Annotated in this window: 59 protein-coding genes (2 of these 59 running past the window's edge); 28 read left to right on the forward strand and 31 right to left on the reverse strand. The window is 65.9% G+C overall.

Annotated features, from left to right (window positions below; all coding sequences use genetic code 11):
* Both ABIC90_RS14485 and ABIC90_RS14490 read left to right on the forward strand, forming a co-directional pair.
* Window positions 1–23, forward strand: the 3' end of a protein-coding gene (locus ABIC90_RS14485; protein ID WP_354354981.1) for a SulP family inorganic anion transporter. The gene continues 1696 nt to the left of window position 1, outside the view; only the last 23 of its 1719 coding nucleotides appear in the window; its start codon lies beyond the left edge, outside the window; its stop codon occupies window positions 21–23.
* A gap of 22 nt (window positions 24–45) precedes the next feature.
* Window positions 46–957, forward strand: a complete 912-nt coding sequence (locus ABIC90_RS14490; protein WP_354354983.1) for a LysR substrate-binding domain-containing protein — start codon at window positions 46–48, stop codon at window positions 955–957.
* 43 nt (window positions 958–1000) lie between these two features.
* Here ABIC90_RS14490 and ABIC90_RS14495 read toward each other — a convergent pair whose 3' ends face one another.
* Entirely contained in the window at window positions 1001–1579 is a 579-nt protein-coding gene (locus tag ABIC90_RS14495) for a DUF3299 domain-containing protein (RefSeq protein ID WP_354354985.1), read from the reverse strand.
* Window positions 1580–1729: 150 nt separating this feature from the next.
* Between ABIC90_RS14495 and ABIC90_RS14500 the strand changes: the two genes are divergently transcribed.
* On the forward strand, window positions 1730–2260 hold the full coding sequence (locus ABIC90_RS14500; protein WP_354354987.1) for a hypothetical protein: 531 nt from the start codon (window positions 1730–1732) through the stop codon (window positions 2258–2260).
* On the opposite strand, the gene arfB is transcribed toward ABIC90_RS14500, so the two are convergent.
* The 4 genes from arfB to clpB all read right to left on the reverse strand — a co-directional run bounded on the left by arfB (window position 2229) and on the right by clpB (window position 6930).
* Window positions 2229–2636, reverse strand: coding sequence for an alternative ribosome rescue aminoacyl-tRNA hydrolase ArfB (arfB, locus tag ABIC90_RS14505; protein WP_354354989.1), 408 nt, complete (start codon window positions 2634–2636; stop codon window positions 2229–2231). The genes ABIC90_RS14500 and arfB overlap by 32 nt on opposite strands.
* A gap of 8 nt (window positions 2637–2644) precedes the next feature.
* Window positions 2645–3829, reverse strand: a complete 1185-nt coding sequence (locus ABIC90_RS14510; protein WP_354354991.1) for an acetyl-CoA C-acyltransferase family protein — start codon at window positions 3827–3829, stop codon at window positions 2645–2647.
* 128 nt (window positions 3830–3957) lie between these two features.
* On the reverse strand, window positions 3958–4302 hold the full coding sequence (locus tag ABIC90_RS14515) for a hypothetical protein (RefSeq protein WP_354354993.1): 345 nt from the start codon (window positions 4300–4302) through the stop codon (window positions 3958–3960).
* A gap of 6 nt (window positions 4303–4308) precedes the next feature.
* The gene (gene clpB, locus ABIC90_RS14520; protein WP_354354995.1) at window positions 4309–6930 is read right to left on the reverse strand and encodes an ATP-dependent chaperone ClpB; all 2622 of its coding nucleotides are present in this window, start codon (window positions 6928–6930) and stop codon (window positions 4309–4311) included.
* 141 nt (window positions 6931–7071) lie between these two features.
* On the opposite strand from clpB, the gene ABIC90_RS14525 reads away from it, so the two are divergent.
* Window positions 7072–8067, forward strand: coding sequence for a Bug family tripartite tricarboxylate transporter substrate binding protein (locus ABIC90_RS14525; protein WP_354354997.1), 996 nt, complete (start codon window positions 7072–7074; stop codon window positions 8065–8067).
* Window positions 8068–8073: 6 nt separating this feature from the next.
* Here the strand turns inward: ABIC90_RS14525 and ABIC90_RS14530 are convergent, their stop codons facing one another.
* Window positions 8074–8550 carry a molybdenum cofactor biosynthesis protein MoaE gene (locus tag ABIC90_RS14530; RefSeq protein WP_354354999.1) on the reverse strand — a complete coding sequence of 159 codons (477 nt, stop codon included), beginning with the start codon at window positions 8548–8550 and terminating at the stop codon, window positions 8074–8076.
* Window positions 8551–8801: 251 nt separating this feature from the next.
* On the opposite strand from ABIC90_RS14530, the gene ABIC90_RS14535 reads away from it, so the two are divergent.
* Window positions 8802–9698, forward strand: a complete 897-nt coding sequence (locus ABIC90_RS14535; RefSeq protein ID WP_354355001.1) for a 4-hydroxy-tetrahydrodipicolinate synthase family protein — start codon at window positions 8802–8804, stop codon at window positions 9696–9698.
* Here the strand turns inward: ABIC90_RS14535 and moaD are convergent.
* The 7 genes from moaD to ABIC90_RS14570 are packed head-to-tail and all read right to left on the reverse strand — an operon-like array spanning window position 9685 to window position 16775.
* On the reverse strand, window positions 9685–9936 hold the full coding sequence (gene moaD / locus ABIC90_RS14540) for a molybdopterin converting factor subunit 1 (protein ID WP_354355003.1): 252 nt from the start codon (window positions 9934–9936) through the stop codon (window positions 9685–9687). The two genes, ABIC90_RS14535 and moaD, sit on opposite strands and share 14 nt — an antisense overlap.
* 7 nt (window positions 9937–9943) lie before the next feature.
* Complete coding sequence (locus tag ABIC90_RS14545) at window positions 9944–11230, reverse strand: molybdopterin molybdotransferase MoeA (RefSeq protein WP_354355005.1); 1287 nt, start codon at window positions 11228–11230, stop codon at window positions 9944–9946.
* On the reverse strand, window positions 11223–11768 hold the full coding sequence (mobB, locus tag ABIC90_RS14550; RefSeq protein ID WP_354355007.1) for a molybdopterin-guanine dinucleotide biosynthesis protein B: 546 nt from the start codon (window positions 11766–11768) through the stop codon (window positions 11223–11225). Before mobB ends, ABIC90_RS14545 begins: the two co-directional genes overlap by 8 nt.
* Window positions 11769–11786: 18 nt before the next feature.
* On the reverse strand, window positions 11787–13202 hold the full coding sequence (gene thrC, locus ABIC90_RS14555; protein ID WP_354355009.1) for a threonine synthase: 1416 nt from the start codon (window positions 13200–13202) through the stop codon (window positions 11787–11789).
* The gene (locus ABIC90_RS14560; protein WP_354355011.1) at window positions 13199–14521 is read right to left on the reverse strand and encodes a homoserine dehydrogenase; all 1323 of its coding nucleotides are present in this window, start codon (window positions 14519–14521) and stop codon (window positions 13199–13201) included. Before ABIC90_RS14560 ends, thrC begins: the two co-directional genes overlap by 4 nt.
* Window positions 14522–14535: 14 nt before the next feature.
* Complete coding sequence (locus ABIC90_RS14565) at window positions 14536–15546, reverse strand: DUF1176 domain-containing protein (protein ID WP_354355013.1); 1011 nt, start codon at window positions 15544–15546, stop codon at window positions 14536–14538.
* Complete coding sequence (locus ABIC90_RS14570; RefSeq protein ID WP_354355015.1) at window positions 15543–16775, reverse strand: pyridoxal phosphate-dependent aminotransferase; 1233 nt, start codon at window positions 16773–16775, stop codon at window positions 15543–15545. Before ABIC90_RS14570 ends, ABIC90_RS14565 begins: the two co-directional genes overlap by 4 nt.
* Window positions 16776–16875: 100 nt before the next feature.
* On the opposite strand from ABIC90_RS14570, the gene ABIC90_RS14575 reads away from it, so the two are divergent.
* From ABIC90_RS14575 to ABIC90_RS14610, 8 genes are all read left to right on the forward strand, one after another.
* A complete protein-coding gene (locus ABIC90_RS14575; protein ID WP_354355017.1) occupies window positions 16876–17259 on the forward strand; it encodes an Mth938-like domain-containing protein in 384 nt (127 codons plus the stop codon).
* A 135-nt stretch (window positions 17260–17394) separates the two neighbouring features.
* Window positions 17395–17871 (forward strand): peroxiredoxin, encoded by a 477-nt coding sequence (locus tag ABIC90_RS14580; protein WP_056520654.1) that lies wholly within the window; start codon window positions 17395–17397, stop codon window positions 17869–17871.
* A gap of 222 nt (window positions 17872–18093) precedes the next feature.
* Window positions 18094–19899, forward strand: a complete 1806-nt coding sequence (locus ABIC90_RS14585; protein WP_354355020.1) for a PhoH family protein — start codon at window positions 18094–18096, stop codon at window positions 19897–19899.
* 150 nt (window positions 19900–20049) lie between these two features.
* Window positions 20050–20421 (forward strand): VOC family protein, encoded by a 372-nt coding sequence (locus ABIC90_RS14590; RefSeq protein WP_354355022.1) that lies wholly within the window; start codon window positions 20050–20052, stop codon window positions 20419–20421.
* Between the two features lie 6 nt (window positions 20422–20427).
* Window positions 20428–20877, forward strand: a complete 450-nt coding sequence (locus ABIC90_RS14595; protein WP_354355024.1) for an EVE domain-containing protein — start codon at window positions 20428–20430, stop codon at window positions 20875–20877.
* 40 nt (window positions 20878–20917) lie between these two features.
* Complete coding sequence (locus ABIC90_RS14600) at window positions 20918–21367, forward strand: GyrI-like domain-containing protein (RefSeq protein ID WP_354355026.1); 450 nt, start codon at window positions 20918–20920, stop codon at window positions 21365–21367.
* On the forward strand, window positions 21360–21635 hold the full coding sequence (locus ABIC90_RS14605; RefSeq protein ID WP_354355028.1) for a hypothetical protein: 276 nt from the start codon (window positions 21360–21362) through the stop codon (window positions 21633–21635). The genes ABIC90_RS14600 and ABIC90_RS14605 overlap by 8 nt, the downstream gene beginning before the upstream one ends.
* On the forward strand, window positions 21635–22381 hold the full coding sequence (locus tag ABIC90_RS14610) for a helix-turn-helix transcriptional regulator (protein ID WP_354355030.1): 747 nt from the start codon (window positions 21635–21637) through the stop codon (window positions 22379–22381). The genes ABIC90_RS14605 and ABIC90_RS14610 overlap by 1 nt, the downstream gene beginning before the upstream one ends.
* Before the next feature lie 16 nt (window positions 22382–22397).
* Here the strand turns inward: ABIC90_RS14610 and dnaB are convergent, their stop codons facing one another.
* The 7 genes from dnaB to ppsA all read right to left on the reverse strand — a co-directional run bounded on the left by dnaB (window position 22398) and on the right by ppsA (window position 28535).
* Entirely contained in the window at window positions 22398–23804 is a 1407-nt protein-coding gene (gene dnaB / locus ABIC90_RS14615) for a replicative DNA helicase (protein ID WP_354355032.1), read from the reverse strand.
* A gap of 169 nt (window positions 23805–23973) precedes the next feature.
* On the reverse strand, window positions 23974–24426 hold the full coding sequence (rplI, locus tag ABIC90_RS14620) for a 50S ribosomal protein L9 (RefSeq protein WP_354355034.1): 453 nt from the start codon (window positions 24424–24426) through the stop codon (window positions 23974–23976).
* A 12-nt stretch (window positions 24427–24438) separates the two neighbouring features.
* Window positions 24439–24720 carry a 30S ribosomal protein S18 gene (rpsR, locus tag ABIC90_RS14625; RefSeq protein ID WP_007830781.1) on the reverse strand — a complete coding sequence of 94 codons (282 nt, stop codon included), beginning with the start codon at window positions 24718–24720 and terminating at the stop codon, window positions 24439–24441.
* A 19-nt stretch (window positions 24721–24739) separates the two neighbouring features.
* Window positions 24740–25054, reverse strand: coding sequence for a primosomal replication protein N (gene priB / locus ABIC90_RS14630; protein WP_354355036.1), 315 nt, complete (start codon window positions 25052–25054; stop codon window positions 24740–24742).
* 4 nt (window positions 25055–25058) lie between these two features.
* Window positions 25059–25433 carry a 30S ribosomal protein S6 gene (gene rpsF / locus ABIC90_RS14635; protein ID WP_093125029.1) on the reverse strand — a complete coding sequence of 125 codons (375 nt, stop codon included), beginning with the start codon at window positions 25431–25433 and terminating at the stop codon, window positions 25059–25061.
* 116 nt (window positions 25434–25549) lie between these two features.
* Window positions 25550–26017: a hypothetical protein gene (locus ABIC90_RS14640; protein ID WP_354355039.1), complete on the reverse strand. Its 468-nt coding sequence runs from the start codon at window positions 26015–26017 to the stop codon at window positions 25550–25552.
* A gap of 124 nt (window positions 26018–26141) precedes the next feature.
* Window positions 26142–28535: a phosphoenolpyruvate synthase gene (gene ppsA, locus ABIC90_RS14645; RefSeq protein WP_354355041.1), complete on the reverse strand. Its 2394-nt coding sequence runs from the start codon at window positions 28533–28535 to the stop codon at window positions 26142–26144.
* Between the two features lie 196 nt (window positions 28536–28731).
* Here ppsA and ppsR point away from each other — a divergent pair, with 196 nt between their 5' ends.
* The gene (gene ppsR / locus ABIC90_RS14650; RefSeq protein ID WP_354355043.1) at window positions 28732–29553 is read left to right on the forward strand and encodes a posphoenolpyruvate synthetase regulatory kinase/phosphorylase PpsR; all 822 of its coding nucleotides are present in this window, start codon (window positions 28732–28734) and stop codon (window positions 29551–29553) included.
* A gap of 29 nt (window positions 29554–29582) precedes the next feature.
* On the opposite strand, the gene ABIC90_RS14655 is transcribed toward ppsR, so the two are convergent.
* From ABIC90_RS14655 to ahpC, 7 genes are all read right to left on the reverse strand, one after another.
* The gene (locus tag ABIC90_RS14655) at window positions 29583–30356 is read right to left on the reverse strand and encodes a heme ABC transporter ATP-binding protein (RefSeq protein ID WP_436318215.1); all 774 of its coding nucleotides are present in this window, start codon (window positions 30354–30356) and stop codon (window positions 29583–29585) included.
* Window positions 30357–30388: 32 nt separating this feature from the next.
* Window positions 30389–31426 carry a FecCD family ABC transporter permease gene (locus ABIC90_RS14660; protein WP_354355047.1) on the reverse strand — a complete coding sequence of 346 codons (1038 nt, stop codon included), beginning with the start codon at window positions 31424–31426 and terminating at the stop codon, window positions 30389–30391.
* Window positions 31427–31481: 55 nt separating this feature from the next.
* Window positions 31482–32390, reverse strand: coding sequence for a heme/hemin ABC transporter substrate-binding protein (locus ABIC90_RS14665; protein ID WP_354355049.1), 909 nt, complete (start codon window positions 32388–32390; stop codon window positions 31482–31484).
* 11 nt (window positions 32391–32401) lie between these two features.
* Window positions 32402–33481 carry a hemin-degrading factor gene (locus tag ABIC90_RS14670; protein WP_354355051.1) on the reverse strand — a complete coding sequence of 360 codons (1080 nt, stop codon included), beginning with the start codon at window positions 33479–33481 and terminating at the stop codon, window positions 32402–32404.
* A gap of 43 nt (window positions 33482–33524) precedes the next feature.
* Window positions 33525–35741, reverse strand: a complete 2217-nt coding sequence (locus tag ABIC90_RS14675; protein ID WP_354355053.1) for a TonB-dependent hemoglobin/transferrin/lactoferrin family receptor — start codon at window positions 35739–35741, stop codon at window positions 33525–33527.
* Between the two features lie 159 nt (window positions 35742–35900).
* Window positions 35901–37457 carry an alkyl hydroperoxide reductase subunit F gene (gene ahpF, locus ABIC90_RS14680; RefSeq protein WP_354355055.1) on the reverse strand — a complete coding sequence of 519 codons (1557 nt, stop codon included), beginning with the start codon at window positions 37455–37457 and terminating at the stop codon, window positions 35901–35903.
* Window positions 37458–37547: 90 nt separating this feature from the next.
* Window positions 37548–38111 carry an alkyl hydroperoxide reductase subunit C gene (ahpC, locus tag ABIC90_RS14685; protein ID WP_140842727.1) on the reverse strand — a complete coding sequence of 188 codons (564 nt, stop codon included), beginning with the start codon at window positions 38109–38111 and terminating at the stop codon, window positions 37548–37550.
* A 262-nt stretch (window positions 38112–38373) separates the two neighbouring features.
* Here ahpC and bfr point away from each other — a divergent pair, with 262 nt between their 5' ends.
* The 13 genes from bfr to hemP all read left to right on the forward strand — a co-directional run bounded on the left by bfr (window position 38374) and on the right by hemP (window position 49499).
* Window positions 38374–38850, forward strand: a complete 477-nt coding sequence (gene bfr, locus ABIC90_RS14690; RefSeq protein ID WP_116907929.1) for a bacterioferritin — start codon at window positions 38374–38376, stop codon at window positions 38848–38850.
* Between the two features lie 118 nt (window positions 38851–38968).
* On the forward strand, window positions 38969–39616 hold the full coding sequence (locus ABIC90_RS14695) for a PepSY-associated TM helix domain-containing protein (protein ID WP_354355058.1): 648 nt from the start codon (window positions 38969–38971) through the stop codon (window positions 39614–39616).
* A 59-nt stretch (window positions 39617–39675) separates the two neighbouring features.
* Window positions 39676–40182 carry a DUF2271 domain-containing protein gene (locus tag ABIC90_RS14700; RefSeq protein ID WP_354355301.1) on the forward strand — a complete coding sequence of 169 codons (507 nt, stop codon included), beginning with the start codon at window positions 39676–39678 and terminating at the stop codon, window positions 40180–40182.
* Between the two features lie 46 nt (window positions 40183–40228).
* Window positions 40229–41038, forward strand: coding sequence for a DUF4198 domain-containing protein (locus ABIC90_RS14705; protein ID WP_354355060.1), 810 nt, complete (start codon window positions 40229–40231; stop codon window positions 41036–41038).
* Window positions 41039–41061: 23 nt separating this feature from the next.
* Entirely contained in the window at window positions 41062–42066 is a 1005-nt protein-coding gene (locus ABIC90_RS14710; protein WP_436318216.1) for an FAD:protein FMN transferase, read from the forward strand.
* The gene (locus ABIC90_RS14715; RefSeq protein WP_354355064.1) at window positions 42063–43421 is read left to right on the forward strand and encodes a sulfite reductase subunit alpha; all 1359 of its coding nucleotides are present in this window, start codon (window positions 42063–42065) and stop codon (window positions 43419–43421) included. The genes ABIC90_RS14710 and ABIC90_RS14715 overlap by 4 nt, the downstream gene beginning before the upstream one ends.
* 236 nt (window positions 43422–43657) lie before the next feature.
* Window positions 43658–46051, forward strand: a complete 2394-nt coding sequence (locus tag ABIC90_RS14720) for a catecholate siderophore receptor Fiu (RefSeq protein ID WP_354355066.1) — start codon at window positions 43658–43660, stop codon at window positions 46049–46051.
* 91 nt (window positions 46052–46142) lie between these two features.
* Window positions 46143–46823, forward strand: coding sequence for a Fe2+-dependent dioxygenase (locus ABIC90_RS14725; RefSeq protein ID WP_354355068.1), 681 nt, complete (start codon window positions 46143–46145; stop codon window positions 46821–46823).
* A 137-nt stretch (window positions 46824–46960) separates the two neighbouring features.
* Window positions 46961–47233 carry a (2Fe-2S)-binding protein gene (locus ABIC90_RS14730; RefSeq protein ID WP_354355070.1) on the forward strand — a complete coding sequence of 91 codons (273 nt, stop codon included), beginning with the start codon at window positions 46961–46963 and terminating at the stop codon, window positions 47231–47233.
* A gap of 98 nt (window positions 47234–47331) precedes the next feature.
* A complete protein-coding gene (locus ABIC90_RS14735) occupies window positions 47332–48033 on the forward strand; it encodes an energy transducer TonB (RefSeq protein ID WP_354355072.1) in 702 nt (233 codons plus the stop codon).
* Between the two features lie 22 nt (window positions 48034–48055).
* Window positions 48056–48772 carry a MotA/TolQ/ExbB proton channel family protein gene (locus ABIC90_RS14740; RefSeq protein ID WP_354355075.1) on the forward strand — a complete coding sequence of 239 codons (717 nt, stop codon included), beginning with the start codon at window positions 48056–48058 and terminating at the stop codon, window positions 48770–48772.
* Window positions 48773–48777: 5 nt separating this feature from the next.
* Window positions 48778–49191: an ExbD/TolR family protein gene (locus tag ABIC90_RS14745; protein ID WP_354355077.1), complete on the forward strand. Its 414-nt coding sequence runs from the start codon at window positions 48778–48780 to the stop codon at window positions 49189–49191.
* Between the two features lie 98 nt (window positions 49192–49289).
* The gene (gene hemP, locus ABIC90_RS14750; protein ID WP_354355079.1) at window positions 49290–49499 is read left to right on the forward strand and encodes a hemin uptake protein HemP; all 210 of its coding nucleotides are present in this window, start codon (window positions 49290–49292) and stop codon (window positions 49497–49499) included.
* 181 nt (window positions 49500–49680) lie between these two features.
* Here the strand turns inward: hemP and ABIC90_RS14755 are convergent, their stop codons facing one another.
* On the reverse strand, window positions 49681–50088 hold the full coding sequence (locus ABIC90_RS14755; RefSeq protein ID WP_354355081.1) for a GlcG/HbpS family heme-binding protein: 408 nt from the start codon (window positions 50086–50088) through the stop codon (window positions 49681–49683).
* A 165-nt stretch (window positions 50089–50253) separates the two neighbouring features.
* Here ABIC90_RS14755 and ABIC90_RS14760 point away from each other — a divergent pair, with 165 nt between their 5' ends.
* A complete protein-coding gene (locus tag ABIC90_RS14760; RefSeq protein WP_354355083.1) occupies window positions 50254–50955 on the forward strand; it encodes a Bax inhibitor-1/YccA family protein in 702 nt (233 codons plus the stop codon).
* A 58-nt stretch (window positions 50956–51013) separates the two neighbouring features.
* Here ABIC90_RS14760 and rlmD read toward each other — a convergent pair whose 3' ends face one another.
* The 3 genes from rlmD to ABIC90_RS14775 all read right to left on the reverse strand — a co-directional run.
* Entirely contained in the window at window positions 51014–52450 is a 1437-nt protein-coding gene (gene rlmD, locus ABIC90_RS14765; RefSeq protein ID WP_354355085.1) for a 23S rRNA (uracil(1939)-C(5))-methyltransferase RlmD, read from the reverse strand.
* Window positions 52451–52514: 64 nt separating this feature from the next.
* Window positions 52515–53495, reverse strand: a complete 981-nt coding sequence (locus ABIC90_RS14770) for a sigma-70 family RNA polymerase sigma factor (RefSeq protein ID WP_354355087.1) — start codon at window positions 53493–53495, stop codon at window positions 52515–52517.
* A gap of 4 nt (window positions 53496–53499) precedes the next feature.
* A protein-coding gene (locus ABIC90_RS14775; RefSeq protein ID WP_354355089.1) for a peptidoglycan DD-metalloendopeptidase family protein crosses the window boundary here: on the reverse strand, window positions 53500–54390 show its 3' portion. 15 nt of this gene lie beyond the right edge of the window; the window shows 891 of its 906 coding nt (coding positions 16–906); the start codon falls outside the window, past its right edge — the gene reads right to left on this strand; its stop codon occupies window positions 53500–53502.

Raw genomic sequence — 54390 nt, forward strand, 5'->3', positions numbered from 1 at the left:
CAGCGAACGAAGCCGCACGCTGAGGGCGACGGCAGCACCGGCCCCATGAAATCCACCATCGAAGAACTGGTCGCGTTCCGCACGGTGGTGGACACCGGCTCGATCACCGCCGCGGCCGAGCAGCTGGGGCAGACGGTCTCGGGCATCAGCCGCGCGCTGAGCCGGCTCGAACAGAAGCTGGACACCACGCTGATGCGCCGCACCACGCGGCGCCTCGAAATCACCGAAGAAGGCGCGGCCTTCCTGCTGCGCACGCGCGCCATCCTCGACGCCATCGACGATGCCGAGGAGCAGATGGCCGTGCGCCGCGAGCAGCCGGCCGGACGGCTGCGGGTGAATGCGGCCTCGCCTTTCATGCTGCACGCCATCGTGCCGCTGGTGCCCGAATTCCGAAAGCTCTACCCGCAGATCAGCCTGGAGCTGGACACCGACGACCTGCCCATCGACCTGCTGGAGCGCCGTACCGACATCGCGATCCGCATCGGCCCGCTGCGCGACTCCACGCTGCACGCGCGGCCGCTGGGCACGCACCGCCTGCGCGTGCTCGCAAGCCCCGCGTACCTCGAGGCGCACGGCAAGCCGCGCAAGGTGAGCGAGCTGGCCGGGCATGCGCTGCTGGGTTTCACGCAGCCCGAGTCGCTCAACCGCTGGCCGCTGCGGGGCGAGAACGGCGCGACCGGCGCGAGCAGCATCCACGGCGACGAATGGCCCACCGTGCCCACCATAGCCGCATCGAGCGGCGAAACGCTGCGCCAGCTCGCGCTGGCCGGCGCGGGCATCGTGTGCCTGTCGGATTTCATGACGGCCGCCGACCGTGCGAGCGGCGCGCTGGTGCAGGTGCTGGCCAGGGACACGGTGGACGTGCGCCAGCCGGTCAACGCGGTGTACTACCGCAACACGCAGCTGTCGGCGCGGATCACCTCGTTCCTGGATTTTTTGTCGCAGCGCATGACCTGAACGGCCACGGCGCACGGCGCACGGCGCACGGCGCGGGCGCGGCTCAGTTCGGCTGCTTCGGCACGAAGCGCTCGACCGATGCCGAGGTGATCTCGTACCCGCTCACGCCCATGTCCGCCGACGCATAGCGCGCCGCCTTCAGGATGCCGCTGACCTTGACGGTGTCCATCGCATGCAGTCCCTTGACGGTATCGGCCGCGGTCACGTGCACGATCTGGTTGGCGGGCGGCGGCGGTGTGTGGATGCAGGCGCCGAAGTACGGCACCAGCAGGAATTCGCGGATGCCGCCTTGCGTGTTGTCCAGCGGCACCACAAAGCCCGAGAGCCTGGCCGCCGAGCCGTCGAGCGCCACGTTGACCGGAGCGTTGTCCCACACGGCGCGCATCTCGTCGAGCATCTGGATCGCGCGCGGGTCGTTGTCGCGCAGCGCTTCCAGGCTGATGTTGCGGTAGCGCTTGGTCGGGTCCCAGTTCTTGGGGATCAGTTCGTCCCACTGGAGCTCCGGGGCCATGGCCACGTTGGTGTCCTTGGCCGACGCCGAGCCCGGGCCGCAGCCCGCGATCAGGCAGGCGCTGAGCGTCAGGAGGAGCGCGGCCAGGGCACGCGGAAACAGGGCTTTCATGGCGTCGATTGTGCTTGGGAGATCGCGGAAAAACGTCGGGGAGGTGTTTCAGACCGGTAAAGCGGGGCCGAGTTGCCTCTTTTTCCGGCAACCGGCACGAATTTCGGGCGAAGACCAGAATGCCGCACCACGCTATCGAGGAGATCCGCAATGGCAGCAACAGGATGGCTGGGACTCACGTCCTTGGGCATTGTTCACACCGCGATCAGCCTGATCGCCGTTGTCGCGGGGATCATCGCCCTGCTCCGTTACAAGGAAATCACGCTGCGCACCGGCTGGGGCCAGGTTTTCGTGTGGACCACGGTGCTCACCTGCCTGACCGGCTTCGGCATCTTCCAGCACGGCGGCTTCGGCAAGCCGCATGTGCTGGGCATCGTGACGTTGCTGGCGCTGGTGGCGGGCGCGATGGCGGGCCGGGAGCGCCTGGGCAAGCACTCGCGCTACATCGAGGCCGTCGCCTATTCGGCGAGCTTTCTATTCCACTGGATTCCGGCCTTCACCGAGACGCTCACGCGTCTTCCGCTGGGCGCGCCGCTGCTGGCGGATGCCGAGGCACCCGCGCTGAAGGCGATCACCGGGGTGCTGTTCGTGCTGTACATCGTGGGGGTGGCGCTGCAGATCCGGCGGCTGCGCGGCGGCGGCGGTACGGTCAGTCCCGCACAGGTCCGCGCAGGTTCTTGATCTGCGAGCGCTGGCTCTTGCCTTCGAGCCGGCGCTGCTTGGAGCCGTAGGTGGGCTTGGTGGCGCGGCGCACGCGCGGCGGCGTGGCCACGCTGTCGATCACCGCCTGAAGGCGCGCGAACGCGTCGGCGCGGTTCATCTCCTGGGTGCGGTGCTGCTGCGCCTTGAGCACGAAGACGCCTTCCTGCGTGATGCGGCTGTCGCGCAGCGCGAGCAGCCGTTCCTTCACGTCGTCGGGCAGCGAGCTGGCGGGAATGTCGTAGCGCAGGTGCACCGCGCTGGACACCTTGTTGACGTTCTGCCCGCCCGCGCCCTGCGCCCGGATGGCGCTGATCTCGACTTCGTCGGGATCGATCAGGAGCGGTGGACGCAGCATGGCAGTGCTCAGACTCTCTCGAAAACGGCGGCAATGCCCTGCCCGCCGCCGATGCACATGGTGACCAGCGCATAGCGCCCGCCGGTGCGATGCAACTCGGCGATGGCCTTCGTCGTGATGATCGCGCCGGTCGCGCCCACCGGGTGGCCGAGCGAGATGCCCGAGCCGTTCGGGTTCACCTTGGCCGGATCGAAGCCCAGTTCCTTGATGACCGCGCAGGCCTGCGCCGCGAAGGCTTCGTTCGACTCGATCACGTCGAAGTCGCTGACCTTGAGGCCGGTGCGCTCCAGCACCTTGCGGGTCGCCGGCACGGGGCCGATGCCCATGTAGGCGGGCTCGACGCCGGCATGCGCATAGCCGACGAGGCGCGCCATCGGCTTCAGGCCCAGCGCCTTCACGCGGCCGCCTTCTGCCAGCACCACGGCAGCCGCGCCGTCGTTGATGCCCGAGGCGTTGCCGGCGGTGACGAGGCCGTCCTTCTTGAACGCGGGCTTCATCTTCGAGAGCGTGTCGACGGTGGTGTCGGCGCGCACATGCTCGTCGGTGTCGAACAGCACCACGCCCTTGCGCGTCTTGATCTCGACCGGAACGATCTGCGCCTTGAAGCGGCCCGCCGCAATCGCGGCCGCCGCGCGCTGCTGGCTGGTGGCGGCCAGTTCGTCCATCTGCTCGCGCGTGATGCCATAGCGCGCCGCCACGTTCTCCGCGGTGATGCCCATGTGGATCTTCTCCCACGGATCGTGCAGGATGCCCAGCATGTAGTCGACCAGCACCGCATCGCCCATGCGTGCGCCGTAGCGGGCCGAGGTGTCGAAGTACGGGCCGCGGCTCATCGACTCCGAACCGCCGCCGATGGCGATGTCGCAATCGCCCAGCGCAATCGCCTGCGCCGCCGACACGATGGCTTGCAGCCCCGAGCCGCACAGGCGGTTGACGTTGAAGGCCGGCGTCTCGATGGGGCAGCCCGCATCGATGGCGGCGACGCGGCTCAAGTACGCGTCCTTCACGTCGGTGGGAATCACGTTGCCCATCACCACATGGCCGATGGCATCGGCCGCAACGCCGCTGCGCTCGATGGCGGCCTTGACCGCGGTGGTGGCCAGTTGGGTGTTGGGCACGTCCTTGAGCGCGCCGCCGAAGGTGCCGATGGCGGTGCGGGCGGTGCCGACCACGAAGATGTCGCGTGAGGTCATGGGAATGTCTCTCCTGGATGAAGGCGCGCCCACCGACAACGGCGGGCGCGGGAGGACCATTTTGACGGCGAACGGCGCAACGGGCTGTCGCCTGCGGCCCGGGGTGGTGCCGCGTCAGTGCCTGAAGCTCAGCCGCGCGAGGCCGATTTGGGCGCGACGTCGGTCACGTCGTTGGCGCTGCCGCGGATGCGTTCGGGGCTGCGCACCGACTCGCCGCGCGCCCGCGCGCCCACCACATCGGCGGCCGTGGGCTCGGCGGGATTTGCCGCATTGCGAAACCGATCGAAGCCCGAGCGCGGGTTGAAGCGTCCGCCCATCGAAGCCATCCAGGGCGTCACAGGCTTGCCCGTGAGGCGCGCCCAGGCATAGCGCACGCCCCACACAGCCGCCAGCAGCATGACCGCGACGGCCAGGCTGGCCGCGAAGACCAGCCCCAGGAGCAGAAGAATGACGCGAAGAATGAAGTTCATCATCCGACTTTAGGCCGAAGCCGCCGCCGTTGGTTCCCCGCCCTTGGTGAACGAGAACTGGCCCGGCGACTGGATCGGGTCGGTGTTGACCTCGATGGTGTCCTTCGGCCCGAAGCTGCCGTCGAGCAGCAGCCGCGAGAGCGGGTTCTCGATGCGCTGCTGGATCGCACGCTTCAACGGCCGCGCACCGAACACCGGATCGAAGCCGACCTTGGCGATCTCGGCCAGCGCCGCGGGCGACACCTCCAGGCCCAGGTCCATCTTCGCCAGGCGTGCCTTCAGCACTTGGAGCTGGATCGCGGCGATCGCTTCGATGTTCTTCGCGTCGAGCGCGTGGAACACCACCGTCTCGTCGATGCGGTTCAGGAACTCGGGGCGGAAGTAGTTCTTCAGTTCGTCCCACACCGCCTCCTTGATCTCTTCCGAAGGCTTGCCCACCATGGCCTGGATGATGGGCGAGCCGATGTTGCTGGTCATCACGATCACGGTGTTCTTGAAGTCCACGGTGCGGCCCTGGCCGTCGGTCAGGCGCCCATCGTCGAGCACCTGCAGCAGCACGTTGAAGACGTCGGGGTGCGCCTTCTCGACCTCATCGAGCAGCACCACGCTGTAGGGCTTGCGGCGCACGGCTTCCGTGAGGTAGCCGCCCTCTTCGTAGCCCACGTAGCCCGGAGGCGCGCCGATGAGGCGGGCGACCGAATGCTTCTCCATGAACTCGCTCATGTCGATGCGGATCAGGTGGTCTTCGCTGTCGAACATGAAGCCCGCAAGCGCCTTGCACAGCTCGGTCTTGCCCACGCCCGTGGGGCCGAGGAACAGGAACGAGCCCGTGGGGCGGTTGGGGTCCGACAGGCCCGAGCGCGAGCGGCGGATCGCATTCGCGACCGCACCGATGGCCTCGTCCTGGCCCACCACGCGCTCGTGCAGCTTGTCTTCCATCACGAGCAGCTTGTCGCGCTCGCCCTGCATCAGCTTGGCCACCGGGATGCCGGTGGCGCGCGCCACGACCTCGGCGATTTCTTCGGCGCCGACCTGGGTACGCAGCAGCGTGGGCGCGCTGGACTTGCCCTTGCTCGCCTCGCTGGCTTCGGCTTCCTTCAGGCGCTTCTCGAGCGCGGGCAGCTGGCCGTATTGCAGTTCGGCAAGCTTGTTGAAGTCGCCCTTGCGCTCCCATTCCTTGATTTCGATCTTGAGCTTCTCGACCTCTTCGCGGATGTGCGCGCTGCCCTGGGCCTGGGCCTTCTCGGCCTGCCAGATTTCGTCGTAGTCGGCAATTTCCTTCTGCAGCTTGGCGATCTCTTCTTCGATGAGGTTGAAGCGCTTCTGCGAGGACTCGTCCTTTTCGCGGCGCACGGCTTCGCGCTCGATCTGCAGCTGGATGAGGCGGCGGTCCAGGCGGTCCATGACCTCGGGCTTGGAGTCCATCTCGATCTTGATCTTGGCCGCGGCCTCGTCGATCAGGTCGATGGCCTTGTCGGGCAGGAAGCGGTCGGTGATGTAGCGGTCGCTCAGTTCAGCCGCGGCCACGATGGCCGGGTCGGTGATCTGCACGCCATGGTGCACTTCATACTTTTCCTGCAGGCCGCGCAGGATGGCGATGGTGGCCTCCACGCTGGGCTCGCCCACGATGATCTTCTGGAAGCGGCGCTCCAGGGCTGCGTCTTTCTCGATGTACTTGCGGTATTCGTCGAGCGTGGTCGCGCCCACGCAGTGCAGCTCGCCGCGCGCCAGCGCGGGCTTGAGCATGTTGCCTGCGTCCATCGCGCCCTCGGCCTTGCCCGCGCCGACCATGGTGTGCAGCTCGTCGATGAAGACGATGGTCTGGCCTTCGTCCTTCGCGAGTTCGTTGAGCACGGTCTTCAGGCGCTCCTCGAACTCCCCGCGGAACTTGGCGCCCGCCAGGAGCGAGGCCATGTCCAGCGACAACACCCTTTTGCCCTTGAGCGAATCGGGCACCTCGCCCGCAACGATGCGCTGCGCGAGGCCTTCGACGATGGCGGTCTTGCCCACGCCGGGTTCGCCGATGAGCACGGGGTTGTTCTTGGTGCGGCGTTGCAGCACCTGGATGGCGCGGCGGATTTCCTCGTCGCGGCCGATGACCGGGTCGAGCTTGCCGAGGCGCGCGCGCTCGGTCAGGTCCATGGTGTACTTCTTGAGGGCTTCGCGCTGGCCTTCGGCATCGGCGCTGTTCACGCCCTGCCCGCCACGCACCGCGTCGATGGCCGATTCGAGCGACTTGCGGCTCAGGCCGTTTTCCTTCGCGATCCTGCCGATGTCGGACTTGCTGTCGGCCACGGCCAGGAGGAAGAGTTCGCCGGCAATGAACTGGTCGTTGCGCTTGATGGCTTCCTTCTCGGTGGCCTGCAGCAGCTTGCCCAGGTCGGGGCCGACCTGCACGATGTCGTGGCCCTGCACCTGCGCCAGTTTCTTGATGGCCGCCTCGGCCGCCTGCGTGAGGCCGGCCACGTTGACGCCGGCACGCTCCAGCAGGGCGCGGGGGCCGTCGTCCTGGCGCAGCATCGCGACCAGCAAGTGGGCCGGTTCGATGTAGGCGTTGTCGTTGCCGAGCGCCAGCGTCTGCGCGTCGCTCAGCGCTTCCTGAAATTTGGTGGTGAGTTTGTCTTGTCGCATGGTGGTATTCCTGCTTCCAAAATAGGGGCGTTCGGGCACGATTCAAGGTTGCAAACCGGACTCGCGCTGCGGGCACGGGTATTGCACGGTGCCCTGCACTTTCATGCCGTAGGCATTTCTCTCTCTCGAATGGAGTCGATCATGGTTTTTTCAATGCAGCGCATGCAGCCGATCCGCAGGGCGGTCAGCGCGAGCCTCTTTCTAGCCGCCGTGGGCCTGTCGGGTCTTGCGCAGGCGCAAGGCAGCACCCCCATCCGCCTGCTCGTGGGCTTTCCGGCGGGCGCGGGCACCGACGCCATTGCGCGCACGCTGGGCGAAAAGCTCAAGGACGTGCTGGGCGTGCCGGTGGTGGTGGAAAACCGCGCCGGCGCGGGCGGGCAGATCGCCGCGACGGTGCTGAAGTCCTCGCCTGCCGACGGCCACACGCTGTTCCTCACGCACGACCACACCATCTCGATCCTGCCGCAGGTCGTGAAGAACCCCGGCTTCAACCCCGCCACCGACTTCGTGCCCGTAGCCGGTTTCGCCACCTTCGCCAACGTGCTGGCCGTTTCGGGCGGCACGCCGGCCAAGAGCATCGACGAGTACGTGAAGTGGGTCCGCACCGCCAAGGATGGCAAGGAGACCATCGGCATCCCCGCGCCCGCGTCGATTCCCGAGTTCCTCGTGAAGATGATCTCGGACACGTACAAGATCGACGTGCAGCCCGCGCCCTACCGTGGCAGCGCGCCCATGGTGGCCGACATGCTGGGCAACCAGATCACCGCGGGCATCGCTTCGGTGCCGGACTTCATCGAGAACCACAAGGCGGGCAAGGTGCGCATCGTGGCCTCCATCGGCGCCAAGCGCCAGGCGGTGATTCCGAACGTGCCGACCTTCACCGAACTCGGCTTCTCGAACCTGGAAGACCTTCCCTACTACGGCATCTTCGCGCCGGTGGGCACGCCGCAGCCGATCATCGACAAGTACGGCGATGCGCTGCAGAAGGTGCTGGCGATGCCGGATGTGAAGCAGAAGCTCACGACGATGGGCCTCACGGTCGGCTACGAGCCGCAGGGCCAGTTCGCGGGCCGCGTGCGCAGCTACACGCAGACCTGGGAGCGGATCATCCAGGCCAGCGGCTTCAAGCCTCTTTAAGCCTCTTTAAGCGTTCGGGGCCGTGATGCCCCAGCGCGCCAACGCCGCGTCGTCGCTGACGCGCGCATCGACCCAGCGGGCGCCTTCGGGCGTCTGTTCTTTTTTCCAGAACGGGGCCTGGGTCTTGAGGTAGTCCATCAGGAACTCGCAGGCCTCGAAGCTCTGGCCGCGATGGGCCGAGACCACCGCCACCATCATGATCTGGTCCAGCGGCTGCAGCAGGCCCACGCGGTGGATCACGCGGGCGCCGAGGATGTCGAAGCGCTTGTGCGCCTCGTCGATCATGGCCTCGATGGCTTTCTCGGTCATGCCTGGGTAGTGCTCCAGTTCCATCGAGGCAACGGTGCTGCCATCGTTGCGGTCCCTTACTGTGCCGATGAAGCTGCAGACGGCGCCCACCCGCTTGTCGCCCGCGCGCAACGTGGCAAGCTCCTGGCTCAGGTCGAAATCACCCGTCTGGATCGAAACACGCGCAACGCTCATGTCCGGATTGTGTCATCGAGATAGACTGCGCCCATGCCTTGCCTCGCCACGTTCTCCACGGTGCTTTCGCACCCGGGGAGCCGTTGCGCGCGCCAGGGCAGCAAAGCCAAAAAACCCAAGCTCGTCTGACCGGAGCTGCGGTTCCGTCGTCGGATGAGCGACGGAACCTGCCCAAGGCTTTGACCCTGCATGGTTGTGCGCGCATCGGACGGTGGTTCTTTCCATCGGTCGATTCCTGAAAGGAAGCCTGCGTGCCACAACAACAGACAACCTCCCCCACGCCTGATTTTTCGGGCCTCTGGATTCCGCTCGTCACACCGTTCCGGGACGGCGCAGTCGACCATGCGGCGCTCGCTGCGCTCACCCGCCGCCTGGCGGACCACGGCGTGGCCGGCTTCGTGGTCTGCGGGTCGACCGGCGAAGCCGCCGCGCTCGACGAGGCGGAGCAGCTGGCTTCGCTCGACACGGTGCAAGCCGCCGCCGGCGGACTGCCGGTCGTCATGGGCCTCTCGGGCTACCACCTGGGCAAGACGACGGCCTGGGTGCGCAAGCTCTCGGAGCGGACGCTCGCGGGCCTTCTTGTGCCCGCGCCGCACTACATCCGCCCGTCGCAGGCAGGCCTCCTCGAATGGTTCCGCGCGATCGCCGACGCGAGCGCGGTGTCGGTCTTGATCTACGACATTCCCTACCGCACCGGCGCCACCCTCTCGCGCGAAACACTGCTGGCGCTCGCCGCACACCCGCGCATCAGCGGCATCAAGGACTGCGGCGGCGACATGGCCAAGACGCGCGCCCTGATCGCCGATGGCCGCCTTCAGGTGCTGTCGGGCGAAGACCACCAGATCTTCTCGACGGTGGCCGAAGGCGGCGTGGGCGCCATCGCGGCCAGCGGGCATGTGCAGACGAAGCGCTTCGTGCAGGTGCTGCGTCTCCTGGCCGACAACCGCGTCGCCGAGGCCCGCGCCGAATGGCAACCGCTGCAGCCGCTGATCGAGATGCTGTTTGCCGAAGCGAACCCCGGCCCGCTGAAGGCGCTGCTGGCCAGCGACGGTTCGATGCGCGACGAGCTTCGCTCACCGATGACCCGCGCCTCCGACGATCTGCGCGAGCGCCTGGTGGCGCTGGACGCGCGGCTCAGCCGCCCGTAACCGGCGGGAAGAAGGCGACTTCGCAGCCCTCGTGCAGGACTGCGGCTTCGTCGCTCATGACCTGGTCGAGCGCCATGCGCACCGCCTTGCCGCGCGCGAGGGCGGTGGCGTGCGCGCCGCCGCGTGTGATGAGTTCGTCGCGCAGCGCGGCGAGCGTTTCGGCACGGGTATCGACGGTTTCGTTGCTCGTGGAGAGCGCCTCGCGCACCGAGGCGAAATAGCGGATCTGGACCTTCATGGGCGTATCAGGCGAGCAGCGAGGCGAAAGGAATGAAATTCACGGTGTCGCCGGACTTGATCGTCCGGCCCGAGGGGTTGTCGACCACGCCGTCGCCCCAGACCATCGAGGTCAGCACGCCCGAGCTCTGGTTGGCGAACAGGTCGAGCCCGCCCGCGGCGTTGCGCCGTGCGCGGAGGAACTCGCGGCGCTTGTCGGCACGCGGCCAGTCGAAATCGGCGCGCATCTGCACGGCCTCGGGCGTCACGCGATCGGCGCCTTGCAGCGTCAGCAGGAAAGGGCGCACGAGCATCAGGAAAGTCAGGAAGCTGGACACCGGGTTGCCGGGCAACCCCGTGACGTGGCAAACACCCTGCCCGTTGCTGCGCGCAATGGAGCCATAAGCGAAAGGCTTGCCGGGCTTCATCGACAGCGACCACAGCTGCAGTTCACCCAGCGTCTGCAGCGCGGCGCGGATGTGGTCTTCTTCGCCGACGGAGACACCGCCGGTCGTGATGATCACGTCGCTGGTCTCTGCAGCATCGCGCAAGGCGGCGATGGTGGTCTCGCGGTTGTCGGCCACGATGCCCAGGTCGTTCACCTCGCAGCCCAGCCTGTGCAGCAAGGCGCGCATGAAGAAACGGTTGGAGTTGTAGATCGCGCCGGGCGCCATCGCGTCGGGCGCGACCTCGCCGGGCATCACCAGCTCGTCGCCGGTGGAGAGCATCGCCACGCGCGGCTTGCGTGCCACCCGCAGTTTGTGAAAGCCCACGCTGGCCGCGAGGCCGAGCGCGGCTGGCGTGAGCCGTTCACCCTTCCTCAAGACGACGTCGCCGGAGGCCACGTCTTCGCCCGCGCGTCGGACCCATTGCCCGGCCACCGGAACGATCGCAACACGCACCGAACCCAGGCTGCCTTCCTGCGGTGTGGCGCCGGTGTCTTCCTGCATCACGACCGCATCGGCGCCCTCGGGAATCTGCGCACCGGTGAAGATGCGCGCCGCGGTGCCGGCCGCGAGCGGCGTGCCGACGGTGCCCGCGGGAATGCGCTGCGTCACCGGCAGCAACGCGCCGGGCGTGGCGCAGTCGGCCGCACGCACCGCGTAGCCGTCCATCGCGCTGTTGTCGCGCGGTGGCACGGTGAGGCCGGAGACCAGGTCTTCCGCCAGCACGCGGCCGTCGGCGTCCAAAGTGATGACGCTTTCGTCGGCAAGCTTCGGCACGGCCTTGGCCAGCAATTGCGCGATGGCCTCATCCAGCGGCATGAGCGGGGGCCGCGCGTTGGACGCGGAGAACGGAACGGGTGTGTCAGCCATGGTGTTCCGGGTTGTACTCGAAGCGCTCGCCATGGGCGATGAGCCACTGCGCGATGGCCTCGGCGTCGTTGAGGTCGAACAGCGGCCGCTCGGTGGGCGACGGCAGGCTGGCCGGTGCATCGGTGGCGATGGCGGTGACGAACGGATCGTCGGCATAGAGCAGGGGCCGAGTCGGCTGGCCGTCCTCGGGCGGGCGCCAGACCTCGATCTTGTGCACGTCGCTGTGCCGGAATCCTTCGACCAGCACCCAGTCGGCGGCCGGATGCAGCTCGGCCAGAAGCTGGTGCACGCTGAGCTCGGCCGGCTGCTCGAACTCGCGCATCAGCGCCAGGCGCTTGCCGGAAGCGACGACCACCTCGAAGGCTCCAGCTTCCCGATGGCGCCAGGTGTCCTTGCCCGGATGGTCGATGTCGAACTTGTGGTGCGCGTGCTTGACCACCGACACGCGTTGCCCCAGCCGCTTGAGCGCCGGAATCAGACGCTCGAGCAGCGTGGTCTTGCCCGCGCCCGAGTAACCGGCAAAGCCGACGACCTTCATGCCGGACAGCCGAGGACGTCAGTCACAGTTTTCGGCGATGTAGGCCTTGACCGCTTCGGCATCGGCCGGCAGCTTGACCACGCGCTTGGGCAGCGCCTCGATGCCTTCGAACTTCGCAGGCCGGTCGGGCTCATGACCCAGCGCCTCGACGATGGTGGCGGCGAACTTGATGGGCAATGCGGTTTCGAGCACCACCATCGGCACGCCCGGCGCGAGGTGCTCGCGCGCGGCCTTCAGGCCGTCGGCCGTGTGCGGGTCGATCAGCGTGGCAAAGCGCTTCTCGGTGTCGCGGATGGTGGCCAGGCGGTCGGCGTGCGTGCTGCGGCTGCTCTTGAAGCCGAAGCGCTCAGCCGCCTGCTCGAAGGCCGGGTCGGCGCTCAGGTCGAAGCGGCCTTCCAGGCCCAGGTCTTCGACGAAGAGCTTGCGCAGCCTGCCTGCGTCGCGGCCGACCAGGTCGAACACGAAGCGCTCGAAATTGCTGGCCTTGCTGATGTCCATCGAGGGGCTGGAGGTCTCGTGCGTGTCGACGGCACCGCGCACGCGGTAGATGCCGGTGCGGAAGAACTCGTCGAGCACGTCGTTCTCGTTGGTGGCGACCACCAGCGTCTGGATGGGCAGGCCCATCATGCGCGCCACGTGGCCCGCGCAGACGTTGCCGAAGTTGCCCGAGGGTACGGTGAAGCTCACCGGCTTGTCGTTGCTCGCGGTGGCCTGGAAGTAGCCCGCGAAGTAGTAGACGACCTGCGCGAGCAGCCGCGCCCAGTTGATCGAGTTGACGGTGCCGATGCGGTACTTGCGCTTGAAGCCCAGGTCGTTGGACACCGCCTTCACGATGTCCTGGCAGTCGTCGAACACGCCGGTGATGGCTATGTTGTGGATGTTGTCGTCCTGCAGGCTGAACATCTGCGCCTGCTGGAACGGGCTCATGCGGCCGTCCGGCGAGGTCATGAAGACGCGCACGCCCGTCTTGCCGCGCATGGCGTACTCGGCCGCGCTGCCGGTGTCGCCGCTGGTGGCGCCCAGGATGTTGAGCTCTGCGCCGCGGCGGGCCAGTTCGTACTCGAACAGGTTGCCCAGCAGTTGCATCGCCATGTCCTTGAAGGCCAGCGTGGGGCCGTTGGACAGGGCTTCGATGTACACGCCGTCTTCGAGCTCGCGCAGCGGCACGATCTCGTCGGTGCCGAACACCTCGGCGGTGTAGGTCCTGGCGCAGATCGCCTTCAGGTCGGCGGGCGGAATGTCGTCGATGTAGAGCGAGAGGATCTCGAAGGCCAGCTCGGCATAGGGCAGATCGCGCCACTTCGCGAGCGTGGCGGTATCGACCTGCGGGTACTGCTCGGGCAGGTACAGGCCGCCATCGGGCGCGAGGCCTTCGAGCAGGATTTCGCAGAAGCGCTTGCGGTCCGGGTGGCCGCGGGTGCTCAGATAGTTCACTTCAACTCTTCCTTGCGGATGCGCACGATGGGTTCGAGCACGGTCGGCAGCGCCTGAAGCTCGGCCAGCACGTCGTCGACGGTGCCTTCGCGCGCGTCGTGGGTGAGGATGATCAGGTCGGTCTGCGTGGAGCCCTCGCCGCCCACTTCGTCGGCTTCGCGCTGCAGCACCGCGTCGATGCTGATGCCGGCGGTGGCCAGCAGCCCCGTGACCTTGGCGAGCACGCCGGCCTGGTCGGCCACGCGCAGGCGCAGGTAGTAGCTGGTGACGACCTCGGCCATCGGCAGCACCTTCAGGTCGCTCATCGCATCGGGGTGGAAGGCCAGGTGCGGCACGCGGTGCGCGGCGTCGGCCGTGTGCAGGCGGGTGATGTCGACCAGGTCGGCGATCACTGCGCTCGCGGTCGGCTCGCTGCCGGCGCCCTTGCCGTAGTAGAGCGTGGTGCCGACGGCGTCGCCGTGCACCACCACCGCGTTCATCGCGCCTTCGACATTCGCCAGCAGGCGCTTGGACGGCACGAGCGACGGGTGCACGCGCAGCTCGATGCCCTTGGGCGTGCGCTTGGTGATGCCCAGGAGCTTGATGCGGTAGCCGAGCTGCTCGGCGTACTTGATGTCCTGCGCGGCGAGCTTGGTGATGCCCTCGATGTGCGCCTTGTCGAATTGCACCGGAATGCCGAACGCGATGGCGCTCATCAGCGTGACCTTGTGGCCGGCGTCCACGCCTTCGATGTCGAAGGTGGGGTCCGCTTCGGCGTAACCCAGGCGCTGGGCTTCCTTCAGCACGGTGGCGAAGTCCAGGCCCTTGTCGCGCATCTCCGAGAGGATGAAGTTGGTGGTGCCGTTGATGATGCCGGCCAGCCACTGGATGCTGTTGGCCGTGAGGCCTTCGCGCAGCGCCTTGATGATCGGGATGCCGCCGGCCACCGCCGCCTCGAAAGCCACCATCACGCCCTTGGCATGCGCGGCCGCGAAGATCTCGGTGCCGTGCACCGCGAGCAGCGCCTTGTTGGCCGTGACCACATGCTTGCCGGCCGCAATGGCTTCGAGCACGAGCTGCTTCGCGATGCCGTAGCCGCCGATCAGCTCGATGACGATGTCGATGTCGGGATTGGCAATGATTTCGCGCGCATCGGCCACCACCTTGACGCCTTCGCCGGCCACTTCGCGGGCGCGGGCGGTGTCCAGGTCGGCCACCATGGTGATCTCGATGCCGCGGCCGGCGCGGCGCTTGATTTCTTCCTGGTTGCGCTGGAGCACCTTGAAGGTGCCGCTGCCGACCGTGCCTGCGCCGAGCAGGCCTACTTGGATGGGTTTCATTGGGAGGGTCGCGTTCATGGTTTGGATGGGGTGGCGCCGCGATCGACGTAGCGGGGCAGGCTCCAGGCGCCGCCGGCAAAACCTCGGCACATGCCGTCGCCGGTGGCGCTCGTGCGCACGAAGTCGCGGCCGTTGAAGTTCCAGGTCTCGCTCCACCAGCAGTCGCCGATGCCGCGGCCTTTCATGGACGAGGTAACGCTCGCGTCCTTCTCGTCGAAGTCGCCGTTCGCCTCGATGGACACGGGCGCATATGGCGGCTTGTCGTTGGCGATCCAGAGCAGGCTCGAGTAGTTGTAAGCCCCCATGCCGCAGCCCAGGGACAAGAGAACCTTGCTGCCGGTCAGGCGGTGGACGGCCAGCGATTTGGCGTTCAGCTCCTGGCTGTTGTTGCACTGTTCCTTCACGTCGGCCATGTCGAGCGACGGAAAGATACGCGCGGCCAATGCATCGTCGCCGGGGCGCGCCTTGGGCGGCTTGAATACGCTCGTGGTGGGGACCCGCACCGGCGGGAGCACCGAAGACTCGGGCTTCGCGCCGCGGCGCACCAGCGCACCGGGCGTGCCGACACGGCCTTGCACCTCGTCCATCTTCAGCAGCACGGCGTTGAGACCGGCCAGCGACAGCGTCCACGTCCTGCCGCCGGCGGTGACGGTCGCTTCGTCGCCCTTGAGCAATTCGGGAAGGATGGTGCGGACCTGGTTCGCCTCGAGCTCGGCGATGTCGCCCTCGAGGCCGGACACGGTGGCCTTGCCAACCTTGAACCGCAGCGGCCCTTTGACCTCGCCCTCACCGCCGACCTGCAGCTTGACGTCGATGGCCGTGCCCGGACCCGCGGCGCGGGTGATGAGCATCGACACGGGGTCCGACGGCCCGGCGTCCAACTGATAGCCCGCCGCGCGGCAGGTGCGCGTGTTGTCGCAGGCCACCTCCCAGTCGTTGTGCGAGAACGCCATCGGGTCTCTTTCCGCGGCATAGGCGGAAAGCGCGGCGAGCGACAGCGCCGCGGCGATGCAGGCGGATTTCATGACCTCGTCTTGCGGCGCAGGCGGTACTGCTCCAGGAATTTCGCGATGCGGTTGATGGCCTCGCGCAGGTCGTCTTCGTGGGGCAGGAACACGATGCGGAAATGGTCCGGCGTGGCCCAGTTGAAGCCGGTGCCCTGCACCAGCATCACGCGGGTTTCCTTGAGCAGCTCGAGGAAGAACTGGCGGTCGTCCGCGATCGGATAGACCTCGGGGTCGAGCCTGGGGAACATGTAGAGCGCGGCGCTGGGCTTGACGCAGCTCACGCCCGGAATGGCGGTGATGAGTTCGTAGGCCAGGTCGCGCTGGCGGCGCAGGCGCCCGCCCTCGCAGACCAGGTCGTTGATGCTCTGGTAGCCGCCCAGTGCCGTCTGGATGGCCCACTGGCCCGGCACGTTGGCGCACAGGCGCATGTTCGAGAGCATGTTCAGGCCCTCGATGTAGTCCTGTGCTGCGCGCTTGTCGCCGGAAACAACCAGCCAGCCGGCGCGGTAGCCGCACGAGCGATAACTCTTGGAAAGCGAATTGAAGGTGAGCGTGAGCACGTCGGTCGACAGGCTGGCGATGGCGGTGTGCTTGACGCCGTCGTACAGCACCTTGTCGTAGACCTCGTCGGCGAAGATCACGAGGCTGTGTTCGCGGGCGATGGCCACGATGCTCTTGAGCAACTCGTCGGAATAAAGGGCGCCGGTCGGGTTGTTGGGGTTGATGACCACGATGCCCTTGGTGCGGGGCGTGATCTTGGCGCGGATGTCGTCCAGGTTGGGCATCCAGCCGTTGGCCTCGTCGCACAGGTAGTGCACCGGGGTGCCGCCCGACAGGCTGGAGGACGCGGTCCACAGCGGGTAGTCGGGGGCGGGCAGCAGCATTTCGTCGCCGTTGTCCAGGAGCGCATTGGTGGCCATGGCGATCAGTTCGCTGGCGCCGTTGCCCAGGTAGATGTCGTCCAGCGTGACACCGGCAATGCCCTGCTTCTGGGTCTCGTGCATCACGGCCTTGCGCGCGGCGAAGACACCCTTGCTGTCGGAGTAGCCCGCCGAGGTCGGCAGGTTGCGGATCATGTCCTGCTGGATTTCCTCGGGCGCATCGAAGCCGAATACGGCGAGATTGCCGATATTGAGCTTGATGATCTTCTGGCCGTCCTCTTCCATCTGCTTGGCGGCGTCCATGATGGGGCCGCGGATGTCGTAGAGAACGTTGGCCAGCTTGGCCGATTTCTTGAGCTGCTTCAAAAGGCCCTCCCGGGCGGGTTTACTCAAAGGTCAAAAGGCCCTGGCAGGCCTCGTGTCACTGGGGAAAACCTATAATTTGACCACAGTTCCCAGCGCCCCCATGAAGCTCCAGCCCGACAAATCCGACACCCAGTCCCTCACCGCGCACGGCCCCGGCTGGGTTGCGATCAACAACGAAAAGGTCGAGGGCAGCGTAGTGGTCGGCTCTCGCGGCGAGCGTTTCGAGTGGAACTGCACCCGTTTCGACGAACTTGGCGCCGAACATTTCGCCCAGCTTGCGTCGCTGGGCGCCGAATTGATCATTTTCGGGAGCGGAACCCGCATCCGGTTTCCCCAGCCTGCCTGGCTCCAGCCCCTGATGGCGCAGCGCACCGGCGTCGAGACCATGGACACCCCGGCGGCCTGCAGGACCTACAACATCCTGGCCGGCGAAGGCCGGCATGTGATTGCCGCCCTGCTGGTGGAGAGCCCCGCCGCTGGCTGAGAGGGGTATTTTCGGGGTAAAATCGCCGGTTGCGAACAGGCGAGCTACCCCAAAGTTAGCAACGACCAATCCTCCGTGCATCGAGTCTGCGAAAAAGAACTCGATCCATGGAATCTAACGGAGAAAACAAGTTTCATGGCGATCGTTGTCAACAAACCCATTCCTGAATTCGACGCCAACGCCACGGGCGGCCTCAAGGTCTCGAATACCTCGCATCTCGGCCACGTGCTGGTCATGTATTTTTACCCGAAAGATAACACCCCGGGTTGCACCACAGAAGCCATGCAGTTTCGCGACCGCTACAAGGACTTCGAAAAAGCCGGTGCCACCGTTTTCGGCGTTTCCCGCGACAACATGAAGTCGCATGACGAATTCAAGGCCAAGCTCGAGCTTCCCTTCGAACTCATCGCCGACACCGAAGAAAAGATGTGCCACATGTTCGGCGTGGTCAAGAACAAGATCATGTACGGCAAGAAGGTCAAGGGCATCGAACGCAGCACCTTCCTCATTGGCGCCGACGGCATCCTGAAGGCCGAATGGCGCGGACTCAAGGTCCCGGGCCATGTCGACGACGTGCTCAAGGCAGTCAAGACGCTCAAGAAGGCTGCCTGACACGGCAGCAAGCTTCCTCCGGGGGTTCGCTTGACGCCATCGCGTGGGGAATGCCCAACGCAGTGCGTAAAAGCCGCAAAGAGCCTCTGGTGCGTCGCCTGCGGTGTGCATAATGGTTTCATGCCGTTGAGCTCCACGACCGCATCCCCCGAACAAAGCCGCCTAGGTCTTCAGGCGGCTTTTTCGTTTTCTGGTTTCCACTTCCTGCGAGCGATCTGACACATGCCATTGCCTCCCGCCCCCACGAAACGCGCCGCACTGCTCTCGCCGGATGCGCACGACGCGCCCGCACGGTCCTCGCACAGGGGCTCGCGCCGCTCCGAGGATCAGCGCACCGACGAAGCAGCCCCGAACCGCCCGCAGCCACTGGAGCTGTTTGACAGCGTGGGCTCCGAAACGGCAGGCGGCGGCGAAGCCGCACGCTCCTCACGCCGGGCCAGGTCGCGGACGGCACCGACGCCCTCGCCTACACCCTCTCCCACGCCCGTGAGCGCGCCACAGCAGCAGCCCGCCGCGATCCAGGTCGAGACCCGGGTGCAAACGCCCCCGGCGCCTGCCCCGGCACCGGCTGCCGCGCCCCAGGCCCCGGCTCGCCCCAAGCGCAGCAAATCCACCGGTCCGGCCAAGCTCTTCGTGCTCGACACGAACGTGCTGCTGCACGACCCCATGTGCCTGTTCCGCTTCGAGGAGCACGACATCTTCCTGCCGATGATCGTGCTGGAAGAGCTCGACGGCCACAAGAAGGGCACCACGGAAGTCGCGCGCAACGGCCGCCAGACCAGCCGCACGCTCGACGCGCTGGCCGGCGCCCAGGACGCCGACATCGACAAGGGCCTCAAGCTGGACACCACCGGCCATCGCGAAGCCGGCGGCCGCCTGTTCTTCCAGACCGCCCCGCTCGACTACTCGCTGCCGGTCAGCCTGCCCCAGGGCAAGGCCGACAACCAGATCCTCGGTGTGGTGCAGGCGCTGCGCGACCACCACGCCAAGGACCAGCCGGGCAAGCCGAAGCAGGAAGTGGTGCTGGTGTCCAAGGACATCAACATGCGCGTCAAGGCGCGCGCACTGGGCCTGGCCGCCGACGACTACCAGAACGACAAGACGCTGGAAGACGGCGACCTGCTCTACGCAGGCTCGCTGGCGCTCCCGCCCGACTTCTGGACCCGCCAGAGCAAGACCGTCGAGAGCTGGCAGAGCGGCAGCAACACCTTCTATCGCATCAGCGGTCCGATCGTGCCCAACCTGTACATCAACCAGTTCGTCTTCTTCGAGGCGCCCGGCGAGCCGAGCATGTACGCGCGCGTCACCGAAATCCGCGACAAGACCGCGGTGCTCAAGACGCTCAAGGACTACAGCTCCGGCAAGAACGCGGTCTGGGGCGTGAACACGCGCAATCGCGAGCAGAACTTCGCGATGAACCTGCTGATGGACCCGGAGATCGACTTCGTCACGCTGACCGGCACCGCCGGCACCGGCAAGACGCTGATGGCGCTGGCCTCGGGCCTCACGCAGGTGCTGGACGACCGTCGCTACACCGAGATCATCATGACCCGCGCCACCGTGAGCGTGGGCGAGGATATCGGCTTTCTCCCCGGCACCGAGGAAGAAAAGATGGGTCCCTGGATGGGCGCGCTCGACGACAATCTCGAGTTCCTGGCCAAGGGTGACGGCGGCGGTGCCGGCGAATGGGGCCGCGCGGCCACCAACGAGCTGATCCGCAGCCGCATCAAGGTCAAGAGCATGAACTTCATGCGCGGCCGCACCTTCCTGAACAAGTACGTGATCATCGACGAGGCGCAGAACTTGACGCCCAAGCAGATGAAGACGCTGATCACCCGCGCCGGCCCGGGCACCAAGATCATCTGCATGGGCAACCTGGCGCAGATCGACACGCCGTACCTGACGGAAGGCTCCTCGGGCCTCACCTTCGCGGTCGACAAGTTCAAGGGCTGGCCGCACGGCGGGCACATCACGCTGGCGCGCGGCGAACGCTCGCGGCTGGCTGATTTCGCGAGCGACGTGCTCTAAAAAAGCCGCCAGCTCGGCACGAGCCCGCGCATGCTCCCAGAGGCATGGCGGGCTTTTTTTCGCCCGCGATGACAGGCTCCTGACAAGACGTTGTCAGGAGGCGGGTCGCACCATCGAGGCTCCTTCCAACACAACGAAAGAGAGCTCCTCATGCAGAACGCAATCACCTGGTTCGAGATTCCGGTCAGCGACCTGGACCGTGCCCAGGCCTTCTATGAAACCGTGCTGGCGCGCAAGCTGCGCCGCGAAAATCTCGGCGGCGAGGCGCTGGCTATTTTTCCGTATGACGCCCCAGGCGTCGGCGGCGCCTTGCAGGCCGGCGCAAGTGCCGCTGCCCGCGCAGGCAGCAGCACCCGCATCTACCTCGATTGCATGCCCAGCATCGACGCCGTGCTCTCTCGCGTCGAGGCGGCCGGCGGACAGATCGTGGCGCCCAAGTCCGCGCTGCCACCGGGCATGGGTTTCATCGCCCACCTGCGCGACACCGAAGGTAACGAAGTCGGCCTGCACGCCCTCGCCTGAAGGGTCATGGCACAGCGCAACTGGATCGCCGTCGCGAGCGCCGAGCATGCCCGGCGCGGGCGCGACCACAAGCCGCTCGGCTTCATGCAGGTTGGGCACGGCAAGCTGGGCCCGCTCAAGCGGGTCGCCGCGGGCGACCGCGTGGCCTACTACGCGCCGGCCAATGTGTTCGGCGGCACGGACAAGCTGCAGAGCTTCGTCGCGATCGGCACCGTGCTGCCCGGCGAACCGTACGAGTTCGACATAGGCGGCGGCTTCGTGCCCTGGCGCCGCGATGTGAGCTATGCGGCCTCGCACGAAGCGCCCATCGCGCCGCTGATCGAGCGCCTCGCCTTCATCGAGACGCCGAAGCAATGGGGCTACAAGTTCCGCTTCGGCATGTTCGATATCGCCGACGCCGACATGGCATTGATTGCCCGAGCCATGAAGGCCGACCTGAAAACACTCGCGCTCTGACCGGCACAACAACGACATCACCTTTGCAGGAGAAGAACCCATGGAACCCGCCCGCCAACACCACGACGCCTTCCGGGTCGCCGGTCTCACGGTCCGCACGACCAACCGCGAAGAAAACGATCCCGCCACGGCCCGCATCGGCGCACTGTGGGGCCGTTTCTTCGGCGAACAGACCTACGAATCGACGCCTCACCGCACGAGTGACACGCGCATCTTCGGCATCTACTCCGCCTACGAATCCGATGCCCATGGCCCGTTCGACATCACCGTCGGCGTGGCAGTCTCGGACGGCGCGAACAGCGTGGCCGTCGAAGCCGGCGACTACCTCGTCTTCAACGGTCAGGGCGAGATGCCGCAAATGGTGGTCGCCACCTGGCAGCGCATCTGGCAGTATTTCGAGGCGCACCCGGAAATCGCGCGGCGCTACCGCTGCGATTTCGAAGCCTACGAGGGGCCGGACAAGGTGGCGATCCACATCGGAGTTGCATGAGCATGAAGAAAAGCTGGCCACCATCGGCTGCACCGTGACCACGGCGATCTTTTCGCACATGGTCGCGCAAGCCACCGAAGAGTCGAAGATTCAGGACGAGACGCCCTACCGGCGCACCCTCAAGATCGGCGGCGAACTCCACCCCAAGTACCCCGGCAGCATCGGGGCGCAGATGGCCAGGTTCGAATCCGAGGGCCACACGGTCGTGCAGCGCGGCAAGCGCTACTTCGTCGAGAACTTCGCCAAGAAGCTCTCCGGTACGCGCTGATGCGCCGCGCCGACCGCCTGTTCCAGCTCGTGCAGCTCATCCGCGGGCGTCGGCTCACCACGGCCGCGTTTCTCGCACAGCGCCTGGAGGTGTCGGAGCGCACGGTGTACCGCGACGTGGCCGACCTGCAGCACCAGGGCGTGCCGATCGAGGGCGAAGCCGGCGTGGGCTACCGGCTGGGCGTGGGCTTCGAGCTGCCCCCGCTGATGTTCACCCAGGACGAGGCTTCGGCGCTCGTGGCCGCGGCGCGGCTCGCGCAGAGCTGGGTCGATCCAGCGCTCGCACGCGACATCGAAACGGGCTTGGGCAAGATCCTCTCGGTGCTGCCGCCGGCCGCGCGCGTGTCGGCGGAAGCGCTGGCGCTCTATGCGCCCGCACTCGGCCTGGACGACGTCATGGGCGCGCGGCTGCAGGCCTTGCGCGAGGCCGTGCAGGCGCGCCAGAAACTGCGCCTGAACTACCGCGACGTGTCAGGCGATGCCAGCGAGCGCACGGTGCGGCCGCTCGGCTGCTTCTACTGGGGGAAGGTCTGGACGCTCTCGACCTGGTGTGAGCTGCGCAATGACTTTCGCGGATTTCGCGTCGACCGCATGGACGCGGTCGATGTGCTGCCCGAGCGCTTTCGCGACGAACCGGGCAAGACGCTGGCCGATCTGCTGCGCCAAATGAAGGCGAGGCAGGTGGACACGACACCGCCGGAACCGCAGACATGGCCGTCGAAGGCCCAAGGTCCTTCGACCCGATGATCTCACTCCGTTCGCGTCAGTACTGATCGCTGTGGCTGTAGCCTTCCAGGTTCTCGAACTTGGTGATCGGCTTGAGGAAGGCCAGCTTGATGGTGCCCGTGGGGCCGTTGCGGTGCTTGCTGATGATCACCTCCGCCACGCCCGGCTCCTTGCTGTTCTTGTCGTAGTAGTCGTCGCGGTAGATGAACATGATGATGTCCGCGTCCTGCTCGATGGCGCCGGATTCGCGCAAGTCGCTCATCATGGGGCGCTTGTCGGTGCGGCTTTCGACGCCGCGGCTGAGCTGAGACAGCGCGATCACCGGGCACTTGAGCTCCTTGGCGAGCATTTTCAGGCCTCGTGAGATTTCACCCACAGCCGTCGCGCGGTTCTCGTCGCCGCTGGTGCTGGTCGACATGAGCTGCAGGTAGTCGACCACGATCAGGCCCAGGCGCCCGTATTGGCGCGCCAGCCGGCGTGCATTGGCACGCAGTTCGCTGGTCGACAGGCCCGGCGTTTCGTCGATGTGCAGCGACACGGTGCGCAGCTTCTCGATGGCTTCGGTCAGGCGCGGCCACTCTTCGTCGCTGAGCTTGCCGGTGCGCAGGTGGCCCTGGTCGATGCGGCCGATCGAGCCGACGATACGCACCGCCAATTGCGAGGCGCCCATTTCCATCGAGAACACCGCCACGGGCAGCCCCTCGTTGAGCGCCACGTGCTCGGCAATGTTGATCGCCAGCGAGGTCTTGCCCATCGAGGGGCGCGCGGCCAGCACGATCATGTCGCCCGGCTGCAGGCCGGAGGTCATCTTGTCGAAGTCGTGAAAGCCGGTGCGCACGCCCGTGATGTCGTTCGGGTTTTCGGCCATCTCGGTCACGCGGTCGAGCAGTTCGACCACCAGGGCGTCCATGCTCTGGAAGCCCTGCTTCATCCGCGAGCCTTCTTCGCCGATGTTGAAGATCTTCTGCTCGGCCTCGTCCAGGATCTTGTCGACCGGCTTGCCCTGCGGATTGAAGGCGTTGGTGGCAATCTCGTCGCTGGCGGTCACCAGCTTGCGCAGGATCGAGCGCTCGCGAACGATCTCCGCATAGCGACGGATGTTGCTCGCGCTCGGCACGTACTGCGCGAGCGAATTGAGGTACACCAGCCCGCCGATCTCGTCGGCCTTGCCGTGGCTCTGCAGCTGCTCGTAGACGGTGATGACGTCGGCCGGCTTGCTGGCGTTGATCAGCCCGCCGATGGCGGCATAGATCAGCTTGTGCTCATGGCGATAGAAGTCGCCGTCGACGAGCAAGTCGCCCATGCGGTCCCACGCCGAGTTGTCGAGCAGCAGGCCGCCCAGCACGCTCGACTCGGCCTCGATGGAGTGCGGCGGGACACGCAGTTGGGCGATCTGGCGGTCGGCCGACGAATTACCGTCGGCATAGGAGAAAACGGCGGACATGGACTTCCCTTGCAACCCTGCATGCTAAGCCGCGGACGGCACTGCACCTGTGGACAAGGTTGTGAATAAACGGTGATCTTCCAGTGCAGTGCATTGAAAAACTCCGGGGCAAAAAACAAAAGCCGCCCGAAGGCGGCTTTTGTTTCAGCGCACGAAGCGCTGCGAACGATCAGGCGGTTTCGCCGTAGACCGTGACGGTGATCTCGACGACCACGTCGGTGTGCAGCGCGACGCTCACGGTGCTGTCGCCGACGACCTTGATCGGGCCGTTGGGCAGGCGCACTTGCGACTTGGCAACCTTGTAGCCTTGCTTGCCCAGTTCTTCGGCGATGTCGCCGTTGGTGACCGAGCCGAACAGGCGACCGTCGACGCCAGCCTTTTGCGTCAGCTTGATGGTCGTGCCACCGAGCTTCTCGCCTTGGGCTTGCATCTCGGCCAGCTTGGCGGCCGCGGCCTTCTCGAGTTCGACGCGCTTGGCTTCGAATTCGGCCTTGTTGGCGGTGGTCGCGCGACGGGCACGGCCCGAAGGGATCAGGAAGTTGCGTGCGTAGCCGTCCTTGACCTTGACGATATCGCCCAGGGCGCCGACGTTGAGAACTTTGTCCAGAAGAATGATTTGCATGGTCTCTGCTCCTTAGACGCGGTGCTGGTCGCTGTACGGCACCATGGCCAGGAAGCGCGCGCGCTTGATGGCGGTGTTCAGCTGACGCTGGTAGATCGCGCGCGTGCCGGTCAGGCGTGCGGGGATGATCTTGCCGTTTTCGCTGATGAAGTCACGCAGCGTGTCGATGTCCTTGTAGTCGATTTCTTCGACGCCAGCGACGGTGAAACGGCAGAAGCGCTTGCGCTTGAACAGCAGCGACTGGGTGTTGCGCTTGGGGCGCTTGTCTTTGTTGAATTTCTTGAACGTGGCCATGATGGACCTCTAGAAAAAATTAATCTTGCTGGAAATCCTGCACATGCAGGACCGGATGCTTGCCGTTGCCCGGTGTCGCGAGAAACCCCTGAAATCGCCAGAGGCTTCCCATCGACTGTCTTGCGAGCCGCTCGGCGATGGCGCCGAAGGCGACGGCCTTGAGGGCCGTCTTCACCTGCCGGGGTTTTCCTGCTTCATCGAGCGTCGACTCGTGTTCGAGTCTGAGGTCGATGGCGGGAAGGCCGGCGGGCGTGTATCGCAAGGCTCCGAGTTCGGCAACCGAGGCGGTCAGCAAAAGCTGATTGACCCCTTTTGCCGCAGCGGCGGCAGTCACACCATCAGTTGTTGTTGGCGGCGTACTCGGCCTGCTGGGCCTTGCGGGCTTCTTCGCGCTCGACCGTCTTCATCATCGAAGAAGGACCGGTGTCGGCCTTCTTCTTCTGGACGGTGAGGTGGCGCAGCACGGCATCGTTGAACTTGAACGCGTGTTCGAGTTCGCCCATCACGGCTTGTTCGGCTTCAATGTTGACGCACAGGTAGTGGGCCTTGTTGAGCTTGTTGATCTGGTAAGCCAGCTGACGGCGGCCCCAGTCTTCAACGCGGTGGATCTTGCCGCCGCCGGCCGTGATCAGGCCCTTGTAGCGCTCCAGCATGGCCGGAACTTGTTCGCTCTGATCCGGGTGGATCAGCAAAATGATTTCATAGTGACGCATGGCACTCCTTGTGGATTCTTCCGTGGAAGAGAAAAAGCCACCTGCAGCGTCGGGCGCAGTGTGGCAAGGCAAAGCCGGCGATTATAGCCCTGGAATTCGCACCCCGGCAAGCGGCCTCAGTCGTTGAGGGCTTTGTCCAGTGCGGCGGCCTTCTCGGCGCCGACCGCGGCGCGGATCTTGGGCGCCAGCGCCACCAGGTCGTCATAACTCGCCGTGCCTTCGACCTGAAGGTTGAGCCGGAACCCCATCAGCCCGAGGCCGCCCGTGAGCTGGGTGGCGATGGGGTAGGCATCCTTGTAGCGCTGCTGCTTGCTGCGCCCTGAAGCGCCCGCCGGCGTTGCAGCGGGTGCAGTCGGGGAGGACTGCGCGGGCTCCACGGGGGCACTGCCTCCCATCGGCTCCAGCAACCCCAGCGCGACCATCTGTTCGATGTCCTCGCGCACGATGCCCATGCCGTTGGCCAGCACCTCATCGACCGAGCGCTTGCCATCGAACAGGATGAAGGCCGAGCGCTGGCGCGGCGAGAGAGGAACCGAGCGGTCCTTCAAGGTCTGCTGACCCGTTTGTGTCTTGACAAGAATCATGGTGGTCTTCCCTTCCGGGATGCGCCCGTGAATCTCGCCAGTCTGTCATCAAATACGCAATTTGTTTCAATAACACCCCGCAATCGCGGGAATCCCCCCATGGGGATTTCCGCCATTCGCGAGTTCAGCGCTTGGCCAGTTGTTGCCAGGTCTCGATCACGCTGTCAGGGTTGAGCGAGATCGATTCGATCCCTTGCTCCGCCAGCCAGAGCGCAAAGTCCGGATGATCGCTGGGGCCCTGGCCGCAGATGCCCACGTATTTGCCCTCGGCCTTGCATGCCTTGATGACGCGGCTCAGCAGCGCCTTGACCGCCGGGTCGCGCTCGTCGAAATCGGCCGCCAGCAGTTCGAGGCCCGAATCGCGATCCAGGCCGAGCGTGAGCTGGGTCAGGTCGTTCGAGCCGATCGAGAAGCCGTCGAAGAACTTCAAGAACTCTTCCGGCAGGATCGCGTTGCTCGGCACCTCGCACATCATGATCAGCTTGAGATCGTTCTCGCCGCGCTTCAGGCCATGCTCACCCAGCAAGGTGGTCACGCGCTCGGCCTGGCCCAGGGTTCGCACGAAGGGCACCATGATCTGCACGTTGGTCAGGCCCATTTCGTTGCGCACGCGCTTGAGCGCCTCGCACTCCATGGCAAAGGCCTCGCCGAAATCGGCGCTCAGGTAGCGCGCCGCGCCGCGGAAGCCCAGCATCGGGTTTTCTTCTTCAGGCTCGTAGCGGCTGCCGCCGATCAGCTTGCGATATTCGTTCGACTTGAAGTCCGACAGGCGCACGATCACCTGCTTGGGCCAGAAGGCGGCAGCGATGGTCGCGATGCCTTCGGCGACCTTGTCGACGTAGAACGCACGCGGCGAGGCGTGTCCGCGAGCCACCGATTCGACGGCCTTCTTCAGGTCGTTGTCGACGTTCGGGTAGTCGAGGATCGCCTTCGGGTGCACACCGATGTTGTTGTTGATGATGAACTCAAGCCGGGCCAGGCCCACGCCATGGTTCGGCAGTTGCGCGAAGTCGAAGGCCAGTTGCGGATTGCCGACGTTCATCATCAGCTTGATGTCGATCTCGGGCATCACGCCGCGCTGCACTTCGGTCACTTCGGTTTCGAGCAGGCCGTCGTAGATGAAGCCGGTGTCGCCCTCGGCGCAGCTCACGGTGACCAGCGTGCCGTCCTTCAGCAGGTCGGTCGCGTCGCCGCAGCCGACCACGGCCGGGATGCCGAGTTCGCGCGCAATGATGGCCGCATGGCAGGTGCGCCCGCCGCGGTTGGTGACGATGGCGGCCGCGCGCTTCATCACCGGCTCCCAGTTGGGATCGGTCATGTCGGTGACGAGCACGTCGCCGGCCTGCACCTTGTCCATTTCGCTGATGTTGTGCACCAGGCGCACGGGGCCGGTGCCGATCTTCTGGCCGATGGCACGGCCTTCGGCGAGCACGGCCCCCTTGCCCAGCAGCTTGTAGCGCTGCTCGGCCTTGCCCTGCTGCTGGCTTTTCACGGTTTCGGGGCGCGCCTGCAGGATGTAGAGCAGGCCGTCGGTGCCGTCCTTGCCCCACTCGATGTCCATCGGGCGGCCGTAGTGTTCCTCGATCACCAGGGCGTACTTGGCCAGTTGCTCGACGTCGGCGTCGCTCAGCGAGTAGCGGTTGCGCTGCTCGGCCTTGACGTCGGTGGTCTTCACCAGCTTGCCGCTGGCCTTTTTCTCTTCGGGCGTCGCGAACTCCATCTGGATCAGCTTGGAGCCCAGGTTGCGGCGGATCACCGCGCGCTTGCCGGCGCGCAGCGTCGGCTTGTGCACATAGAACTCGTCAGGGTTCACGGCGCCCTGCACCACCGTCTCGCCGAGGCCGTAGCTCGAGGTGATGAACACCACCTGGTCGAAGCCCGATTCGGTGTCGATGGTGAACATGACGCCGGCGGCGCCGAGGTCGGAGCGCACCATGCGCTGCACGCCGGCCGAGAGCGCGACCACATCGTGCTCGAAGCCCTTGTGCACGCGGTAGCTGATGGCGCGGTCGTTGTAGAGGGAGGCGAACACCTCCTTCATCTTGTGCAGCACGTCGTCGATGCCCACCACGTTCAGGAAGGTTTCCTGCTGGCCCGCGAACGAGGCGTCGGGCAGGTCTTCGGCCGTGGCCGAGGAACGCACGGCGAACGAGGCTTCGGGGTTGCCGGCGCTCAGCGTGGCAAAGGCTTCGCCGATGGCTTTCTGCAAGTCGGCGGGAAAGGGCTGGGACTCGACCATGGCGCGGATCTCGGCGCCGGCCGTGGCCAGCGCGCGCACATCGTCGGTGTCCAGCGCGGCCAGGCGCTTGCTGATCTTGTCGGCCAGGCCGTCGTGGGCCAGGAACTGGCGGAATGCGTGCGCCGTGGTCGCGAAACCGGTGGGCACCCGCACGCCCTGCGGCAGCTGCGAGATCATTTCGCCGAGGCTGGCGTTCTTGCCGCCGACCGACTCGACGTCGGTCATCCTCAGGTTTTCAAACGGTACGACCAGTGCGGTCGCGTCGAAAAGTGCAGACATGGGAAAGCTCCAGAAGTTGAAACCGGTGCTGCAGGCAGGCGCCACGGCACGATCGTTGTCGTTGCTTTGGGTGCGGGTGCGGCCTGCATGGAAAAGAAAGGAATTGGGGTCGGGAAAGCGGATTCCCCATAATCGACCGGATTGTAGGCGTGGCAAGGTCGCCCGCGCCGCAGGACAAGGCCGCAAGGGCTACACCATGCATACACGCACTGTTTTCTTCATTTCCGACGGCACCGGCATCACCGCCGAGACTTTCGGCAACGCCGTGCTCGCCCAGTTCGAGATGAAACCGCGCCATGTGCGGCTGCCCTTCACCGACACCGTCGACAAGGCGCACCAGGCGGTGCGGCAGATCAACCACACGGCGGAGATCGAGGGCGTGCGCCCCATCGTCTTCACCACGCTGGCCAACATGGACGTGCTGGAAGTGATCGAAACAGGCTGCAAGGGCATGCTGCTGGACATGTTCGGCACCTTCGTGCGGCCGCTGGAAATCGAGCTGGCGGTCAAATCGAACCACCGCATCGGCCGTTTCAGCGACGTGAGCAAGAGCAAGGAATACAACGCCCGCATCGCCGCCATCGACTTCAGCCTGGCGCACGACGACGGCCAGAGCAACCGCGACCTGCAGGGCGCCGACGTGATCCTGGTCGGCGTGAGCCGCAGCGGCAAGACGCCCACTTCGCTTTACCTCGCAATGCAGCACGGCCTGAAAGCCGCCAACTACCCGCTGATCCCCGAGGATTTCGACCGCCGCCAGTTGCCGCCGGCACTGATGCCGCACCGAAAGAAGATCTTCGGCCTGACGATCCAGCCCGAGCGCCTGAGCGAAATCCGCAACGAACGTCGCCCCGATTCGCGCTACGCCAGCCTGGAAAACTGCCGCCACGAGGTGAGCGAAGCCGAAGCCATGATGCGGCGCGCCGGCATCCGCTGGCTCTCGACCACGACCAAGTCGATCGAGGAAATCGCGACGACGATCTTGCAGGAACTGCGGCCGGAGCGGCTGACGTACTGATCCGTTAGCTTGTAGATAGCGCCCGCGGGCTAGCCGAACAGGTACTGCACCGTGCCATCCGCGCTGTGGACCGGCTGGCAGGGCATGCCCCAGACCGCTTCGATCAACCCGGGTTGGAGCACCTCGGCCGCAGCCCCCTGCCGCAGCCCGTCCGCCGCCCCCAGCACCACCACCTCGTCGGCATAACGCCGCGCCAGGTTCAGGTCGTGAAGCACGGCCACCACGCCCACACCCCGCGCCGCCCAGGCACGCAGCAGGCGCATCGCCGAATGCTGGTGCGCCAGGTCCAGCGCCGCGGTGGGTTCGTCGAGCAGCAGCCAGCGGCTCGCGCCATCGGGGCGCGGATGCCAGAGCTGGGCCAGTGCCCGCGACAGGTGAACCCGGGCCTTTTCTCCGCCGGAGAGCGTGTTGAGGATGCGTGGCGCCAGCGCCGTGACGCCGGTCAGCGCCATCGCCTCGGCAATGATCGCGTCCTCGTCCTGCCCGGGCGTCCGGCGGTGCGGATAGCGCCCCAGCGCAACGATGTCCTGCGCTGTGAAGTCGAAGGCTACCGCGCTCTCCTGCGGCATCAGCGCGCGGCGCAGCGCCAGCGTCGGCATGCCGTGGTCGGCGAGCGGCCGGCCGTCGAGCATCGCCCTGCCCCGCGTCGGCTGGCGCTGGCCGGCCAGCACCGACAGCAGCGTCGACTTGCCCGCGCCGTTCGGGCCGAGGATGGCCGTCACGCAGCCCGGCTTGAGGCTCACCGAGGCATTCGCCAGCAGCGTCTTTGCGCCGATGCGCACTTCCACATCCGCGCACAACAGCGCCATCGCATCGCGCCCAGCCGCCGCAGCCGTCATATGCGCCCCCTGAAATGCCGCAGCATCAAGAGGAACATCGGCACCCCGATGAAGGCGGTGAGCACGCCCAGCGGCAGTTCCGCAGGCGCCATCACCGTGCGCGCCACCGTGTCGGCCGCGAGTACCAGCGCCGCGCCCAGCAGCGCCGAGGCCGGCAGCACGATGCGGTGATCGGGCCCCGCCACCATGCGCACCCAGTGCGGCGCGATCAGCCCGATGAAACCGATGATCCCGGTGGTGGCCGTCACCGCGCCCACCGCCACCGCCGTGATGACGACCGCGCGCCGCTTGGTGCGCTCCACATCCACGCCCAGCAGCGCCGCCTGCGCTTCGCCGAGCGCGATGGCGTTCAGCGGCGATGCGAGCGAACCCGCCGCCCAGCACGAGAGAAACACCGCGCCGCAGACCAGCAAGACCGCGCTCCACCGCGCCCCACCCAGGCTGCCCAGCAGCCAGAACTGCAGGCTGCGCAGTTGCTCGTCGGTGGCCATCACGCTCAGGAGGCCCAGCCCCGCGCTCGCGAGCGCATTGATGGCGATGCCCGCGAGCAGCATCAGCGCCATGCGCGTGCCGCCTTCGCTGCGCGAGAGCCCGTAGATCAGCAGCGTGACGATGAAGCCGCCGCCGAAAGCCATGAGCACCAGGGTCCAGCTTCCCAACGTGCGCGGCAGCGCCGGCCACAGCCACGCCCCCAGCACGATGGTGATGCCGGCCGCCAGCGCCGCGCCGCTGCTGATGCCGATGAGCCCCGGGTCGGCCAGCGGATTGCGGAACAGCCCCTGCATCAGCGTGCCCGCCATGCCGAGCCCCGCGCCAGCCGCCACGCCGAGGACCAGGCGCGGCAGGCGGATGTTGAGAAACACCAGGTGCTCGGGCGACTGGCTGCTGGCGCCCTGCCCCAGCGAAGTCAGCACATTCCAGAGCTGCGAAAGACTGATGGCGTAGGCGCCCGACACGGCCCCCGCCGCGAAGGCCACGGCGAGCAGCATCACGCTGCCGCCCAGCACGGCACGCGCTCCAAACCTTTGGGTCATTGCGTAGCCTTCGCGCTTCGCGCTGCGGTATTCGCCTTGGGAGCGGCCCGGCGGCTCATGCCAGAGCGGCCTGGAACTTGTCTTGCAACTCGCCGACGGCGGCCGGCAGGCGCGGGCCGAAGCCCAGCAGCAGCAAGGCATCCTGGGTGATCAGCGCGCGCTTCCTGTAGGCGGGCGTCAGCGCCAGTTCGGGCCGCTCCCAGAATTTGTCGATGCCGCCGTGCGCCTCGATGCTCTGGGTGCTCGTGAGGATGATGTCGGGCGCGGCGCTGGCCATGGCCTCGGCCGTCATCGGCCGGTAGCCGTGGAAGCCGCCGAGCGCGTTGACGCCGCCCGCAAAGCCGATCATCGAATGCGCCGCCGTCTTCTCGCCGGAGACCTGCGGGCTCGCGCTGTGCGAGAGCACGAAAAGCACCTTCGGCTTGCGCCCCTTGGCCGCGCCCACGCGCTGCAGCACCTGCGCCCATTCGGCATCCAGCCGGGCCTGCAGTTCGCGCGCCTGCGCTTGCCTCGCGGACGCGCGGCCCACGGCCTGCACCTTGCGCTGCACTTCCGCCCAGGTGTGGTCGGCTTCGATGATCTCGACCTTGACGCCGGCGCTGCGGACCTGGTCGAGCACCACGGTCGGACCCGACTCGTTGGTGGCGATGATCGCGTCGGGCCTGAGCGACAGCAGGCCCTCGGCCGACAGCTGGCGCATGTAGCCCACCTTGGGCGTGCCGCGCGCGGCGGCGGGATAGAGGCTGGTGGTGTCGGTGCCCACCAGCTGGCCTTCGGCACCGAGGAGGTAGACCACCTCGGTGATCGCGCCGCTGACCGTTACCAGCCGCGGCAGGCGCTTGTTGTCCTGCGCAAGCGCGGGCCAGGCGGCCGCGCCAAGCGCCGAAGCGGAAAGAACGCGCAGCACCTCGCGTCGGCGCTGCGATGGAAGCGATGGAAGAAGAGAGTTTTGGCTGTAGGTCATGGGTCGGCGGCTCAGCCGTGCAGGGATGCGTCGTTCTGGCGCGGGAGCTTGCGCACGATCTGGCGCCATTCCTCGCGCTCGGGAACGCCGGGCTTGCGCGCGCCGAAGAACATCGCCATCAGTTCGCCCTCTGCGTCGAAAGCCTCGACCGAGGTGACGACGCCGTCGCTGGTGGGCTTCTCGACGATCCAGACGCTGGCAATGCGGTCTTCGCGCAGGTGAAGGTTGAAGCCGGGATCCAGCACGTTGAGCCAGAGCATTCCGTGCATCTCCATCGGCTCCACGCGCACCACGGGGCCCGAGTGGATCTGGATGCAGCCGGGGCTTCCGACGAACACCATGATCGGCGTGCCGTCGAACGAGGCTTCCTGCAGCAGCTCGCGCACCGCCGATGTTTGCGCGCGCTGCGTGAACTCGCCTTCGGTCAGGCGAAAGCTCTGCTGGCGCTCCACCTCGAACTTGTTCAGCAGGCCGAAGAACTCGTGCGTGTCCTGCATGCCGCGCCAGGCCTGGGCGAGCCCGCTCGCGTCGATGGCGCTGTCCTCTCGCGCTGCGGCCTTGGCGTCGGCAGGCACGAACGCGACCCGCGCTTCGGGCGCGGCGTGGCTGTCGATGACCGACTGGAACGCGTCGCGGTCGGTGGCCTCGCGCGCAAAGATCTTGTGGACCGCCACGCCGTTTTCATTGAAGAACTGAAGGCTCAGCGAAGGCAACACGCCGGCATTGGCCGCCGCCTCGCTGACCGCGAACCCGGCATGCCAGCGGCCGAAGAAAAGACGCAGGTCGATGGCCTCGCCCAACGCGAGGCCCATCTTGTCGCTGCCCGAGACCTTCTCGTAGACACCGGTCTTCTCGTGCACCGTGGTCTCGTTGCGCGTGAGCGCGAGCACGGGACCGCACAGCTCCAGCGCCTGCAGAAGCTCGACCCACGGACCTTTGAGCGGCGTGGCGCGCAAGGGCTTGTCGTGCGTGCCCGTGTGCGCGGCGATGGCCGCGCCTTCGGACAGCCCCATGGCTGCGGCGGCGTCCTTGTGGCGCATGCCCTTGGCGCGCAGTTCTGCGAAACGTGCGCGGGTTTCTTCGGCGTTCATCGGATTTCCTTTTTTGCTGGTTCGCGTGTTGCGGTGGGACGGATCAGAAGTCCGCCACGAGCGAGACGTTGAAGCTGCGGCCCGGCTGGGTGTAGGCATCGCGCAGGGCCGAGGTCGTCGTGAGGCCGCGCACGTCGCTCCACATCCAGTAGCGCTTGTTGGTGAGGTTGGTCACCGATGCGTTCAGGCGCAGGTCCTTGCGGATGCGCCACTGCGCGCTGATGTCCAGCGTGGTGGCTGCCGGCGTGCGGAATTGCAGGCCGGTGGTCACCTCGCTGCGGTCGACGTCTTCCCACTCCTTGGCACCGTGATGAACCGCGTCGAGGCCCACGCTCCAGTTCGGCGCCTGGTACTTGAGGCCGGCGCTGAATTTCTGCGGATCGATCGAGTTGAGCGGCCGGTTGCTGGTGCGATCGCGGCCTCGCGTCTGGCCGTAGGCGAAGGGCACGGAGAAGCCGGTGCCGTTGTCGGTGAAGTCCAGCTCGCCCTTGATCTCGAAACCGCTGATGCGCGCGCGTCCGACGTTGACCGACTGGAAGATCGACGGATCGATGCGCGGGATGCCCCGGCCGCCGACAAGACGGTCGTTCTCGATCAGGTCCTTGTAGTCGCCGGTGAACGCGGCCACGTCGTAGCGCAGCACGCCGGCGTGCCCGCGCATGCCCAGCTCGATGTTGCGGCTCTTCTCGGGTTTGAGGTTCGGGTTGGGAATGGTCCGGTAGCCCGAGATCACGTTCTCGAAGAAGTTGTTGACCTGGAACGCGTTGGGCGCCTTGAAGCCCGAGGCGTAGTTGCCGTAGATGCTCCATTGCGGCGTGGCGCGGAACAGCACGCCCAGCTTCGGCGACACCGCCGAGCCCGACAGCGACACGGCCCGCGCATTGAAACCCGCCTGATTCGCGTCGAGCGAGAAGCGGTCCAAACGAACGCCCGGCGTGATGCTCCAGCGGTCGTGGATGAACTCGTCCTGCAGATAGAAGGCGGACGAGGTCTCGCGCGTATCGGGGAAGCGCTTGAGCGGATAGCTCTCGCCGACCGGGGGACCCAGGCCGGTCTGCAGGTTCTCGACGTTGGTGCGGGTGTAGTCGAAGCCGTAGGTGATCTTCTGCGCCCAGTTCCCACCCATGCGAAGGGTCTTGTCGGCCTGCAGGCCGAGCTGCCAGGTGCTCTCGTCGTAGGTGACGTTTCGCGTCCGGTCGGCGGCGCTGAAGCGGTCTTCGTCGATGTACTCGCGCGATTTGGACTTCTGGTAGCTCACCACGGCCAGCAGGTTGTCGGCCACGACGGAGTTCAGGCGCAGGCGCCCTTCGTAGGTGAGGCGGTCGCGCTCCAGTTCGGTCTTGGCGTTGAGGCCCACGACCGAGGTGGACACGTACCGCGGCTTGGAGATGCCGGACAGCAGGTTGTAGCGGCTGGTCTTTTCGACGTGCTCGAAGGTGAAGGCGTGGCGCTGGTCGGCGTTGGGCGTGACGATGGCCTTGGCCAGCAAGGAGGCGTTCCTGTCGCGCTGCGGATTAGGCGTGGTGCGATCGATGTTGGGCACATCGAGCCGGCCCATGTTCTCCAGTTCGCTCGCGCGGCCGAGGTTGGCGGAGATGAGCCACTGGAGCGCATCGTTCGCCTTGCCCGCAAGCGTGACACCGCCGCGAACGCCGTTGTCGTCGCCGCTGTAGCCGATGTTCGCGCTGCCGCCGAAGGTGCGGCCGTCGCGCAGGAAGGACGACGGTTCGCGGGTGACGAAGTTGACGAGCCCCGCAAGGCCGTCCGAGCCGTAGAGCGCCGAGGCCGGGCCCTTGATGATCTCGATGCGCTCGACCAGGCCGACGTCGAAGTAGTCGCGGCCGAAGGCATTGGCGCCGAAGACGTAGCTGCGCGGCGTGCGGATGCCATCGGTGAGCAGCAGCACGCGGTTGCCGTCCAGGCCCCGGATGTTGAAGCCCGCATTGCCGTCGCGGCCGGTGTTGCCCTGCGCGAGCCCGAAGCGCGCGGGCGAGCGTTTGACAGAGACGTTGGGCAGGTCGCGCACGGCATCGCGGATGTCGCCGATCTGCTTGGATTCGATGTCGTCGCGGCCAATGACTTCGATGCTGAGCGGCAGGTCGTCCTTTGCCTGCTCCGAGCGCGAACCGCTCACCACCACTTCATTGAGTGCTGCGATTTGCTGCGACCAGGCAGGAGCGGCCGTGCCGAAGCCAGCGGCGATCAGCAAAGGCAGGAGCGCGAGCCGATGGTGAGAGGGGCGAAGGGAATGAGTGGCCACGAAAAAGGTCCAGAGAACAGTTGCAAAAACTGCTTGCTGGACCTTGAGGCGCAGAGGGCTGCGCGCGTGACCTGGCTGGCAATGAGGGGCAATGAATGTGCATCGCCCGGGCCTTTTATTGTATGAGAACGATTCTCATTGAAACAACTTAAGACTTACTCATGCTGGGGCTGAAGTGCGGATCAGATGGTCGAACGCACCGAGCGCCGCCTTTGCGCCGTCGCCGGCCGCGATGATGATCTGCTTGAACGGCACCGTGGTCGCATCGCCGGCCGCAAACACGCCGGGCACCGAGGTCTGACCACGTGCGTCGACGATGATTTCACCGTGCTTGGACAGCTCGACCACGCCCTTGAGCCAGTCGGTGTTCGGCACCAGGCCGATCTGGATGAACACGCCCTCGAGCGCGACCGTCTTCAGTTCGCCCGATGCGCGGTCTTTGTAGACCAGGCCGTTGACCTTCTGGTCGCCGGTGATCTCGGTGGTCTGCGCATTGGTGAACACCTCGACGTTCTTCAGGCTGTGCAGCTTGCGCTGCAGCACGGCGTCGGCGCGCAGGGCGGTGTCGAACTCGATCAGCGTGACATGGCCCACGATGCCAGCCAGGTCGATCGCCGCTTCGACGCCCGAGTTGCCGCCACCGATCACCGCAACGCGCTTGCCCTTGAACAGCGGGCCGTCGCAGTGCGGGCAGTAGGCCACGCCCTTGTTCTTGAACTCGTGCTCGCCGGGCACGTTGATGTTGCGCCAGCGCGCACCGGTCGAGATGATGATGGACTTGCTCTTGAGCGAGGCGCCGCTTTCGAGTTGCACCTCGATCAGGTCCTTGCCCGGCACCAGCGCCTTGGCGCGCTGCAGGTTCATGATGTCGACGTCGTAGTTGCGCACATGCTCTTCGAGCGCATGGGCGAACTTGGGGCCTTCGGTTTCCTTGATCGAAATGAAGTTCTCGATGCCCATGGTGTCGAGCACCTGGCCGCCGAAACGCTCCGATGCCACGCCGGTGCGGATGCCCTTGCGCGCCGCGTACACCGCAGCCGCGGCGCCCGCTGGACCACCGCCGACGATCAACACGTCGAACGGATCCTTGGCGGCGATCTTCTTGGCTTCGCGCTCGACGCCGCTGGTGTCGATCTTCGCGAGGATTTCTTCCAGGCTCATGCGGCCCTGGCCGAACTCGGTGCCGTTCAGGAACACGGTCGGCACGGCCATGATCTGGCGTTCCTTCACTTCGTCCGGGAAGGTGCCGCCTTCGATCATCGTGGTGCGGATGCGCGGGTTCTGCACTGCCATCAGGTTCAGCGCCTGGACCACATCCGGGCAGTTGTGGCAGGTGAGCGAGACGTAGATCTCGAACTCGAAGTCGCCGTCGAGCGCCTTGATCTGGTCGATCACGGCTTGCTCGACCTTGGGCGGGTAGCCGCCGATCTGCAGCAATGCAAGGATCAGCGAGGTGAATTCATGGCCCATCGGCAGGCCGGCGAAACGCGGGCCGTGGTTCTCGCTCGGGCGGTTGACCGAGAAAGAGGGCTTGCGGTGGCTGTCGTCGCGGCTCTCGGTGAGCTTGACCAGGGGCGACGACTCGGCAACGTCCTTCAGCAGCGACAGCATTTCGCCCGAGGCCTTGCTGTCGTCGAGCGAGGCAACGATTTCGATCGGTTGCGTGGCGCGTTCGAGGTAACTCTTCAATTGGGCTTTGGTGCTGGCGTCGAGCATGACGGACTCACTTTCGATAACTGAAAACTATCAACTGGGGACAAAAAAGCCCGGGGCCTCGTGAGCGCCCGGGCTTTCGCACGGGAGCGCTTAGATCTTGCCGACGAGGTCGAACGACGGTGCGATGGTCTTGTCGCCGTCATTCCACTTGGCCGGGCAGACTTCGTTCGGGTGGGCGGCGGTGTAGACCGCTGCCTTGAGCTTGCGCAGGGTTTCCTTGACGTCGCGGGCGATTTCGTTGGAGTGAATTTCGGCGGTCTTGATGATGCCGTCGGGGTTGATCACGAAGGTGCCGCGCAGTGCCAGGCCTTCTTCGGGGATGTGCACGCCGAAAGCGTTGGTCAGCGTGTGGGTCGGGTCGCCCACCAGCGGGAACTTGGCCTTGCCGACAGCCGGCGAGGTGTCGTGCCAGACCTTGTGCGAGAAGTGCGTGTCGGTGGTCACGATGTAGACCTCGGCACCCAGCTTCTGGAACTCGGGGTAGTTGTCGGCCGCGTCTTCGACTTCGGTCGGGCAGTTGAAGGTGAAGGCCGCCGGCATGAAGATCAGCACGGACCATTTGCCCTTGAGCGTCTCGTCGGACACATCGATGAACTTGCCATTGAGGTAGGCCTGGGTCTTGAAGGGCTGGACTTGGGTGTTGATCAGGGACATGGTGATTCCTTGGATGCTGCGGGTGGACAAAAATAAATGCGAGCCATGAGTATAACTACCAAATATGACAAATTCATAGTAATGAGCTATCGACTGCATCGGTGCGGGCTATGAAAAACAAAGGCGCCGGCGCCTAGTCGTCCCGCTCGAATACGAACGCCTATCACCCTCGTACGCATGCAGACCGCCGGAGCAGGGGAATGCTTGCGCGCTCGCTGCGAGGACCCGGACAATCCCCTCTTTCAGAACAAGGAAAAAGATCATGAAGGGCGACCCCAAGGTCATCGAACATCTGCAGGCGCAGCTCAAGAACGAGCTGACCGCGATCAACCAGTACTTCCTCCACTACCGCATGCTCAAGCATTGGGGCCTGGACAAGCTGGCGAAGAAGGAATACGAAGAATCCATCGGCGAAATGAAGCACGCCGACAAGCTGATGGACCGCATCTTCATGCTCGACGGCCTGCCCAACCTGCAGGACCTGGGCAAGCTGAACATCGGCGAAGACGTGCCCGAACTGCTGCGCTGCGACCTGGGCGCCGAAACCGGCGCGCAAGCCACCATCAAGGACGGCATCCAGCATTGCGAACTCGTGCGCGACTACGTCTCGCGCGACCTGCTGCAGGAGATCCTGGACGACACGGAAGAGCACATCGACTTCCTGGAAACCCAGATCGACCTGATCGACAGGGTCGGCCTGCAGAACTACCTGCAATCGCAAATGGGCGAGCTGGAATAAGTTGAGCCTTTAGCTCTCAATCGACGGGACTTCGGTCCCGTTTTTTATTGCTTTACGTAACTTAACGATTGTCAAATAGCAGTCATTCTCATTTGCACGGATAGAATCCGCGCCTTCGATGACCGCTGCAGCCCGCCCCGACAACCGCCGCCGTGCCTACTGGCTCAAGACCCTGCACGAATGGCATTGGGTAAGTTCCGCGATCTGCCTCGTCGGCATGATCCTGTTCAGCGTGACCGGCTTCACCCTGAATCACGCAGGACAGATCGAAGCCAAGCCCGTCATCACCCGACTCAACGGATCGATCGGCCAGGCGCTTCGCACCCGCCTCGAACAACAGCTTCCCGCCGCCAAGGCGCAAAAAGGCAAGGCGCCCTTGCCCGCCGACCTGCAAAGCTGGATCCAGGCGAAGTGGGATGTCGCCACCGACGGCCGGGAGGCCGAGTGGTCCGACGACGAAATCTATCTCTCGCTCCCCCGCCCCGGCGGCGATGCCTGGCTGCGCCTGAACCTGGCCGATGGCGAGATCGAATACGAGCGCACCGACCGCGGCTGGCTCTCCTACTTCAACGACCTGCACAAGGGCCGCAACACCGGCACCGCCTGGAGCTGGTTCATCGACATCTTCGCGGGCGCGGCGCTGGTCTTCTCGATCACCGGGCTGTTCATTCTCAAGATGCACGCAGGCAACCGGCCGTTCACCTGGCCGATGGTGGGCATGGGGCTGGTCGTGCCGGTGCTGCTCGCGCTGTTGTTCATTCATTGACCCCACCCTTGATTCAGGAAAAGAGGTTCTTCGTGCACGTTCGCTATTCACTCGCACCGATGGCCATGTCGGCCCTGTTCGCCGCACCTGCGTTCGCGGCGAGCCTGGCCGTCAACATCGAGATTCCGCGGCTGAACGCCTCCGAATACCACCGCCCCTACGTGGCGACCTGGATCGAACGCGCCGACAACACCGTGGCGGGAACGCTGGCCGTCTGGTACGACGTGCGCACCAAGACCAACAACCCCGAGGGCGAAGGCACCAAGTGGCTCAAGGACATGCGCCAGTGGTGGCGGCGCGGCGGCCGCGAACTCGCGGTACCCGTGGACGGCGTGACCGGCGCCACCAAGCCCGCCGGCAAGCACCAGCTGAGCTTCACCGAGGGCACGGCGCCCATGCCCAAGCTCGCACCGGGCGCCTACAAGCTGGTGGTCGAGGCGGCACGTGAAGTCGGCGGCCGCGAGGTCGTGAGCATTCCGTTCCAGTGGCCGCCCACCGCGGCAGCGCAGCCGACGGCAGCCGGCAAGGAAGAGCTCGGCGAGATCAAGCTCGAACTCAAGCCCTGATCGACGCCGGACCGATCCGCCCACCACTTCACAACAAGGACTCTCCATGACCCGCTCCATCCTGCGCGCCACCGGCCTCGCCATTGCCCTGTCGGCCATCGCTTCCGCTGCCATGGCGCACAACGCCTGGCTGCTGCCCTCCTCCACCGTGTTCTCCAAGGCCGACACGGTCTCGGTCGACGCCGCCGTGTCGAACGACCTGTTCGTTGCCAACCATGCGCCGCTGCGGCTCGAAGGCCTGCAGATCACCGCGCCCGACGGCAGCACCGTCAAGCCCGAAAGCGAAGCCAAGCTCAAGCTGCGCAATGTGTTCGATGTGAGCGTCGCGCAGCCGGGCACGTACCGCATCGCCGTCGTCAACGCGGGTGCCTTCGCCAGCTGGAAAGACAAGGCCACGGGCCAGAACAAGCGCGCCCGCGGGACGGCCGAAACCATTGCCAGGGACATCCCCGCCGACGCGCAGGACGTCACCATCACCCAGTCGTCGGGCCGCATCGAAACCTTCGTGACCGTCGGCAAGCCCTCGCCGCTCAAGCCGATCGGCCAGGGCCTGGAACTGATCGCGGCAGGCAGCCCTACCGACCTGGTCAAGGGCGAGAAGGCCACCTTCACGCTGAACCTCGACGGCCAGCCCGCGAAGGACCTGGAAGTGACCGTGACCGCAGGCAACACCCAGTACCGCGACAAGCTCGAAGAGGTCAAGCTCAAGACAGACGACAAGGGCCGGTTCAGCGTGACGTGGCCCAGCGCCGGCATGTACTGGCTCGACGCCAGTACCAAGGACAACAAGACCACCGTGCCGCAAGCCAAGGAGCGCCGCCTGAGCTACGCGGCCACCCTTGAAGTGATGCCCTGATTCCAGCCGGCCCCTTGGGACCCTTGGGAGTTTCGTTCAGCACCTGGCGCGCCGGCGGCTACGCCAACGCGGCCGTACCGCGCCGCGCCGACCCGACCACCTTGCAGCAGTTGGGCGGCCAGACCATGGGCACGACCTGGTCGCTGCGTTTCGACAATCCGCGGATGCTTCCGCTGGAAGACGTGCGCGAAGCGGTCGAGGCGGCCCTCGCCCGCGTGATCGCGCAGATGAGCCACTGGGAACCCGCCTCGGACATCAGCCGCTTCAACGGTGCGGCGCCAGGCACACGGCACACGCTGCCCGGGGAATTCGCCGACGTGATGCGCTGCGCCCTCGCCTGGGCCGCCGCCAGCGGTGGCGCCATCGATCCGACGGTGGGGCCGCTGGTGGCCTGCTGGGGCTTCGGTCCCGACGCGCGTGAAGGCCTGCCCGCACCCGAAGCACTCGCCCAGGCGCGGGCGCGCATCGGGTGGGAGCGGCTGGCCTTCGACACGGCGGACGGCTCGCTGTTGCAGCCTGGCGGTGTCACGCTCGATCTTTCGGGCATCGCCAAGGGTTTTGCGCTCGATCAGGGCGTCGAGGCGCTGCGCGCGCTGGGTCTTGCGGATCTGCTCTTCGAAGTCGGCGGAGAACTGCGCGGCGCGGGCCGTCGCCCCGGTGGGCAGCCATGGCAGGTGATGGTCGACGGCGACCCGGCGACCGCCCGGCGCGTGGCGCTCGCCGACATGGCGATCGCCACCTCGGGCGATCGCTGGCACCAACGCGCGCAGGACGGCCGCCGGTGGTCGCACACCATCGATCCACGCAACGGCGAACCGGTCGCGCATTCCTTGGCCAGCGTCACGGTGCTGCATCCGCAGTGCGTGCACGCCGACGCGCTGGCCACCGTGCTGACGGTGCTGGGCCCCCACGAGGGCTTTGCCTTTGCCGAGCGGCACGATGTCGCGGCGCTGTTCGCGAGCCATGACCCCGCATTGCCACGCCCCCAGGCCACGCGCGCCTGGCTCACCCACACCACCGGCTCATGACAGAGGCGACATTGCGCGCGCTGGGCGCAGGCGCCACGGCGACGGCCTACGCGGCGCTTTGCCTTGCCATCTATGCGCGGCGGCTGCGGTGGCGCACAGCGGCGGCGCAGGAAGCCGCCGCACTCACTTCAGACGACCGCAAGCCCCCTACCCTGGTGCTGTTCGCCAGCCAGACCGGGCAGGCTGAATCCATCGCCCGGCAAACCGCGCGGCAGTTGCGCGCCGCAGGCACCTCTGTGCGCCTGCTGGAACTCAACGCTCTCGATGCCGCCACGCTGGCCTCGGCGACCCGCGCGCTCTTCGTGGTCAGCACCTACGGCGAAGGCGATGCCCCGGACAGTGCCAGCGTGTTCGCCGAACACCTGATGGGTGCAAGCTCGGCCTTGCCCTCGCTGCGCTATGCCGTGCTGGCGCTGGGCGACCGGCAGTACAAGAACTTCTGCGGCTTCGGGCGCGCATTGGACACATGGCTGCACGCGACCGGAGCCCGGCGCGATTTCGAATGCATCGAGGTCGACAACAGCGACCCTGCGGCACTGGGCGCCTGGCATGCGCAATGGGGCGATGCGCAAGTTGTGCAGGACGATTCGGCCGACGCGTTCACCCCCTGGCGGCTGACCACACGCGAACTGCTCAACGCCGGCAGCAAAGGCGCGCCGGTGTTTCTGCTGGGCTTTGCGCCCCCCGCCGGCACGATGCCCCGCTGGGCTTCCGGCGACCTGGTGCAGGTCGCCGTGGCCAGCGATCCGTCGCGCCCCCGCGACTACTCGATCGCTTCGCTTTCCACCGACACCGAGCTGCAGTTGCTCGTGCGGCAGGAACAGCACCCCGACGGCACGCTCGGCGCCGCGTCCGGCCTGCTCACTTCCACGCTCACCATCGGCAACACGGCGGCATTGCGCTTGCGGCCGCACCGCGCATTCCGCCTGGATGGCAACGAGGACCGTCCGTTGATCCTCGTCGGCAACGGCACCGGACTGGCCGGCCTGCGCGCCCATCTGCGCGCCCGCGAAGCGGCCGGCCGCCACGACAACTGGCTGGTGTTCGGCGAGCGGCAGGCCACGCATGACTTTCTGTGCCGCGCGGAGATCCAGGCCTGGCAGTCCAGCGGGGTGCTGCAGCGGCTGGACATGGTGTTTTCACGCGACCAGGCCGAGCGCATCTACGTTCAGCACCGGCTGCTGCAGTCCGCCGACGTGCTGCGCGCATGGCTGGACAAGGGCGCGGCGATCTACGTTTGCGGGAGCCTTCAGGGCATGGCGTCGGGTGTGGACGCCGCGTTGCGGCAGATTGCCGGCGATGCGCTGTGGCGCGACCTGACGGCGACTGGGCGCTATCGCCGCGACGTCTACTGAACCTTGGCCGGTGCCACAGGCCATCCAGGCAGTTGCTCACTCGCAACAATGCGGCCATAACTTTTGCCTTAATCCGCTTACAGTTAAAGCAAATGTATTGAGAAACATTATCATTTGGGTCAATTTGCAAACACTGCAAATTGACTCACCCAGCCAGTCCCCGGTTTTCTCCTGAAAGCGCGCGTGCGACACGCCAGTCGAGTCCCTCGCTCGCAGCCTTTTCGGAGAAATACTTCATGGCCTACATCAAGAGCCGCAAACACGCCGTTGCGCGCGCCGTTCCACATCTCTCGGGCGCTGCCGCCGCAACGCTGATGGCCTTTGCGGCCCCGGCCGCCTTGGCCCAGACCGGCGGCGCACTGCCCGAAGTCCGCGTGCAGGACTCCGCCGGTGCCGACTACAAGACCGACACCTCGGCCAATCCCAAGTTCACCGCGCCGCTGGTGAACACGCCGCAAACCATCCAGGTGATCAAGGAACAGGTCATCCGCGAACAGGGCGCGACCACGCTGACCGAAGCGCTGCGCAACAGCCCCGGCGTGGGCACCTTCTTCCTCGGGGAAAACGGCAACACCAACACCGGCGACGCCGTCTTCATGCGTGGCTTCGACAGTTCGAGCGCGATCTTTGTGGACGGCATTCGCGACCTGGGCTCGGTTTCGCGCGACGTGTTCAACATCGAGCAGGTCGAAGTCGTGAAGGGTCCGTCGGGCACCGACGTGGGCCGCACCTCGCCCACCGGCTACATCAACCTCGTGACCAAAAAGCCCAAGCTGGAAGACAGCTTCCTGGGCTCGATCAGCCTGGGCAGCGCCGACTTCAAGCGAGGCAGCATCGACTGGAACAAGTCGCTCAGCAGCGCCAACGGCATCGGCGCGGCATTCCGCCTGAATGCGGTGACCGAAGACGGCGGCGTGGCCGGCCGCGACATGGTCAACAACAAGCGCACGGCCATCGCCCCGTCGCTGGCACTGGGCCTGAACAGCCCGACGCGCATCTTCCTGGACTACCTGCACGTCAAGCAGAACAACGTCCCCGATGGGGGCGTGCCCACCATCGGCCTGCCGGGCTACTCGACGCCCGACGCCACCGCGATCCGTCGCGGCCTGGCACGCCGCACGTACCTGAACGCAGCGCAACGCGTGGATTCGAGCAATTTCTACGGCACCAGCTCGGACTTCGACAACGTGACGGCGGACATGTTCACGGCTCGCATCGAGCACGACCTGACGCCCGACATCACGATCCGCAACACCACGCGCTACGGCAAGACGTCGCAGGACTACATGCTCACGGCATTCATGGGCGGCGGCCTCACCTCGGTGAACGGCGTGGGCACCCTGCCGGCAGCCAACGCGGGCTTCCTGAACACGGTGATCCCCACGATCCCGGGAAGCTGGACCCTCACGCGCAACCTGCCGACCAACAAGGACCAGGAAAACACGATCTTCACCAACCAGACGAGCGTGTCCGCCAAGTTCAACACCGGCAGCATCAGCCACTCGTTCAACGGCGGCGTCGAATTCATCCGCGAGACGCAGCGCGCCAACAACTTCTACGCCCCGGGCTTTGCCGGCGTAGGCACCACGCTGGCCGCCGCCGGTTCGTGGCCGGTCGCCAATCTGTACAACCCGAATCCGTACGTGAGCGGCTACAACCGCATCCCCAACGGCACAGGTTCGGACGGCAGCACCGACACCATCGGCCTCTATGCCTTCGACACGCTGAAGTTCAACGAGCAGTGGCAGCTGACCGCCGGCCTGCGCTACGACCACTACTCGACCACGTACAACGCCACCGCGCTCGCGCTGGCGCGCAGCGGCAACGGTCCGCAAACCGCAACGGTCACGCCGACCAGCCTGAAGCTGTCGGACAACCTGCTGTCCGGCAAGATCGGCCTGGTCTACAAGCCGACGGAAAACAGCAGCGTCTATGCCGCCTACGGCACCGCCGCGCAACCGCCGGGCGGCGCGAACTTCACGCTGGCCGCCGGCGGCACCGGCAACAGCGCAGCGCGCACCGACTTCCTGCCGCAAAAGGCCAAGACGTACGAGGTCGGCACCAAGTGGGACGTGCTGAACAAGCGCGTAGCGCTCACCGCGGCGCTCTACCGGACCGAGGTCAGCAATGAAGTGGTGCAGGACACTGTCTCGCAGCAGTACTTCCAGACCGGCAAGAAGCGCGTGCAGGGCATCGAGCTGGGTGTCTCGGGTGCCATCACCGACAACTGGGGCGTGACGTCGGGCTTCACCACCATGAACACGCGTGTTCTGAGCGGCCCTTCGGTGCTGGCCGACGGCTCGACCGCCCTCGCCTACACGCCCAAGAAGGCGTTCACCCTCTGGACCACCTACCAGCTGCCGTTCGGCCTGAGCCTGGGCGGCGGAGCGCGCTACAACGGCAAGCTCATGCGCGGCAGCGACGGCGCGGTCGGCACGCCGTCCTATGTCGATTCGTACTGGGTGTTCGATGCGATGGCGTCGTACCGGGTCAACAAGAACGTCGACATCCAGTTCAACGTCTACAACCTGTTCGACAAGGACTACGTGGCGGCGATCAACAAGAGCGGCTATCGCTACACGCCCGGCACGCCGCGCTCGTACAAGGTCACGGCGAACTTCGCGTTCTGATCCTGCTTGCGTGCCGGGCCCGTCCCCGGCACGGTGCGAAACTCTAGCCCCGGCCCGCGCCGGGGCTTTTCTCTTTGCGGAGTTCCTCAAAATGATGCTGCATGTGCCCGACGTGCTCAGTCCCGTCCAGGTGCGCGAAATGCGCGCGGCGCTGGACGCCACGAACTGGATCGACGGCCGGGAAACCGTCGGCGAGCAGGGCGCGCAGGTCAAGCGCAATCGCCAGTTGCCCGAGTCTTCACCGATCGGGCGCGAGCTGGGCGGCGTCGTGCTTGCCGCACTGGCGCGCCACGCGCTGTTCTTCTCGGCGGCATTGCCTTCGCGCTTCGTTCCGCCGCTCTTCAATCGCTATGAAGGGGGCGAGCACTACGGCGTTCACATCGATGGCGCGGTGCGCGTGCTGCCGGGCGGCGGCCAGCAGTTGCGGACCGACCTGTCGTGCACGCTGTTCCTGTGCGATCCGGAAGACTATGACGGCGGGGAGCTCGAGGTGATCGACACCTACGGCTCGCACGAGGTCAAGCTGCCGGCCGGCGACCTCATTCTTTATCCCGCCAGCAGCCTGCACCGCGTGCATCCGGTGACGCGCGGCGCGCGCGTGTGCTCGTTCTTCTGGCTCCAGAGCATGGTGCGCAACGACCAGCAGCGCGGCATGCTGTTCGAACTCGACCAGAACATCCAGAAACTGCGAAACCGGCTGGGCGAATGCGATGAGACGGTGGCGCTCACCGGCCACTATCACAACCTCCTGAGGCTCTGGTCGGAGGTTTAGCGCACGCAAAAAGGCGAAAACGGCCCGTTGCGGAGGTCCGTCGCAAAGGCTGGTAACACCATAGTTATTGCAAATGCGACGGATTCTTATTTATAATCGCTCACATCCAACAGCCAGCCAACTGCCGCTTCACAGCCATGATCGTTTGCGTCTGCCGCCGAGTCTCCGACCGCGAAATCGCACGTCATGTGCGGGCCGGCATGACTTTCGACGAAGTGCAGTTCGAACTCGGCGTTGCCACGCAATGCGGCCAGTGCGAAGGTTGTGCGCGCGACATCGTCGCGCAGTGCAGCGCTTCACACCCGGTCGCCGCGTTGAATCGCGAATCGGGCACCAGAGCGATCCAGCTTGCCAGCTCCATCACGGAAAGCAAGGCATGGAACTCTTCTCGGCACTCGGCGGCAGCCTGATCTTCGTCGCAGGCTCGGTCTGGTGGATTCTTCGCAAGTAATGTCGTAGCGGTTTTGCTGCAATCGGGGCACGTTTCGACGTGCCCGCACTCGAATGGTTGATCGTGTCTGACCGCTTTGCCCCCCCTCCCTCCGCCTTCGGCCTCTCGCGCAATGTAGTCATTGCCGGAAGCGTCATCCTGTTTCACGCGGCCGCGCTCTGGGCGCTGCAAAGCGGGCTGCTGCACCGGGCCGCCGAAGTGGTCATTCCCGTCCAGATATTGAGCCAGTTCATCGAACCGCCCCAGCCCAAGGTGGAGCCGCCGCCTCCCCCACCGCCGCCGCCCCAGCCGAAAGTGACCAAGGCCCCGCCGCCACCCAGGCCGCAGGCCGTCCGCGAACCCAGACCCGCGCCAGCGCCCCAGGCCCCTGTCGGCACAACGGAGCCTCCGCCGCCGCCCGCCCCTCCTGCAGCGCCCGCACCGCCCGCCCCCCCAGCGCCTCCCGCGCCGCCGCCGGCCCCGCCGGCACCGCCCGCGGTGCAGCTGCCCTCGAGCAACGCCGATTACCTGCAGAACCCCAGGGCGGTCTACCCCGCCATGAGCAAGCGGCTCGGCGAGCAGGGCAAGGTGATCGTCCGGGTTCTGGTGGGTGTCGACGGCATGCCCAAGAGCGCGGAGGTCAAGAAGTCCAGCGGCTTCGATCGCCTGGACGAGGCCGCCGTCGAATACATCATGAAATGCCGGTTCGTGCCCGGCAAGGTCAACGGCGTGGTGCAAGCCATGTCCTATGACGCCCCCGTCAACTACGTCTTGAACTAATTTTTCTCTGGAGCAACTTCGTATGGAATCCCATTTCGGCTTGATGAACGTCTGGAACCAGGGCGACTTCGTCACCAAGGCCGTCGCCGTGCTGTTGATCGGCATGTCGCTCGTATCGTGGATCGTGATCATCACGAAGGCCATCGACGTCGTCAAATACAAGCGCCTTGCCAAGAGCTCGGGGGACTTCTGGCACAGCGAAGACTTTGCCACCGCACTCAACAAGCTCGGCAAGGACGACAGCAATCCATTTCGCGCGCTCGCGCTCGAAGGCCGCGAGGCAGCCGCGCACCACCGCAACACCAAGGCCCATTTGCACGACGCGCTGGACGTGAGCGACTGGATCACGCGCTCCCTGCGCAACGGCATCGACGCCTTCACCGCCCGCCTGCAAACCGGCCTGGCCATCCTGGCGTCCGTGGGCTCCACGGCACCGTTCATCGGCCTGTTCGGCACGGTCTGGGGCATCTATCACGCGCTGATGAGCATCGGCTCGGCCGGCCAGGCCACCATCGACAAGGTGGCTGGCCCGATCGGCGAGGCGCTGATCATGACGGCGCTGGGTCTGGCCGTGGCCATTCCGGCCGTGCTCGGCTATAACGCGCTGGTTCGCGGCAACAAGTTCGTGCTGACCAAGCTCAACAGCTTCGCCCACGACCTGCACGCCTACTTCGTCACCGGCGCCCGCGTGCAAAGCGGCAGCGGCGACGCCATCGTCGTCCCGCTCAAGAAGGGCTGAGCACCATGGCCTTCGGAACACAAGACGAACCCGATGAGGTGATGAACGAGATCAACATGACGCCGCTGGTCGACGTCATGCTGGTGCTCCTGATCATCTTCATCATCACCGTGCCGGTGATGAAGCACGCGGTCAACATCGACCTGCCCCGCGCCAGCAGCGAGCCCGAACAGCCCAAGCCGCAGAACATCCTGTTCAGCGTGGCCGCCGACGGCGCCTACTACTGGAACGAACAGAAGATCGACGACAGCGAGCTGCCCGGCCGCCTGGCCGCCGAGGCCGCCAAGGACCCGCAGCCCGAACTGCATATCCGCGGCGACAAGGCCGTGCGCTATGAGCGCGTGGCCAAGGCCATGTCCGAAGCGCGGGAGGCAGGCGTCCGGAAGATCGGGTTCATCACCGAACCGGACACGAAGTGATCTGAACTCGGATTCCGTGAAATAAATCAATCTTCGCGATTGACTTATTATTGAGAATCATTATCATTCACGCATCGCTTCGATAAACGGAACTCCAGATGCCAGCCACACCGAATGCCTTCACTGTTCTGAACCATCCCTCGCTCGACAATTCGGGTAGCGGTCATGCGATCCAGGCATCGCGGCCGGTGCCAATGGTCGAAAGCACGGAGCTTCTCAAAGGAAGCAAAACCGTGGGCATCATGCACAACGGTTCTCTCTACCGGCTTCAAGCCACCAAACTCGGCAAGCTGATCCTCACCAAGTAAAGAGTTTCAGCCCGCCCTTCGCGCAAGTTTCATCGTGGGGCGACTCAAGGAGATTCATCTCCGAAGGGTCGTTTTTTGCTAGCCAACGGTTCGCCGACTAGCCAAGCTTTTTTTCACGCTGAACGTCCAAAAGAAAACGCCGACCTCGAGTCGGCGTTTTGCTTTGTGGACCCGAAAAGGGTCAGAGGCCGAGGGCGGCGATGCCGGCTTTGGCGATCTGGGCGTCTTCGTTCGATTTCACGCCGCTGACGCCGACCGCGCCGATCACCTGGCCGTCCTTCACGATCGGCACGCCGCCTTCGAGCAGGCCGTGCACCGCTGGCGCCGTCAGAAAAGCCGTGCGGCCGCCGTTGATGATGTCCTCGTAGACCTTGCTCTCACGCCGCCCCATCGCGGCCGTATGGGCCTTGGCGGGAGCGATGTGCGAGGAAAGCGCAGCTGCACCGTCCAGGCGCTGCAGCCAGAGCAGATTGCCCGCGTCGTCGGAGATGGCGATGGTCACGGCCCAGTTGTTCTTGAGGGCCTCGGCTTCGGCGGCTGCGGCGATGGCCTTGACGTCGGCAAGTTCGAGGAATGATTTGGTCTTCATGTTGAGCTCTGGTTGCTTTAAAACCCGACAGCATAACGGCGGCCCAGCTTCGATTGCCAGGGGCGTTCAAGAACCTCCTGCACGCGGTCTTTTCATTGCGCCGCTCTTGCAGCCGCCTAGAATGCGCCCAACTGCGTCATTGCAGCAACCACAGGAGCTTCGGCCATGAACGACCGCGTCACCACCCTCGACACTTCCACCGGCTACGGCCAGGCGTTGCCGCAGGCGGAGCGCCAACGCGTGTTGCGCAACACGTACTGGTTGCTGGCCTTGAGCATGCTGCCCACCGTGCTGGGCGCCTGGATCGGCGTGAGCACCGGCATCACGCGCTCGCTCACCGGCGGCATTGGACTGATCGTTTTCATGGCCGGCGCTTTCGGTTTCATGTTCGCCATCGAGAAGACCAAGAACTCGGCGGCCGGCGTGCCGGTGCTGCTGGCCTTCACCTTCTTCATGGGCCTGATGCTCTCGCGCCTGATCGCCATGGTGCTTGGCTTCAAGAATGGCTCCGAACTCGTCATGACGGCCTTCGGCGGCACGGCTGGCGTGTTCTTCGTGATGGCCACGCTGGCGAGCGTCATCAAGCGCGACCTGTCGGGCATGGGCAAGTTCCTGTTCGTCGGTGCGCTGGTGCTGATGGCCGGCGCCATCATCAACGTGTTCGTCGGTTCGTCCATCGGCATGATGGTCATCTCGGTGGTGGCCATCGGCCTATTCTCGGCGTACATGCTGTATGACCTGAAGCAGATCATGGACGGCGGCGAAACCAACTACATCAGCGCCACGCTCGCCCTTTACCTCGACGTATTCAACGTGTTCCAGAGCCTGCTGGCCTTGCTGGGCATCTTCGGCGGCGAGCGCGACTGATCGATCGAAATCAAGGCGAACTTCGCTGAATAACCAAGGGCCCGTAAGGGCCCTTTTCTCATTCCAGGTCGAACACCGCAATCGACTCGACGTGTGCCGTGTGGGGGAACATGTTGACCACTCCCGCAAAGGTGCAGCGGTACCCCGCCTGATGCACCAGCAAGCCGGCGTCGCGCGCCAGCGTCGACGGGTTGCAGCTCACGTACACGATGCGCTTGGGCGGCGTCCAGCCGTCGGTGCGCAGTTCGGGTTGCAGGTGCAGGTCCGCCATCGCCTTGGCGAGGGCGAAAGCGCCTTCACGCGGCGGATCGACCAGCCACTTGTCGGCACTGCCGTCGGCCACCAGCATGGCGGGCGTCATCTCGAACAGGTTTCGCGCCACGAAGCGGGTTGCAGACAGCGCACGCCGGGCGCTCGTGGCCGGCTGGTTCCTGGTGAAGTTCTCCATCGCGCGCGCCACCAGGGTGTCGCTGCCTTCGATGCCGAGCACCTCGCGGGCGCGGCTCGCCAGCGGCAGGGTGAAGTTGCCGAGTCCGCAGAACCAGTCGATGACCCTTTCGTCGGATTGCACGTCGAGCAGGCGAAGGGCCTTGCCCACCAGCGCGCGGTTGATGTGCGGATTGACCTGCGTGAAATCGGTGGGCTTGAACGGCATCGTGACGCCGAACTCGGGCAAGCGGTACGCCAGCGGCGTGCCGCCTTCTTCCAGCAGTTTCACCGTCTCGGGTCCCTTGGCCTGCAACCACCACTGCACGCCCTCGTTGCGCGCCGCAAAGGCTTTCAGCCGGTCGACATCGGCGTCCGACAGCGGCTGCAGATGCCGAAGCACCAGGGCAATCGTTCCGAGCGCCGTGGAGTCCGGCGCGTCGCCGCAGGCCAGCTCGATCTGCGGGCAAGTCTCGCGCGCATCCATCGAGCCGATGAGCGCGCGCAATGGCATCAGCATGGCGCTGACCTGCTTCGGGAGCACGGGGCATACCTGCATGTCGGCCAGGTAGCGGCTCTTGCGCTCGTGAAAGCCGATCAGCACCGTGCCCTTCTTGACCACGTGGCGCACCGACAGGCGCGCACGGTAGCGGTAGTGCCACGCCGGCCCCTCGAGCGGGCGCAGCACGTTCTCGGGGCGCACCTTGCCCAGGTGCCAGAGGTTGTCTTCGAGCGCGCGCTGCTTCACGGCGACCTGGGCGGCGGCGTCCAGGTGCTGCATCTTGCAGCCGCCGCAGGCGCCGGTGTGCAGGCCGAAATGCGGGCAGCCGGGACGCACACGCTGCGACGACTCGCGCCGGATCGTGGTGACCGTGCCCTGTTCCCAGTTGTTCTTGCGGCGATGGACGTTGAACTGCACTTCCTCGAAGGGCAATGCGCCCTCGATGAACACGACCATGCCGTCGGCCTTGTGGGAAACACCCTGCGCGTCGAGGTCGAGCGACTCGACTTTCAGCCATTCTTCGCCGGGGTACGTGGGGACTTTCTTTTCTTCGATGGATTCCGTCATCCCCCGATTGTCTCAGCGCGGCCGCCCCTTCCTGACCGCGCCGCCGGACCGCCTTTTTCAGAAACTAGAACAGCGCATCGCGCCCGATGCCGGAGCGCGCCAGCTGCCGCCGCATCTTGGCCAGCGCTTCGTTCTGGATCTGCCTGACACGCTCCCGCGTCAGGCCCAGCCGCACACTCAGCACCTCGAGCGTTTCGGGCTCGCGATCGTGCAGGCCGTAGCGCCCTTCCAGCACCTCGCGCTCACGCGCATCGAGCGCGTGCACCCATTGGTCGAGCAGGCGCTCCACCTCGTGCGTCTGGGTCACGTCGCTCGGGCTGCCGTGTTCGTCGTCGGATGCCACGGTGTCGGCCAGCGTGAAGCCTTCGTCCCCGCGCGCATCGCCCGCGTCCAGCGACCGCGGCGCCTCGGACAGTGCCAGCAGGTCGGCCACGGCCTGCACCTCGCGGCCGAGCAGCGCGGCGATGTCTTCCACGCGCACACCGTCGGGCCGGCGCGCAACGAACGCGGCATCGCCCTCGAGGGTGCGGCGGGCGCGCAGCACCTGCTGCAGTTCACGCACCACGTGCACGGGCAGGCGGATCGCGCGGGCCTGCGTCATGACGGCGCGTTCGACCGACTGACGAATCCACCAGGTCGCGTAGGTGGAAAAGCGGAAGCCGCGCTCGGGCTCGAACTTGGTGATGGCATGCATCAGCCCAAGATTGCCCTCTTCGATGAGGTCCGAAAGCGGCACGCCGCGGCCCAGATAACCCTTGGCGATGTTGACCACCAGCCTGAGGTTGTGTTCGATCATCGATTGCCGTGCCGCGAAATCGCCAGACCGCGCGGCGCATGCGGTCTGGAATTCCTCGTCGGGCGAGAAGAGCTGGGTGCGCCGGACCTGGCGCAGGTAGATGGTGAGCGCATCGGCCCCTTCACCACCGATCAACTCGGCCGCGGCGCCCTGTGCGGGCGACGTGTCGATCGTCAGCGGATCGACCGAAGGCGCTTTTTCCGCCAGCCCGCGCACGGGCAGCGTGCGGCGGGGGCGGGAGGCAGCCATGGCATTACCGGCCGGGCAGGTAGCGCGAGGGGTCGACGGGCTTGCCCTGGCGGCGGATCTCGAAGTGCAGCTTCACGCGATCTGCATCGCTGTTGCCCATTTCGGCGATCTTCTGGCCCTTCTGAACCGACTGGTCTTCCTTCACGAGCAGCGCCTGGTTGTGCGCATACGCAGTGAGGTAGGTGTTGTTGTGCTTCAGGATGATCAGGTTGCCGTAGCCGCGCAGGCCCGCGCCTGCATAAACGACGCGTCCATCGGCGGCAGCCAGCACGGGGTCGCCCGCCTTGCCGCTGATGTCGTAGCCCTTGTTCTTGGCTTCGTCGAAGCCGGCAATCAGCGAGCCGCTCGCCGGCCAGATCCATCCCAGGTCTTCGTCACCCGAGCTTCCGCTGCCGGGGCTGGCCGGAGAAGCAGTGACCGGTGCCGCAGGCTTGACCGCGGCGCTCGCCCCGGTCGCCGGCACGGGCGCCACCACCGAGGGCGGCGTCACGGGACGGGTGACTGCGCCGTCGGATCCCGCTGTTGTTGCGGGAGCGACGGCCACGGCGGTGCCCGAAGGCGGAATCACGCGCAGCACCTGGCCCACTTCGATGAGGTCCGGGTTGTCGATGTTGTTCCAGCGGACGATGTCCTGCCAGCGCTGGCCGGTTTCGCTGCCGATGCGGCGGATCGTGTCGCCGGGACGCACGGCGTAGTAGCCCGGCTTGCCGTAGTTTTCAATGCCGGGCAGCGGCTTGCCGTTGGCGTCCGTGGTGATGAGCGGACCACCTGGCGTCCCACCCGGTGCCCGCGTCATGGTGCCGCGGTCTTCGACGGGCGCCGGTCCGCGCGGTGCGGAGCAGCCCGCGATCACGAGCACAACGGCCAACGTGATGCCTGCGAACAAACTCCGATT

The sequence above is a fragment of the Variovorax boronicumulans genome (genome assembly GCF_040544675.1).
Classification (GTDB): Bacteria; Pseudomonadota; Gammaproteobacteria; order Burkholderiales; family Burkholderiaceae_C; genus Variovorax; species Variovorax boronicumulans_D.

What these genes read in the sequence shown, in the direction of transcription:
- ABIC90_RS14500 (WP_354354987.1), top strand. Translation starts at nt 1,730, where the DNA reads ATGGCAGCAACAGGATGGCTGGGACTCACGTCCTTGGGCATTGTTCAC.
- ABIC90_RS14600 (WP_354355026.1), top strand. Translation starts at nt 20,918, where the DNA reads ATGGAACCCGCCCGCCAACACCACGACGCCTTCCGGGTCGCCGGTCTC.
- mobB (WP_354355007.1), bottom strand. Translation starts at nt 11,768, where the DNA reads ATGAAGGTCGTCGGCTTTGCCGGTTACTCGGGCGCGGGCAAGACCACG.
- rpsF (WP_093125029.1), bottom strand. Translation starts at nt 25,433, where the DNA reads ATGCGTCACTATGAAATCATTTTGCTGATCCACCCGGATCAGAGCGAA.
- ABIC90_RS14755 (WP_354355081.1), bottom strand. Translation starts at nt 50,088, where the DNA reads ATGAAGACCAAATCATTCCTCGAACTTGCCGACGTCAAGGCCATCGCC.
- ABIC90_RS14515 (WP_354354993.1), bottom strand. Translation starts at nt 4,302, where the DNA reads ATGATGAACTTCATTCTTCGCGTCATTCTTCTGCTCCTGGGGCTGGTC.
- ABIC90_RS14720 (WP_354355066.1), top strand. Translation starts at nt 43,658, where the DNA reads ATGGCCTACATCAAGAGCCGCAAACACGCCGTTGCGCGCGCCGTTCCA.
- ahpC (WP_140842727.1), bottom strand. Translation starts at nt 38,111, where the DNA reads ATGTCCCTGATCAACACCCAAGTCCAGCCCTTCAAGACCCAGGCCTAC.
- rpsR (WP_007830781.1), bottom strand. Translation starts at nt 24,720, where the DNA reads ATGGCCACGTTCAAGAAATTCAACAAAGACAAGCGCCCCAAGCGCAAC.
- ABIC90_RS14665 (WP_354355049.1), bottom strand. Translation starts at nt 32,390, where the DNA reads ATGACCTACAGCCAAAACTCTCTTCTTCCATCGCTTCCATCGCAGCGC.
- rlmD (WP_354355085.1), bottom strand. Translation starts at nt 52,450, where the DNA reads ATGACGGAATCCATCGAAGAAAAGAAAGTCCCCACGTACCCCGGCGAA.
- ABIC90_RS14560 (WP_354355011.1), bottom strand. Translation starts at nt 14,521, where the DNA reads ATGAAACCCATCCAAGTAGGCCTGCTCGGCGCAGGCACGGTCGGCAGC.
- ABIC90_RS14660 (WP_354355047.1), bottom strand. Translation starts at nt 31,426, where the DNA reads ATGACCCAAAGGTTTGGAGCGCGTGCCGTGCTGGGCGGCAGCGTGATG.
- ABIC90_RS14730 (WP_354355070.1), top strand. Translation starts at nt 46,961, where the DNA reads ATGATCGTTTGCGTCTGCCGCCGAGTCTCCGACCGCGAAATCGCACGT.
- ppsR (WP_354355043.1), top strand. Translation starts at nt 28,732, where the DNA reads ATGCATACACGCACTGTTTTCTTCATTTCCGACGGCACCGGCATCACC.
- ABIC90_RS14700 (WP_354355301.1), top strand. Translation starts at nt 39,676, where the DNA reads ATGGCCATGTCGGCCCTGTTCGCCGCACCTGCGTTCGCGGCGAGCCTG.
- hemP (WP_354355079.1), top strand. Translation starts at nt 49,290, where the DNA reads ATGCCAGCCACACCGAATGCCTTCACTGTTCTGAACCATCCCTCGCTC.
- ABIC90_RS14490 (WP_354354983.1), top strand. Translation starts at nt 46, where the DNA reads ATGAAATCCACCATCGAAGAACTGGTCGCGTTCCGCACGGTGGTGGAC.
- ABIC90_RS14510 (WP_354354991.1), bottom strand. Translation starts at nt 3,829, where the DNA reads ATGACCTCACGCGACATCTTCGTGGTCGGCACCGCCCGCACCGCCATC.
- moaD (WP_354355003.1), bottom strand. Translation starts at nt 9,936, where the DNA reads ATGAAGGTCCAGATCCGCTATTTCGCCTCGGTGCGCGAGGCGCTCTCC.
- ABIC90_RS14525 (WP_354354997.1), top strand. Translation starts at nt 7,072, where the DNA reads ATGGTTTTTTCAATGCAGCGCATGCAGCCGATCCGCAGGGCGGTCAGC.
- ABIC90_RS14585 (WP_354355020.1), top strand. Translation starts at nt 18,094, where the DNA reads ATGCCATTGCCTCCCGCCCCCACGAAACGCGCCGCACTGCTCTCGCCG.
- ABIC90_RS14565 (WP_354355013.1), bottom strand. Translation starts at nt 15,546, where the DNA reads ATGAAATCCGCCTGCATCGCCGCGGCGCTGTCGCTCGCCGCGCTTTCC.
- ABIC90_RS14595 (WP_354355024.1), top strand. Translation starts at nt 20,428, where the DNA reads ATGGCACAGCGCAACTGGATCGCCGTCGCGAGCGCCGAGCATGCCCGG.
- ABIC90_RS14770 (WP_354355087.1), bottom strand. Translation starts at nt 53,495, where the DNA reads ATGGCTGCCTCCCGCCCCCGCCGCACGCTGCCCGTGCGCGGGCTGGCG.
- ABIC90_RS14610 (WP_354355030.1), top strand. Translation starts at nt 21,635, where the DNA reads ATGCGCCGCGCCGACCGCCTGTTCCAGCTCGTGCAGCTCATCCGCGGG.
- ABIC90_RS14590 (WP_354355022.1), top strand. Translation starts at nt 20,050, where the DNA reads ATGCAGAACGCAATCACCTGGTTCGAGATTCCGGTCAGCGACCTGGAC.
- dnaB (WP_354355032.1), bottom strand. Translation starts at nt 23,804, where the DNA reads ATGTCCGCCGTTTTCTCCTATGCCGACGGTAATTCGTCGGCCGACCGC.
- ABIC90_RS14725 (WP_354355068.1), top strand. Translation starts at nt 46,143, where the DNA reads ATGATGCTGCATGTGCCCGACGTGCTCAGTCCCGTCCAGGTGCGCGAA.
- bfr (WP_116907929.1), top strand. Translation starts at nt 38,374, where the DNA reads ATGAAGGGCGACCCCAAGGTCATCGAACATCTGCAGGCGCAGCTCAAG.
- ABIC90_RS14575 (WP_354355017.1), top strand. Translation starts at nt 16,876, where the DNA reads ATGAAGCTCCAGCCCGACAAATCCGACACCCAGTCCCTCACCGCGCAC.
- clpB (WP_354354995.1), bottom strand. Translation starts at nt 6,930, where the DNA reads ATGCGACAAGACAAACTCACCACCAAATTTCAGGAAGCGCTGAGCGAC.
- ABIC90_RS14670 (WP_354355051.1), bottom strand. Translation starts at nt 33,481, where the DNA reads ATGAACGCCGAAGAAACCCGCGCACGTTTCGCAGAACTGCGCGCCAAG.
- ABIC90_RS14695 (WP_354355058.1), top strand. Translation starts at nt 38,969, where the DNA reads ATGACCGCTGCAGCCCGCCCCGACAACCGCCGCCGTGCCTACTGGCTC.
- ABIC90_RS14745 (WP_354355077.1), top strand. Translation starts at nt 48,778, where the DNA reads ATGGCCTTCGGAACACAAGACGAACCCGATGAGGTGATGAACGAGATC.
- ABIC90_RS14640 (WP_354355039.1), bottom strand. Translation starts at nt 26,017, where the DNA reads ATGATTCTTGTCAAGACACAAACGGGTCAGCAGACCTTGAAGGACCGC.
- ahpF (WP_354355055.1), bottom strand. Translation starts at nt 37,457, where the DNA reads ATGCTCGACGCCAGCACCAAAGCCCAATTGAAGAGTTACCTCGAACGC.
- arfB (WP_354354989.1), bottom strand. Translation starts at nt 2,636, where the DNA reads ATGCTGCGTCCACCGCTCCTGATCGATCCCGACGAAGTCGAGATCAGC.
- ABIC90_RS14495 (WP_354354985.1), bottom strand. Translation starts at nt 1,579, where the DNA reads ATGAAAGCCCTGTTTCCGCGTGCCCTGGCCGCGCTCCTCCTGACGCTC.
- rplI (WP_354355034.1), bottom strand. Translation starts at nt 24,426, where the DNA reads ATGCAAATCATTCTTCTGGACAAAGTTCTCAACGTCGGCGCCCTGGGC.
- ABIC90_RS14530 (WP_354354999.1), bottom strand. Translation starts at nt 8,550, where the DNA reads ATGAGCGTTGCGCGTGTTTCGATCCAGACGGGTGATTTCGACCTGAGC.
- ABIC90_RS14715 (WP_354355064.1), top strand. Translation starts at nt 42,063, where the DNA reads ATGACAGAGGCGACATTGCGCGCGCTGGGCGCAGGCGCCACGGCGACG.
- ppsA (WP_354355041.1), bottom strand. Translation starts at nt 28,535, where the DNA reads ATGTCTGCACTTTTCGACGCGACCGCACTGGTCGTACCGTTTGAAAAC.
- ABIC90_RS14760 (WP_354355083.1), top strand. Translation starts at nt 50,254, where the DNA reads ATGAACGACCGCGTCACCACCCTCGACACTTCCACCGGCTACGGCCAG.
- ABIC90_RS14705 (WP_354355060.1), top strand. Translation starts at nt 40,229, where the DNA reads ATGACCCGCTCCATCCTGCGCGCCACCGGCCTCGCCATTGCCCTGTCG.
- ABIC90_RS14580 (WP_056520654.1), top strand. Translation starts at nt 17,395, where the DNA reads ATGGCGATCGTTGTCAACAAACCCATTCCTGAATTCGACGCCAACGCC.
- ABIC90_RS14740 (WP_354355075.1), top strand. Translation starts at nt 48,056, where the DNA reads ATGGAATCCCATTTCGGCTTGATGAACGTCTGGAACCAGGGCGACTTC.
- ABIC90_RS14545 (WP_354355005.1), bottom strand. Translation starts at nt 11,230, where the DNA reads ATGGCTGACACACCCGTTCCGTTCTCCGCGTCCAACGCGCGGCCCCCG.